The organism is Sphingobium sp. SG1 (assembly GCF_057063145.1).
On record NZ_JBVVOJ010000004.1, the window covers coordinates 280,114 to 337,141 of the forward strand.

General features: G+C 66.2%; 52 protein-coding genes (2 of these 52 running past the window's edge). 26 read left to right on the forward strand and 26 right to left on the reverse strand.

The window, feature by feature from the left end; translation table 11 throughout:
• The 4 genes from AC0KVN_RS11935 to hflK all read right to left on the reverse strand — a co-directional run.
• Positions 1-769, reverse strand: partial view of a helicase HerA-like domain-containing protein gene (locus AC0KVN_RS11935; protein ID WP_483656122.1) — the start only. The gene continues 863 nt to the left of window position 1, outside the view; 769 of the gene's 1,632 nt are visible here — the first part of the coding sequence; it begins with the start codon at positions 767-769; its stop codon lies off the left edge, out of view.
• Positions 770-886: 117 nt separating this feature from the next.
• Positions 887-2,395, reverse strand: coding sequence for a Do family serine endopeptidase (locus AC0KVN_RS11940; protein WP_017500403.1), 1,509 nt, complete (start codon positions 2,393-2,395; stop codon positions 887-889).
• Between the two features lie 128 nt (positions 2,396-2,523).
• Positions 2,524-3,363, reverse strand: coding sequence for a protease modulator HflC (gene hflC / locus AC0KVN_RS11945; protein ID WP_303762035.1), 840 nt, complete (start codon positions 3,361-3,363; stop codon positions 2,524-2,526).
• Positions 3,360-4,490, reverse strand: a complete 1,131-nt coding sequence (gene hflK / locus AC0KVN_RS11950) for an FtsH protease activity modulator HflK (RefSeq protein WP_435567062.1) — start codon at positions 4,488-4,490, stop codon at positions 3,360-3,362. The genes hflC and hflK overlap by 4 nt, the downstream gene beginning before the upstream one ends.
• 73 nt (positions 4,491-4,563) lie before the next feature.
• Between hflK and AC0KVN_RS11955 the strand changes: the two genes are divergently transcribed.
• Positions 4,564-5,529, forward strand: a complete 966-nt coding sequence (locus AC0KVN_RS11955) for an Mrp/NBP35 family ATP-binding protein (RefSeq protein ID WP_313394007.1) — start codon at positions 4,564-4,566, stop codon at positions 5,527-5,529.
• On the opposite strand, the gene AC0KVN_RS11960 is transcribed toward AC0KVN_RS11955, so the two are convergent.
• On the reverse strand, positions 5,530-5,988 hold the full coding sequence (locus tag AC0KVN_RS11960) for a GNAT family N-acetyltransferase (protein ID WP_435567063.1): 459 nt from the start codon (positions 5,986-5,988) through the stop codon (positions 5,530-5,532).
• A 49-nt stretch (positions 5,989-6,037) separates the two neighbouring features.
• Entirely contained in the window at positions 6,038-6,715 is a 678-nt protein-coding gene (locus AC0KVN_RS11965; RefSeq protein WP_037522060.1) for a hypothetical protein, read from the reverse strand.
• A gap of 163 nt (positions 6,716-6,878) precedes the next feature.
• Between AC0KVN_RS11965 and AC0KVN_RS11970 the strand changes: the two genes are divergently transcribed.
• The 15 genes from AC0KVN_RS11970 (at position 6,879) to AC0KVN_RS12040 (ending at position 24,579) form a co-directional block, all read left to right on the forward strand.
• A complete protein-coding gene (locus tag AC0KVN_RS11970; RefSeq protein WP_017500408.1) occupies positions 6,879-7,313 on the forward strand; it encodes a CoA-binding protein in 435 nt (144 codons plus the stop codon).
• 39 nt (positions 7,314-7,352) lie between these two features.
• Positions 7,353-9,632: a molybdopterin cofactor-binding domain-containing protein gene (locus tag AC0KVN_RS11975; protein WP_435567064.1), complete on the forward strand. Its 2,280-nt coding sequence runs from the start codon at positions 7,353-7,355 to the stop codon at positions 9,630-9,632.
• Positions 9,632-10,639: a ferrochelatase gene (gene hemH / locus AC0KVN_RS11980; RefSeq protein ID WP_435567065.1), complete on the forward strand. Its 1,008-nt coding sequence runs from the start codon at positions 9,632-9,634 to the stop codon at positions 10,637-10,639. Before AC0KVN_RS11975 ends, hemH begins: the two co-directional genes overlap by 1 nt.
• A 19-nt stretch (positions 10,640-10,658) precedes the next feature.
• Positions 10,659-11,381: an acetoacetyl-CoA reductase gene (gene phbB, locus AC0KVN_RS11985; RefSeq protein ID WP_004208456.1), complete on the forward strand. Its 723-nt coding sequence runs from the start codon at positions 10,659-10,661 to the stop codon at positions 11,379-11,381.
• On the forward strand, positions 11,381-11,671 hold the full coding sequence (locus AC0KVN_RS11990) for a ribbon-helix-helix domain-containing protein (RefSeq protein WP_004208455.1): 291 nt from the start codon (positions 11,381-11,383) through the stop codon (positions 11,669-11,671). The genes phbB and AC0KVN_RS11990 overlap by 1 nt, the downstream gene beginning before the upstream one ends.
• A gap of 147 nt (positions 11,672-11,818) precedes the next feature.
• Positions 11,819-12,586 carry an energy transducer TonB gene (locus tag AC0KVN_RS11995; RefSeq protein ID WP_435567066.1) on the forward strand — a complete coding sequence of 256 codons (768 nt, stop codon included), beginning with the start codon at positions 11,819-11,821 and terminating at the stop codon, positions 12,584-12,586.
• An 83-nt stretch (positions 12,587-12,669) separates the two neighbouring features.
• Positions 12,670-13,353: a Fe2+-dependent dioxygenase gene (locus AC0KVN_RS12000; protein WP_010335919.1), complete on the forward strand. Its 684-nt coding sequence runs from the start codon at positions 12,670-12,672 to the stop codon at positions 13,351-13,353.
• Positions 13,354-13,636: 283 nt separating this feature from the next.
• Positions 13,637-15,271 (forward strand): TldD/PmbA family protein, encoded by a 1,635-nt coding sequence (locus AC0KVN_RS12005; RefSeq protein WP_010335920.1) that lies wholly within the window; start codon positions 13,637-13,639, stop codon positions 15,269-15,271.
• A gap of 20 nt (positions 15,272-15,291) precedes the next feature.
• Entirely contained in the window at positions 15,292-16,626 is a 1,335-nt protein-coding gene (locus AC0KVN_RS12010) for a TldD/PmbA family protein (RefSeq protein WP_374552031.1), read from the forward strand.
• Positions 16,627-16,793: 167 nt separating this feature from the next.
• The gene (locus AC0KVN_RS12015) at positions 16,794-17,489 is read left to right on the forward strand and encodes a DUF4159 domain-containing protein (RefSeq protein ID WP_122928828.1); all 696 of its coding nucleotides are present in this window, start codon (positions 16,794-16,796) and stop codon (positions 17,487-17,489) included.
• A 133-nt stretch (positions 17,490-17,622) separates the two neighbouring features.
• A complete protein-coding gene (locus AC0KVN_RS12020; protein ID WP_435567067.1) occupies positions 17,623-18,612 on the forward strand; it encodes an AAA family ATPase in 990 nt (329 codons plus the stop codon).
• A gap of 15 nt (positions 18,613-18,627) precedes the next feature.
• The gene (locus AC0KVN_RS12025) at positions 18,628-19,521 is read left to right on the forward strand and encodes a DUF58 domain-containing protein (protein WP_435567068.1); all 894 of its coding nucleotides are present in this window, start codon (positions 18,628-18,630) and stop codon (positions 19,519-19,521) included.
• The gene (locus tag AC0KVN_RS12030; RefSeq protein WP_435567069.1) at positions 19,518-20,681 is read left to right on the forward strand and encodes a BatA domain-containing protein; all 1,164 of its coding nucleotides are present in this window, start codon (positions 19,518-19,520) and stop codon (positions 20,679-20,681) included. The genes AC0KVN_RS12025 and AC0KVN_RS12030 overlap by 4 nt, the downstream gene beginning before the upstream one ends.
• A complete protein-coding gene (locus AC0KVN_RS12035) occupies positions 20,678-22,777 on the forward strand; it encodes a DUF4175 domain-containing protein (RefSeq protein WP_435567070.1) in 2,100 nt (699 codons plus the stop codon). The genes AC0KVN_RS12030 and AC0KVN_RS12035 overlap by 4 nt, the downstream gene beginning before the upstream one ends.
• Positions 22,774-24,579: a carboxypeptidase regulatory-like domain-containing protein gene (locus tag AC0KVN_RS12040; RefSeq protein ID WP_435567071.1), complete on the forward strand. Its 1,806-nt coding sequence runs from the start codon at positions 22,774-22,776 to the stop codon at positions 24,577-24,579. Before AC0KVN_RS12035 ends, AC0KVN_RS12040 begins: the two co-directional genes overlap by 4 nt.
• Here the strand turns inward: AC0KVN_RS12040 and AC0KVN_RS12045 are convergent.
• Positions 24,576-25,469, reverse strand: a complete 894-nt coding sequence (locus tag AC0KVN_RS12045; protein ID WP_435567072.1) for a LysR family transcriptional regulator — start codon at positions 25,467-25,469, stop codon at positions 24,576-24,578. The genes AC0KVN_RS12040 and AC0KVN_RS12045 overlap by 4 nt on opposite strands.
• Positions 25,470-25,672: 203 nt before the next feature.
• Between AC0KVN_RS12045 and AC0KVN_RS12050 the strand changes: the two genes are divergently transcribed.
• The 4 genes from AC0KVN_RS12050 (at position 25,673) to mmsB (ending at position 30,426) form a co-directional block, all read left to right on the forward strand.
• A complete protein-coding gene (locus AC0KVN_RS12050; RefSeq protein WP_303761555.1) occupies positions 25,673-27,169 on the forward strand; it encodes a CoA-acylating methylmalonate-semialdehyde dehydrogenase in 1,497 nt (498 codons plus the stop codon).
• A gap of 127 nt (positions 27,170-27,296) precedes the next feature.
• Positions 27,297-28,439 carry an acyl-CoA dehydrogenase family protein gene (locus tag AC0KVN_RS12055; protein WP_435567073.1) on the forward strand — a complete coding sequence of 381 codons (1,143 nt, stop codon included), beginning with the start codon at positions 27,297-27,299 and terminating at the stop codon, positions 28,437-28,439.
• Positions 28,440-28,450: 11 nt separating this feature from the next.
• Positions 28,451-29,515 (forward strand): enoyl-CoA hydratase/isomerase family protein, encoded by a 1,065-nt coding sequence (locus AC0KVN_RS12060; protein WP_435567074.1) that lies wholly within the window; start codon positions 28,451-28,453, stop codon positions 29,513-29,515.
• A gap of 23 nt (positions 29,516-29,538) precedes the next feature.
• Positions 29,539-30,426 (forward strand): 3-hydroxyisobutyrate dehydrogenase, encoded by an 888-nt coding sequence (mmsB, locus tag AC0KVN_RS12065; protein ID WP_435567075.1) that lies wholly within the window; start codon positions 29,539-29,541, stop codon positions 30,424-30,426.
• A 46-nt stretch (positions 30,427-30,472) separates the two neighbouring features.
• Here the strand turns inward: mmsB and AC0KVN_RS12070 are convergent, their stop codons facing one another.
• From AC0KVN_RS12070 to ligK, 5 genes are all read right to left on the reverse strand, one after another.
• Positions 30,473-31,105 (reverse strand): DUF4198 domain-containing protein, encoded by a 633-nt coding sequence (locus tag AC0KVN_RS12070; RefSeq protein ID WP_010337688.1) that lies wholly within the window; start codon positions 31,103-31,105, stop codon positions 30,473-30,475.
• 11 nt (positions 31,106-31,116) lie between these two features.
• Positions 31,117-33,186, reverse strand: a complete 2,070-nt coding sequence (locus tag AC0KVN_RS12075; protein ID WP_004208437.1) for a TonB-dependent siderophore receptor — start codon at positions 33,184-33,186, stop codon at positions 31,117-31,119.
• Positions 33,187-33,342: 156 nt separating this feature from the next.
• Positions 33,343-34,230, reverse strand: a complete 888-nt coding sequence (locus tag AC0KVN_RS12080; RefSeq protein WP_435567076.1) for an amidohydrolase family protein — start codon at positions 34,228-34,230, stop codon at positions 33,343-33,345.
• Positions 34,227-35,291 carry a 4-oxalomesaconate tautomerase gene (locus AC0KVN_RS12085; RefSeq protein WP_483656123.1) on the reverse strand — a complete coding sequence of 355 codons (1,065 nt, stop codon included), beginning with the start codon at positions 35,289-35,291 and terminating at the stop codon, positions 34,227-34,229. The genes AC0KVN_RS12080 and AC0KVN_RS12085 overlap by 4 nt, the downstream gene beginning before the upstream one ends.
• A complete protein-coding gene (gene ligK, locus AC0KVN_RS12090; protein ID WP_435567078.1) occupies positions 35,284-35,958 on the reverse strand; it encodes a 4-carboxy-4-hydroxy-2-oxoadipate aldolase/oxaloacetate decarboxylase in 675 nt (224 codons plus the stop codon). The genes AC0KVN_RS12085 and ligK overlap by 8 nt, the downstream gene beginning before the upstream one ends.
• A 104-nt stretch (positions 35,959-36,062) precedes the next feature.
• Between ligK and AC0KVN_RS12095 the strand changes: the two genes are divergently transcribed.
• The 6 genes from AC0KVN_RS12095 to AC0KVN_RS12120 all read left to right on the forward strand — a co-directional run bounded on the left by AC0KVN_RS12095 (position 36,063) and on the right by AC0KVN_RS12120 (position 41,633).
• The gene (locus tag AC0KVN_RS12095) at positions 36,063-37,214 is read left to right on the forward strand and encodes a LysR substrate-binding domain-containing protein (protein ID WP_435567079.1); all 1,152 of its coding nucleotides are present in this window, start codon (positions 36,063-36,065) and stop codon (positions 37,212-37,214) included.
• 64 nt (positions 37,215-37,278) lie between these two features.
• The gene (locus AC0KVN_RS12100; RefSeq protein ID WP_435567080.1) at positions 37,279-38,175 is read left to right on the forward strand and encodes an NAD(P)-dependent oxidoreductase; all 897 of its coding nucleotides are present in this window, start codon (positions 37,279-37,281) and stop codon (positions 38,173-38,175) included.
• On the forward strand, positions 38,172-39,194 hold the full coding sequence (locus AC0KVN_RS12105) for an amidohydrolase family protein (protein ID WP_136188089.1): 1,023 nt from the start codon (positions 38,172-38,174) through the stop codon (positions 39,192-39,194). The genes AC0KVN_RS12100 and AC0KVN_RS12105 overlap by 4 nt, the downstream gene beginning before the upstream one ends.
• An 84-nt stretch (positions 39,195-39,278) precedes the next feature.
• Positions 39,279-39,683 carry a protocatechuate 4,5-dioxygenase subunit alpha gene (ligA, locus tag AC0KVN_RS12110; RefSeq protein ID WP_004208430.1) on the forward strand — a complete coding sequence of 135 codons (405 nt, stop codon included), beginning with the start codon at positions 39,279-39,281 and terminating at the stop codon, positions 39,681-39,683.
• Positions 39,683-40,531 carry a class III extradiol dioxygenase subunit beta gene (locus AC0KVN_RS12115; RefSeq protein WP_122928328.1) on the forward strand — a complete coding sequence of 283 codons (849 nt, stop codon included), beginning with the start codon at positions 39,683-39,685 and terminating at the stop codon, positions 40,529-40,531. The genes ligA and AC0KVN_RS12115 overlap by 1 nt, the downstream gene beginning before the upstream one ends.
• A gap of 160 nt (positions 40,532-40,691) precedes the next feature.
• Positions 40,692-41,633: a Gfo/Idh/MocA family oxidoreductase gene (locus tag AC0KVN_RS12120; protein ID WP_097384488.1), complete on the forward strand. Its 942-nt coding sequence runs from the start codon at positions 40,692-40,694 to the stop codon at positions 41,631-41,633.
• A gap of 133 nt (positions 41,634-41,766) precedes the next feature.
• Here AC0KVN_RS12120 and AC0KVN_RS12125 read toward each other — a convergent pair whose 3' ends face one another.
• From AC0KVN_RS12125 to AC0KVN_RS12190, 14 genes are all read right to left on the reverse strand, one after another.
• Positions 41,767-41,994: a hypothetical protein gene (locus AC0KVN_RS12125; RefSeq protein ID WP_010338905.1), complete on the reverse strand. Its 228-nt coding sequence runs from the start codon at positions 41,992-41,994 to the stop codon at positions 41,767-41,769.
• Positions 41,984-42,214, reverse strand: a complete 231-nt coding sequence (locus AC0KVN_RS12130) for a hypothetical protein (RefSeq protein ID WP_004208426.1) — start codon at positions 42,212-42,214, stop codon at positions 41,984-41,986. Before AC0KVN_RS12130 ends, AC0KVN_RS12125 begins: the two co-directional genes overlap by 11 nt.
• A gap of 61 nt (positions 42,215-42,275) precedes the next feature.
• The gene (locus tag AC0KVN_RS12135) at positions 42,276-45,608 is read right to left on the reverse strand and encodes a glycosyl hydrolase (protein ID WP_435567081.1); all 3,333 of its coding nucleotides are present in this window, start codon (positions 45,606-45,608) and stop codon (positions 42,276-42,278) included.
• A 16-nt stretch (positions 45,609-45,624) separates the two neighbouring features.
• Positions 45,625-46,053 (reverse strand): hypothetical protein, encoded by a 429-nt coding sequence (locus AC0KVN_RS12140; RefSeq protein ID WP_435567082.1) that lies wholly within the window; start codon positions 46,051-46,053, stop codon positions 45,625-45,627.
• Complete coding sequence (locus tag AC0KVN_RS12145) at positions 46,050-46,952, reverse strand: alpha/beta hydrolase (protein WP_435567083.1); 903 nt, start codon at positions 46,950-46,952, stop codon at positions 46,050-46,052. The genes AC0KVN_RS12140 and AC0KVN_RS12145 overlap by 4 nt, the downstream gene beginning before the upstream one ends.
• 15 nt (positions 46,953-46,967) lie before the next feature.
• Positions 46,968-48,272 (reverse strand): family 1 glycosylhydrolase, encoded by a 1,305-nt coding sequence (locus tag AC0KVN_RS12150; protein ID WP_435567084.1) that lies wholly within the window; start codon positions 48,270-48,272, stop codon positions 46,968-46,970.
• A 25-nt stretch (positions 48,273-48,297) separates the two neighbouring features.
• Positions 48,298-49,146 (reverse strand): alpha/beta hydrolase, encoded by an 849-nt coding sequence (locus tag AC0KVN_RS12155; protein WP_435567085.1) that lies wholly within the window; start codon positions 49,144-49,146, stop codon positions 48,298-48,300.
• Between the two features lie 70 nt (positions 49,147-49,216).
• Positions 49,217-51,502, reverse strand: coding sequence for a TonB-dependent receptor (locus AC0KVN_RS12160; protein WP_435567086.1), 2,286 nt, complete (start codon positions 51,500-51,502; stop codon positions 49,217-49,219).
• Between the two features lie 35 nt (positions 51,503-51,537).
• Positions 51,538-52,368, reverse strand: coding sequence for a fumarylacetoacetate hydrolase family protein (locus AC0KVN_RS12165; RefSeq protein ID WP_435567087.1), 831 nt, complete (start codon positions 52,366-52,368; stop codon positions 51,538-51,540).
• On the reverse strand, positions 52,368-53,276 hold the full coding sequence (locus AC0KVN_RS12170; protein WP_435567088.1) for a VOC family protein: 909 nt from the start codon (positions 53,274-53,276) through the stop codon (positions 52,368-52,370). Before AC0KVN_RS12170 ends, AC0KVN_RS12165 begins: the two co-directional genes overlap by 1 nt.
• Positions 53,273-53,701: a GlcG/HbpS family heme-binding protein gene (locus AC0KVN_RS12175; RefSeq protein WP_435567089.1), complete on the reverse strand. Its 429-nt coding sequence runs from the start codon at positions 53,699-53,701 to the stop codon at positions 53,273-53,275. Before AC0KVN_RS12175 ends, AC0KVN_RS12170 begins: the two co-directional genes overlap by 4 nt.
• The gene (mhpA, locus tag AC0KVN_RS12180) at positions 53,698-55,206 is read right to left on the reverse strand and encodes a bifunctional 3-(3-hydroxy-phenyl)propionate/3-hydroxycinnamic acid hydroxylase MhpA (protein ID WP_435567090.1); all 1,509 of its coding nucleotides are present in this window, start codon (positions 55,204-55,206) and stop codon (positions 53,698-53,700) included. The genes AC0KVN_RS12175 and mhpA overlap by 4 nt, the downstream gene beginning before the upstream one ends.
• A gap of 16 nt (positions 55,207-55,222) precedes the next feature.
• Positions 55,223-56,458, reverse strand: coding sequence for an amidohydrolase family protein (locus tag AC0KVN_RS12185; RefSeq protein ID WP_435567091.1), 1,236 nt, complete (start codon positions 56,456-56,458; stop codon positions 55,223-55,225).
• An 80-nt stretch (positions 56,459-56,538) separates the two neighbouring features.
• On the reverse strand, positions 56,539-57,028 hold the 3' portion of the coding sequence (locus tag AC0KVN_RS12190) for a LysR family transcriptional regulator (RefSeq protein WP_010338918.1). The gene runs 407 nt beyond the window's last position; 490 of the gene's 897 nt are visible here — the last part of the coding sequence; its start codon lies off the right edge, out of view; its stop codon occupies positions 56,539-56,541.

Sequence of the window (57,028 nt, forward strand, 5' to 3'; positions counted from 1 at the left end):
CGAACAATTCGCTCAGCAGCCAGAGCAGGAAGGTGGCGTAGAGCTTCGGGCTCTGCATCAGCTTGTCGGCGGCGAGGATGTTCACATAGCCGCGCCCCTTGTCGTCCACCTTCAGGAAGTCGTGGATGTCGAGCGCGGGCTCGCCGAAGAAATGGTCGCCGCCCTGGGTTTCGAGCTGGAGCAACTGGCGCTGGATCGCGCCGACGCTGGCCTTGGTCACATTGCCGAAGCGGGCCGAGAGCGTATCGGCATTCTCCGCGCAATAGGCGAGCATCGCCTGCAGATCGCCCAGGTCGAGCAGCAGCAGCCCTTCCTCATCGGCATATTTGAAGGCGATGTTGAGCACGCCTTCCTGCGTGTCGTTGAGGCCCATCAGCCGGGCCAGCAGCAGCGGCCCCATCTCGCTGACCGTGGTGCGGATCGCATGGCCCTGTTCGCCATAGAGATCCCAGAAGATCGCCGGATTGTCGGCATAGCTGTAATCGGCGATGCCGATTTCCCTGGCGCGCGACACCAGCTTGTCGGCATTTTTGGCGGTCGGCGAACCGGCCATCGAAATGCCCGACAGGTCGCCCTTCACATCGGCCACGAACACCGGGACGCCGAGCGCGGAGAAGCTTTCGGCGATACCCTGCAACGTCACCGTCTTGCCGGTGCCGGTCGCGCCGGCGATCAGGCCGTGGCGATTGGCCCGGCGCAGGTTCAGATATTGGGGGATGCCGCCGTCCTTTTCGGGCGCGCCCAGACCAAGGAAGATGCCGTCGCTCATGGGCCTATGCTCCTCAAAAACGGGTCGGGCCGCGCCCGCCGGACTGTCTGCTCCTTCTTAGAAGGGAGGCAGGCAATCCGGCAAGCGCGGCCCGTAACGATTGTCGCTTTCGCTGACTTACTTGTCGCGCAGGCGGATTGGCAGGAACAACGGCGCCTGGCCGCGACGCAGCACCTGCAGCAGGATGGCGTTGCGCCCCTGGGCCGACACCGCCTTCACCTGTGCGTCCAGATCCGCCTGGGTCAGCACCGGCCGGTTATTGGCCGACAGGATCACGTCGCCGCGACGCAGGCCCTTGGCGCCGGCGTCGGTCGACCCGTCGACGGCGGTGATGACGATGCCGCGGGTGTCGCCGGCGACACCCAGCTGGCGGGTGATGCTGGGGGTCAGCGGGATGGCGGAGATGCCCAGCGACTTCTGGGCCGCCTGGGTGTCGCTGCCCTGGTCGCCCTGCTGGCTGAAATCATCATCCTGCTGCTGGGCGAAGTTATTGAGTTCGTCTTCGCTGGGGCGCTCACCCACGACCGCGTTCAGGGTCATGCGCTGGCCGTTGCGCAGCAGCACGATCGGCACGCTCGACCCGATCTTGCTGTTGGCGACGATCGACGACAGATTCTGGTCCGGCGTCACTTCCTGACCGGCGACACTGACGATCACATCGCCTGCCTTGATGCCGGCCTTTTCGGCGCCCTTACCAGGCTCGACGCCCTGCACGAACTCGCCGCGATTCTTGGCAAGGCCCAGCGAGTCCGCCATATCCTCGCCCAGCGGGCTGATCTGCACGCCCAGATAGCCGCGCTTGATGCTTTGGCCCTGACGCAGCGTGTCGACAATCGGCGCCGCCTGTTCCGAGGGGATGGCGAAGCCGATTCCGACATTGCCGCCCGAAGGCGACAGGATCTGGCTGTTGATGCCGATCACGTTGCCGCGCATGTCGAACATCGGGCCACCGCTATTGCCCTGGTTGATCGATGCGTCGGTCTGGATGAACTTGTCATAGGTGCCGCCGGTGCCGCGATGCACGGCCGAGATGATGCCGGCGGTCACGGTGCCCGACAGGGCGAAGGGGTTGCCGATCGCGACGACCCAGTCACCCACGCGCGCCTTGGTGCTGTCGCCGAACTTGACGAAGGGCAGGGGCTTCTTCGCGTCGATCTTCAGCACGGCGAGGTCGGTTGCGGGATCGCGGCCGACCAGCTTGGCGGGATATTCTTCCTTGTTGGTCATGGTGACCGTGATGCTGTCGACGCTAGCGCCTTCCGCACCGGCCGATACGACGTGATTATTGGTCACGATATAGCCATCGGCCGAGATCAGGAAGCCCGAGCCAAGCGACTGGGCCTGACGGGTCTGCGGCTTTCCGCCGCCACCCTGGCCGAACAGGTCGCCAAAGGGCGTGCCGGCGAAGGGATTCTGCACGGTGACGCGCTGCTTGGTCGAGATGTTGACCACGGCCGGCTGCAGCTTTTCGACCATGTCGGCCAGGCTTGCCGGGGCACCGGCGGGTGCAGCGGCCTGCAGGCCTTCATTCTGGGCGGTTTGCGCGCCGACATTGGAACTGGTCGTGACGGCGATGGCGGTGCCGCCGAGCAGCAGGGCGCCGGTGATGGCATAAGCGTAACGCACTCGTGACGGTCCTCTTCAGAAATTCGGGAGCGGGAAGGGCGGGACTCTCGGGGAGCCTTATCGATGCGCCGCCCTGCCTTAACCGATATTGAATGACACTGGTTCCGTAATGATCCTGAAACCTGCTGTTAGCGGCCCTGGAACTGCTTCAGGAACTCATTGTCCTTCGACAATACCATCGTCGTGCCGCCCGCCCGATCCGGGGCGAAGGTATAACGATAGGCCTGCATGGCGCGATAGAAGTCATAGAAATTCGCGTCCTTGCCAAAGCTTTCCGCATAGATGCGGGCGGCATTGGCGTCGGCCTCGGCGCGAATGATCTGTGCCTGCTTCAGGCCCTGGGCGCGGATCGTCAGCGCTTCCTGCTGGCGCGCAGTGCGCATGCGGGTGAAGGCGCTTTCCAGCGGCGTGCCATCGGGCAGGTCGGCGCGCTTGATCCGCACGTCGACGATCTCGGCGCCATATTGGCGCGCGACCCGGTCAAGCCCGGCCTCGATATTCTGCATCACCTGGCCGCGTTCGGGGCTGAGCAGCGCGGCGAAAGGCCGCTTGCCCAGTTCGTTGCGCAGCGCCGAGCCCAGGATCGGGCGCAGCGCGTCCGACACCTTGTCCTCGCTGCCGGCCGAAATATACATGCGCAGCGGATCGACGATGCGATAGCGGGCAAAGGCATCGACCTGCAGGCGCAACTGATCGGTCGAAAGCACCTGCTGGCGCTCCATTTCGACCGAGAGCACGCGCTTGTCGATCCAGACGATCTGGTCGAAGAAGGGCACGCGCAGGATGACGCCGGCGCCGGTCTTGCCGAAATCCTCGTTCGGTCGATAGCGGTTGATGATCTGCTTGGGCTCGCCGAAGCGGACGATCACGCCCTGCCGGGTTTCCGGCACGATGGTGACGGTGCTGCCGACCAGGATCAGCAGGATGATCGCGCCGATGGCGAGGGCGATGGGATTGCGCAAGCTCACTGGCCTTCCTCCGTCGCATTGGCAGCCGCCTGGGGTGTGCCCTGGGCGCGGCGCTTGAGTTCGGGAAGGGGCAGGAAGGGGGTGACGTTGCCGCTTTCAACGATCGTCTTGTCGACGGTGGACAGGACGCCCTCCATGGTTTCGTAATACATGCGCCGGCGGGTCACGTCGGGTGCCAGCCGATATTGTTCATAGACCTTATCGAAGGCTGCGGCCTCGCCCTGCGCCTTGGCCGTCACCTGCTGTGCGGCGGCACGGGCCTCGTTCAGATAGGTCTGGGCGGTCTGCTGCGCGGCCGACACTTCCTTGAAGGCGTCGTTGACGGCAGCCGGCGGATCGGCTTGCTTGATCGCCACGCCCTGGACGCGGATGCCCGACTTGTAGCCGTCGAGAATCTCCTGCATCCGCTGTTCGACCTGCTGCTCGATCTCGGTGCGGCCCGCACCCAGCGCATCGTCCAGGCTGACGCTGGCGACCACCGAGCGCATCGCGCTTTCCGCCACTTCGCGGATCGACGCATCCGGGTCGGCCAGCTGGAACAGATAGAGTTCCGGATTGCGGATGTTCCAGCGCACCGAATAGGCCAGGTCGACGATATTCTGGTCGCCGGTCAGCACCAGATTTTCGCTCTCCGCGCTGGCCGATCCGATGTCGATCGTGCGGATTTCCTCGACATCGACCGTGCGCACCGCCTCGAACGGGGCGGGCAGGGTCAGGCTGATGCCGGGCGAAAGGGTGCGGCTATATTTGCCGAGCAGGGTGACGACGCCGCGTTCCTGCGGGCCGACCCGGTGGAAGCTGGTCAGCACCAGCCACAGGACGACGACAATGCCGACGGCGATCGGCCACAGCGCCCGGCTGTTCGCACGCGGCGGCAGGCCACCGAAGCCGCCGCCCTGACCAAAGCTTTCGCGGCTCTTGCGCAGCAATTCCTCGATCGCAGAGGGAGATTTGCTCCCGGCCGGCTTGCCGGGCTGGGTCCAGGGATTGCGCGGGCCATCACTGCCCCCGCCGGACCCGTTCTTGCCCGGTCCGTCATTGCCCTCAGGCCCGTCACCCTTGCCGCCCCAGGGACCCTGGGCCATGGCGCTCGCGATGCCGGGCATCCACCCGAATAATCTTCTCATGTCATCTCTATAGGAATGGCTGCACGCGAAAAACAGTGCCCTTAACGACGATTATTGCCTAGAGGGCCCAGTCATGACCGATATCGATGATTTTGCCGCCCGCCTGAAGACGCTGACCGATGGCCGTGCCAGCGCGCCGCGGGTGAAGGATGGCATCATGACCCTGGCGCTAGACGTGGGCGGTCTGGCGCCCGAACGGCGCGATGCCGTGGCTGCCGCCATCCGCGAGGGCGGCCTGATGCTGCCGGGTGTCACCGATGTGCGCATCGCCATGACGGCCGAGCGACGCGCGCCGCGCATCATCGCCGTGGCGTCGGGCAAGGGCGGGGTGGGCAAGTCGACCCTGTCGGCCAATCTCGCCATCGCTTTGTCGCGGCTGGGGCACAAGGTCGGTCTGGTCGATGCCGACATCTACGGCCCGTCGCAGGCCCGCCTGCTCGCCAGCGAGGACCAGAAGCCGCAGGCGCGCGAAAAGCGCCTTTTCCCGGTCGAAAGCCCGCTCGGCATTCCGATGCTGTCGATGGCCCATCTGGTCGATCCGGGCAAGGCGCTGGCCTGGCGCGGGCCGATGGTCGGCAATGCGCTGGGGCAGTTGATCGACGCCGACTGGGGCGAGACCGACCTGCTGGTCATCGACCTGCCGCCGGGCACCGGCGACATCCAGCTGACCATGCTCCAGAAGCACAAGCCGGCCGGTGCCGTCATCGTCTCGACGCCGCAGGATCTGGCGCTGATGGATGCGACCCGCGCGATCAGCCTGTTCGAACAGGCGCAGGTGCCGATGATCGGCCTGGTCGAGAATATGGCCGGCTATGCCTGCCCGCATTGCGGTGAAGTGTCCGATCCGTTCGGCTGCGGTGGCGCGGAAGCCGCGGCGGGCGAGCTTGGCCTGTCCTTCATCGGCCGCATTCCGCTGGCGATCGACATTCGCAAGCGCTCCGACGCGGGTGACCCGCCGGCGGCTGGCGAAGGGCCGCATGCCGATGCCTTCCGCGCCGTCGCCGAAAAGGTCGCGGCCTGGCTGGCGAAGGCCGCCTGATCAAAGGCTGAGGTGCAGGAACTGGTTGAAGGCGCTCGCGCGGTAATCGCCGAACGCCTCGCCATTGCCGAAGCCGTGCCGACGATACAGCGTCAGCGCCGGATCGAAGGGGGGGCCGCTGCCGGTTTCCAGGCTGAGCCGGGTCATGCCGCGCTGCCGTGCCTGCCCGATGATATGGCGTAGCAGCGCTGCGGCCACGCCCCGGCGCAGATGATCGGGATGGGTGCGCATCGATTTGAGTTCGCCCTGGCCTCCGCCCAGATCGCGCAGCGCGGCGACGCCGGCGATGCTGTCGCCATCCCAGGCGGTCCAGACGCAAATGTCGGGCTGCTGCAATCCTGACAGGTCGAGCGCGAAGACGCTTTCGGGCGGCGATTCCGCCTGCATGCCGGCCAGATGGATGGCCAATAGCGCGCGGGTCGGTGCGCCGCTCAGATCGTCTTCGCGAATATCGAACATGGGCAGGGTCTAGCCGTGGCGCGTGCGGTGCGCCACGGCCAAGTCTGCCTTATTTGACGTTGATCTCCAGCGACGGGTCGACCATCGACCGACGTGGTGCTGGCCGGGCGGCCGGCAGCGGCGCAGCGCGGGGCGCGGGCGTGTAGCTGGCGGGGATCGGTGCCGGCTGGCCCAGCATGGGCGCGGGGCGGCGGGGCGGTGCCAGCGCGATCTCATTCTGGGTGAAGGCCTGCAGTTCCCGGCCCGCCGGGATGATGGCCGTCTTGCCGGTGATGAAGCCCGCGAACACGCCGGCCGCGATCACGCCGCCGATGGTCGCGGCGGTATTGCCTTCGCCCTCCTGGCGGAAGCTGCCCTTGATCGGGATGCGGCGCCCGGCGACTTCGATATAGCGCAGCTCGATATTCATCTTGCCCGATTTGCCAAAGGCGCCCTTGCCGGTCAGCCAGGTCACTTCGCCTACGGCGCGGGCATTCATCGGGATGACGACATAGCCATCGACCATCACCGGATCGGCGACCGACAGGTCGAACATCGACCCTTCCTTGGCGGTCTTGCTCGACAATTCGCTGTTCATGCGCAGCATGACGGCGGTGTTGGCGGGCAGGACCATGGCCGGACTGGCCTCGGGCGGCTGCATGACGGGCAGCGGCGCATCGGCCTGTGCCAGCAGCGGCTGGGCAGTCGCGGACATAATGGCAAGCGCGGCAATGACGACAGACTTCATCTCAGACCCCCTGAATACGGCCCGTCCCCACCGGCCGGCGCGAATCGCGCATTGCCGGGCCTAGCCGGACGCTGCTTAGGAATTGGTTAGGACCGGCGCTCGCCAGGCCTCTTGTTCGCGCCTTCGCCCTGCCCATATCGGGGACCAGGACAGGAGGACCGCCATGCCGCTCACCGCCGCGCAGGATATTGCCGATCTGCTCAACGAAACCCGGACGATCGCGCTGGTCGGTATTTCCGATCGCCCCGACCGGCCGAGCTATAGTGTGATGAAGACGCTGCAGGATCATGGTTATCGCGTGCTGCCGGTCAATCCGCAGATCGCCGGCGAACATGTCCATGGCGAATTTGTCTGGGATCGGCTGTCGGACATCGGCGTGCGGATCGACATGGTCGACATCTTCCGGCGCAGCGAGGCCGCGGGCGAGGTGGTGGACCAGGCGATCGCCGCCGGCGCCAAGTCGGTCTGGATGCAATTGGGGGTGATCGATGCCGATGCCGCGGCGCGGGCCGAAGCGGCGGGGCTCAAGGTCGTGATGGACTATTGCCCTGCGATCGAGATCCGGCGGCTTGGCCTTGCGCCGATCGCGGCGGATTAGCCCTAGGCAGCACGGCCCCGCGCCTCTATCAGCAAGGCCATGGCGCGGGCACCGTTGAAACGACGCAAAGACAGAGGTTTGAGCGACACAGGTGTGAGCCGTCGCACGCTGCTGGTCGGTGGCGGTGCGGCAGTCGGACTGGTTCTGGCCTGGGCGGCCTGGCCGCGCAGCTATCGGCCCAATCTCAATGTCGGGCCGGGCGAACAGGTATTCGACGCCTTCCTCAAGATCGACCGGGCGGGGCAGGTGATCGCCATCGTGCCGCAGACCGAAATGGGGCAGGGGGTGTCCACCATCCTGCCGCAGATTTTGGCGGACGAACTGGGCGCCGACTGGCGCACCGTCGCGGTGCAGAGCGCGCCGATCAGCCCGCTCTATGCCAACGGCCTGCTGGCGCGTGACTGGCTGGCGAGTGACTGGACCCGCGTGGCGGGCGATGCCGGCACCTGGGCGATCGACCAATATGCGACGCGCAGCGCGCTGATGCTGACCGGGGCGGGCACGTCGGTGCCGATGTTCCATGACGCCTATCGCCGGGCCGGTGCGGCGGCGCGCGTGCTGCTGTGCAAGGCAGCGGCGGCGCGCTGGGGCGTGCCCTGGGAAAGCTGTGACATCCAGAATGGCATCATCACCGACGGCGCGGAGCGCAAGCTGCGGCTGGGCGATGTGGTGGAGGATGCCGCCGGTTTCACCCTGCCCGACATCCTGCCCTATCGACAGGGCAATGACGGCCGGCTGACCGGGCAGGATCTGCCGCGGCTCGATACCCCGTCCAAGATCGACGGCAGCCATAATTTCGCTGCCGACATCCGTCTGCCCGACATGGTCTTCGCGTCGATCCGGCAGGGGCCGATCGGCGACGCCGTGCTGAAGGATGCGCGCGATGCCGAGGCGCAGAAGGTCACCGGCTTCCTGAAACTGGTGCGCACCGAGCGCTGGATCGCGGCGGTCGGCACCAACTGGTGGGCGGCGAACCGGGCGCTCGATCTGATCGATCCCAGCTTCACCCTGCGCGGCACGCCGGTCGACAGTGGCCGCATCGATGCTGCGCTGGAGGATGCCTTTTCCGGGGACGCCGGCCGGCGTCTCTATGTGCAGGGCGATCTGCTACCGGTGTTCGAGAAGGCGACGATCCTGGCCAGCGAATATCAGGTCGATCCCGGCCTGCATCTCGCATTGGCGCCGATGTGCGCGACGGCACGGGTGACGGAGGAGGGCACCGAAGTCTGGATGGCGACGCAGGCGCCCGCGCTGGCCCGCGCCGCGATCGCCGATGCGCTGGGCCTGTCGGACAGTGCGGTGACGCTCTATCCACTTCATGCCGGCGGCGCGACCGGACGGCATATGGATTGGGAGGCGGGCGTGCAGGCCGCGCTGATCGCGCGTGATGTCGGTCGTCCGGTGCAACTGCTCTGGTCGCGGCTGGAGGATGTGATTCAGGATCGGCCGGGCGCGCCGGCCCATGCCCGCATGGCGGCAAAGCTGGGCCGTGGTGGCATGGTCGAGGGCTGGCTGGCCAAGGTGGCGGCTCCCTGCGCTATGACCCAGACCTGGTCGCGCATCGCCCATGGCAAGCTGCCGCATGAGGCCGCCGCCGAAGCGGGCGACAAGGCGACCCGGCTGGCGGTGGCCGGCATGGTGCCGCCCTATGCCATTCCGAATTGGGCGGTGGATCATTATCCCGCCGACGTTGGCCTGCCGCTCGGCTTCATGCGCGGCAATGCGCATCTCCATGGCGCTTTCTTCACCGAATGCTTCCTGGACGAACTCGCCCATCTGGCGGGGATCGAGGCGATGTCCTTCCGCATCCAGATGCTGGGCGGGAACCCGCGCCTCGCCCATTGCCTCTCCACGGCAGCGGCCATGGGCGGCTGGCAGGGGGGCATTGCCGGGAGCGGACAGGGGATCGCCGCGCATATGATGAACGGTGCCTATGCCGCCGTGATGGTCGAGGCGGGGATCGAGGGCAGCAAGCTCAGCGTCCGGCGGATGGTCGCGGCAGTGGATTGCGGCGATCAGGTCAATCCCGATATCGCGCGGCAGCAGATAGAAAGCGGGCTGATCCATGGCCTGGCGCTCGCGATGGGGGCGTCGGTGCCCTATGCCGGTGGCATGCCGACGCGCGCGATGCTGGGGCGGATGAACCTGCCGCGGCTGGGCGACATCGGAGAGATCAGCGTGGAACTGATCCGCAGCACGGCCGACCCGGCCGGCGTCACCGATCTTGGCGCGCCGCTCGCCGCGCCGGCGATCGCCAATGCGCTCTTCACCGTCACCGGGCAGCGATTCCGCAGCCTGCCGATCATGGGAAATGGCTGATGCCTGACAGCGAAGTTGACACTCGCACGCCATCGCGCGTCGGCGTGCTGCTGATCAATCTCGGCACGCCCGACGCGCCCGATGCCACATCGGTGCGCCGTTATCTGGCGGAATTCCTGTCCGACCCGCGCGTGGTGGAAATTCCGCAGATCATCTGGCAGCCGATCCTGCGCGGCGCAGTATTGACGACGCGGCCGAAAAAGTCGGCCCATGCCTATCAGCAGGTGTGGATGCCCGGCGGATCGCCGCTGGCGGTCTATACCCGCGAGACGGCGGAGGCGTTGCAGCAGGCGATGGGGCCGGACCTGATCGTCGACTGGGCGATGCGCTATGGCAATCCGTCGATCGCCAGCCGGCTCCAGGCGATGATGGCGCAGGGGTGCGAGCGCATCCTGCTGGCGCCGCTCTATCCGCAATATTCCGGCGCGACGACCGCGACCGCACTGGACAAGGCCTTTGCCGGGCTGGCCGACATGCGGCTGCAACCGGCGATCCGCACCCTGCCGCCTTATTATGCCGATCCCGACTATATCGCCGCGTTGAAGGCGTCGATCGACGGCCATCTGGCGCAGCTCGACTTCAGGCCCGATGCGCTGCTCGCCAGCTTCCATGGCATGCCGGAACGGACGCTGAAACTGGGCGACCCCTATTATCACCAGTCGGTGGAGACGGTCCGGCTGCTCGATGCGGCGATGGACCTGCCCGTCCATATGAGCTTCCAGTCGCGTTTCGGCCGGGCCAAATGGCTGGAACCGGAGACCGAAGCGACGCTCACCAGATTGGTGAAGGAAGGTGTCCGGAACATTGCTGTCGTGACACCCGGATTTTCGGCAGATTGTCTGGAAACCCTAGAGGAAATCGGGCTTCGCGCGAAAGAAGTTTTTTTAGCGGAAGGTGGCGAAAAATTTGCCTTTTTGCCCTGTCTAAACGCATCCCCCGAAGCTATCACCCTCTACCAGCGGCTGGTCGGCCGCGAGCTTTCAGGATGGGTGGACCAGAGGGTCTAGCACAGGAGAGGACAGGCGCATGTCGAGAGTAGCGATCGTGACCGGCGGAACCCGCGGTATCGGGGAAGCCATCAGCCTGGCACTCAAGGAAATGGGATATACGGTTGCCGCCAACTATGCCGGCAACGAGGAAAAGGCCAAGGCCTTCACCGACGCCACCGGCATTGCCAGCTTCAAATGGGATGTCGGCGATCATCAGGCCTGCCTGGACGGTTGCGCTGCGGTGGCGGAAGCGCTCGGCCCGGTCGACATCGTCGTCAACAATGCGGGCATCACCCGTGACGGCGTGCTCGCCAAGATGAGCTTCGACGACTGGAACGAAGTCATGCGCATCAACCTTGGTGGTTGCTTCAACATGGCCAAGGCGACCTTTGGCGGCATGCGTGAGCGCGGCTGGGGCCGGATCGTCAATATCGGTTCGATCAACGGCCAGGCCGGCCAATATGGCCAGGTCAATTATGCCGCCGCCAAGTCGGGCATCCATGGCTTCACCAAGGCGCTGGCGCAGGAAGGCGCCAAATATGGCGTCACCGTCAATGCGATCGCGCCCGGCTATATCGACACCGACATGGTCGCCGCCGTGCCGGCACCGGTGCTGGAAAAGATCGTCGCCAAGATCCCGGTCGGCCGTCTGGGTCAGGCGCATGAGATCGCCCGTGGCGTCGCCTTCTTCTGCAGCGACGAAGGCGGCTTCGTGACCGGCAGCACGCTGTCGATCAACGGCGGCCAGCACATGTATTGATGGCCAAGGGCGACGCTTCCGATGGCGCAGCCGCGTCCGGGGCGTCGCCCTTTGCCCCTCCGGTCAAGCGCAGCGTGACCATTGCCGGGCACCAGACCGCGATCAGCCTGGAGCCGATTTTCTGGCAGGCGCTGCGCGATGCCGCGGCCGAGGCCGAATTGCCGATCAATGCGCTGATCGCCCGCATCGACGTGACGCGGATGGCGGCCGACGATCCCCCCAATCTGGCCAGCGCGATCCGCTGCTGGCTTTTCGCCCGCGTCCGGACACAGGATTCGCCGCCGGGCTGAGCGTCTCCCGCCTCTTTCCCTTATTGCTATAGCGTTTCTTCCGCACTTCTGCGCCGGGGCGAAATAGGCTAGGGCGCTGCGAATGAAATTGATTCGCATTATGGTCCGCTGTATCGCGGACCGGGGCTGACGGACGGAGGATGGGCAATGCTGCAGGCGGCACAGGGCAGGGCGGAGGTCTATGCGACCGATTTCGCCGATGTCGGTGACGATCGTCCGATGCCCGTTGCCAGCGGGCGTGCCATTGCTGTTCCAGCCGAACGCTATGGCGCCCGGCGCGGTCCGAACCTGCCCGCCATTGCCGCCATCCTGGTCGTGCATGCGCTGCTGATCGGCGCGCTGATCCAGGTGCGCAATCATGTCGTCCGGGCCGAAGAGGCGAAGCTGACGGTAGTGAACCTGTCGCCACCCCCGCCACCGCCCGCCGCCGAAGCGCCCCCGCCGCCGCCATCCCAGCCGCAGGTCGTGGCGCCGCCGCCGATCGTCCAGACGCCGGTCCCGCCGGTGCAGATCGCCACCACGCCCGATCCGGTCCCCGCGCCATCGCCGGTCGCGGTGTCGGCCCCGCCATCGCCGCCGGCACCTGCCGCGCCGGTCATGGCTGCTGCGGCGCCCTCGGTCGTGCAGGCCGGCGATATCGGCGCGCAGATGGTGTCGGGCAAGCCGCCCCGCTATCCGATCGACAGCCGGCGCAAGCGCGAGCAGGGCACGGTCGTGCTGGCGCTGGTGGTCGGCACCGATGGCGGCGTCGAGAGCATCGGCATTGCCCGCAGCAGTGGTTTTGCACGACTGGATGATGCCGCGCGCGATGCGGTCAAACATTGGCGCTGGCGCCCGATCATCCGCGACGGTCAGGCTGTCCGGGTGAAGGGCGTGGTCGAAATCCCCTTCGTCATCCGCACCGACAAGGCCTGACAGACAGGGCCTGACAGACAGCGCCTCACCGGCGCGCCTCGCCCGACCGCAGGCCCAGGCCATCCCGCCCCGGAGTATCCTTCATGCTGATCGTCATTCCCGACCTGATCGACGCCGCCGGCGTCGCCCACATCCGCGCGCTGATCGATGCGGCGCAATGGGTCGATGGCAATGTCACCTCCGGCCATCAGTCGGCGCTGGCCAAGCGCAATCTGCAACTGCCCGAAAGCGCGCCGGAAGCGCGTCAGGCGGGGCAGATGATCCTCGATGCACTCGGTCGATCGCCCCTGTTCATCGCCGCCGCGCTGCCGCTCAAGATCTTTCCGCCTCTGTTCAACAGCTATGCCGGGGGGCAGGCGTTCGGCACCCATGTCGACAATGCCGTGCGCATCCAGGCCGGCACCGGCTTTCGCGTGCGATCCGACCTGTCGATCACCGTCTTCCTGGAGGAGCCGGAAAGCTATGAGGGCGGCGAACTGACGATCGAGACTAATTTCGGCGTGCAGCAGGTGAAGCTGCCGGCGGGGCAGGCGGTGCTCTATCCCTCCTCCTCGCTGCATCGGGTCGAACCGGTGACGCAGGGCCGGCGCGTCGCCAGCTTCTTCTGGATGCAGTCGATGATCCGCGACGATGCCGCGCGCCAGATGCTGTTCGATCTCGACAGTTCGATCCAGCAACTGGCGCTTGATCGCGGCCATGACGATGCGCAGGTGATCCGCCTGACCGGCGTCTATCATAATCTGCTGCGCCGCTGGGCCGATGCCTGAGCCTGCTGTCAGCTTGTGCCTATGGCTAACTGACTGGCAATTATAGCGAATCTATAGCTGTTGTGCGGCGCGTGCGGACGCTGGACCGCCGCACATGTCGTTCGTCGGCGCTGGTTGCCCTTTGGTCGAAAGCCCGCATGCCACGCCTTGTCGCTCGGAAAAGCCGTTTGACCTCACCTGTCCGGCTCGCAATGATCCGCGCCATCCACGCGGGGGGTGCCAAGGGGGTGGCCTTCGCGACAAGACAGACCCGCGATCTGCGGGCATTCCAGTGGAGGCTATCTTGCATAGACGCGACTTCCTGGCCTTTGGCACCATGGGTGTCGGCGGGCTCGTCCTGCCGTCCTTTTTCGGCAAGGTCATTGCAGCAGAGGATCTGAACAGCGCGCTCGACGTCGGCTTCAAGAAGGGGCTGGCCGACGCCGCGATGAACGCGGCCAAGAGCGCCGGTGCCAGCTATTGCGACGTGCGCGTCGGCCGCTATCTGCGCCAGTTCGTCATCACCCGCGAAAAGAATGTCGAGAATATCGTCAACACCGAATCCACCGGTGTCGGCATCCGCGTTCTGGCCAATGGCGCCTGGGGCTTCGCCGCCACCAATGAACTGAGCAAGGAAGCGGTGGCCAAGGCTGCGCAGCAGGCGGTCGCCATCGCCAAGGCCAATGCGCCGCAGCAGAGCGCCCCGGTCCAGCTCGCCCCGGTCAAGGGCGCGGGCGAGGTCAGCTGGAAGACGCCGATCGTCAAGAACAGCATGGCCGTGCCGATCAAGGACAAGGTCGAGCTGCTGATGGGCGTGAACGCCGCCGCGATGGAAGCGGGCGCCGACTTCGTCAATTCGATCCTGTTCCTGGTCAATGAGCAGAAATATTTCGCCAGCACCGATGGCAGCTATATCGATCAGGATGTCCACCGCATCTGGGCGCCGATGACGGTCACCGCGGTCGACAAGACCAGCGGCAAGTTCCGCACGCGCGAGGGCCTGTCCTCGCCGATGGGCCTGGGCTTCGAATATCTCGACGGCGCGGCCAGCGGCAAGACCGTGCTGCCCAATGGCGTCACCGTCTATGGCAACAGCTATGACATGAAGGAAGACGCGATCGCCGCCGCCAAGCAGGCGCGCGCGAAGCTCAAGGCGCCGTCGGTCAAGCCGGGCAAATATGACCTGGTGCTTGACCCGTCGCACACCTGGCTCACCATCCACGAATCCGTCGGCCATCCGCTCGAACTGGACCGCGTGCTGGGCTATGAAGCCAATTATGCCGGCACCAGCTTCGCCACGATGGACAAGCTGCAGGCCCATTTCCAATATGGCAGCGACAAGGTGAACATCGTCGCCGACAAGGTCCAGCCCGGCAGCCTGGGCGCCGTCGCCTATGATGACGAGGGCGTGAAGACCAAGAAGTGGGATCTGATCCGCGATGGCAAGCTGGTCGGCTATCAGGCGATCCGTGACCAGGCCCATATCGAGGGCAAGAAGGAATCGGATGGCTGTGCCTATGCCGACAGCTGGTCCAATGTGCAGTTCCAGCGCATGGCCAATGTCAGCCTGGAACCGGGCAAGACCAAGCAGAGCGTGGCGGACATGATTTCCGGTGTCGAGGATGGCATCTACATCATTGGCGACGGCAGCTTCTCGATCGACCAGCAGCGCTACAACGCCCAGTTTGGCGGCCAGCTCTTCTACGAGATCAAGAACGGCAAGATCACCCAGCAGATCGAGGATGTCGCCTACCAGATCCGCACCCCGGAATTCTGGAATGCCTGTGTCGGCGTCTGCGACCAGAGCGATTATCGTCTGGGCGGCTCCTTCTTCGACGGCAAGGGCCAGCCGGCCCAGGTCTCCGCCGTGTCGCACGGGTCTTCGACCGCGCGCTTCAACGGTATCAACGTCATCAACACCGCGCGTTCGCTCGGCTGATCGCTTAGGGAGACAGAAAAATGAGCATCCTTACCGAAGCGCAGGCCAAGGCCATCCTGACCAAGGTCGTCGCCCTGTCGAAGGCCGACGAATGCACCGCGCAACTGACCGGAAAGATCCAGGGCAATATCCGTTTCGCCCGCAACGACGTGTCGACCGCGGGCCTTACCGACGATATCGAGTTGGCGGTCCAGGTCGCCTATGGCAAGAAGGTCGGCACCGCCACCATCAACCAGTTTGACGACGCCTCGCTGGAACGCGTGGTGCGCCGGGCCGAAACGCTGGCCAATCTGGCCCCGGACAATCCGGAATTCATGCCGGCGGTGGACAGGCAGGCCTACAAGGCCAGCCCGACCTTCGCCCAGTCGACCGCCGACATCACGCCGGAATATCGCGCCCAGGTGGCATCGACCTCGATCAGCGCCTGCAAGTCGCAGAAGCTGATCGCGGCCGGCTATCTGGAGGATAATCAGAGCTTCGTCGCGATCGCCAACAGCAAGGGCAATTTCGGCTATCAGCGCTCGACCATGCTGGATTATACTTGCACCGTCCGCACCGAGGATGGCCGGGGTTCCGGCTGGGTCGGCACCGACACCCAGGACGCCACCCGCTTCAAGGCGGACAGCGACATCCAGATCGCGATGCGCAAGGCATCGGCATCGTCCGAGGCCAAGGCGCTGGAGCCGGGCAAATATACCGTGATCCTGGAACCGATGGCGGCCGCAGGCCTGATCGGCTTCATGTTCTACTTCTTCGGCGCGCGCGAGGCGGACGAGGGCCGCAGCTTCCTGTCGAAGAAGGGCGGCGGCAACAAGCTGGGCGAACAGGTGTTCGGGCCGCAGGTCAATTTCTACACCGACCCGTGGGATCCGGTCGCGCCCTGCCTGCCCTGGGACGAGGATGGCCTCGCCCGCCAGCGTGTCGACATGGTCAAGGATGGCAAGGTCACCAACCTCAATTACAGCCGCTACTGGGCGAGCAAGCAGGGCAAGCCTGCGATCGGCCAGATGGGCAATATCCTGATGACCGGCGGCACCAAGACCACCGCCGATCTGGTCCGTTCGACCGAGCGCGGCGTGCTCGTCACCCGCACCTGGTATATCCGCATGGTCGACCCGCAGACCGTGCTGCTGACCGGCCTGACCCGCGACGGCACCTTCTATGTCGAGAATGGTCAGATCAAATATCCGATCAAGAATTTCCGGTTCAACGAGAGCCCGGTGATCATGCTCAACAATGTCGAAGAGCTGGGTCGCCCGGTCCGCGTGCCGCCGGACGAAGTGTCGATGAACATCGTCGTGCCGCCGATGAAACTGCGCGACTTCACCTTCACCTCGCTGTCGGACGCGGTGTGACGGTTTGAGCTGTGCATGATCCTCCCCTGTGAAGGGGAGGGGGACCATTGCGAAGCAATGGTGGAGGGGTGTCACCCTATCGATAGCGGGACACCCCTCCGTCTGGCTTCGCCAGCCACCTCCCCTTCTAGGGGAGGATCATGCAAATCCCTATGTGATTGGATGTGATGACACGCGGCGAGTTTCTTCGGCTGATGGCGGGCGGTCTGGCTGGCGCAATGCTGGCCCGTCCCCTTGCCGCCGCGGGAGGCTATGATTTCTGGTTCACGCGGTTGCGCTATGACTCGGGCGACTGGGATGTCGACCAGCGCATGCCGTCCAACCTCATCACCTCGCTGATCGATTATACGACGCTGCGGGTCGATCCGAAGGAGCATGTCATCGCCCTTTCGGACCCGAAGATGCTGACCGCGCCCTTCTGCTACATGGCGGGGCACAAGCTGGTCGAATTTTCGGAGGCCGAGCGGCGCAATTTCGAGCGCTATGTCCGCAATGGCGGCTTCGTCCTGGTGGATGATTGCAACCATGACATAGACGGCCTGTTCGCCCGCTCGTTCGAGGCGCAGATGGCCAAGATTTTCGGCCCCAAAGGCTTGAAGATGCTGCCAAAGACCCATCCGGTCTATCGCAGCTTCTTCAAGTTCGACGGGCCGCCCAATACCGGGCTGGAACTGAATGGCTGGGGCGATGATCTGGTCCATGATTATCTCAAGGGCATAGAGGTCAATGGCCGCCTGGGCGTTCTCTACAGCAACAAGGATTATGGCTGCGAGTGGGACTATGACTGGCGCAACAAGCGCTTCCTGGCCGAGGATAATACCAAGTTCGCGGTCAATATCGTGATGTATGCGCTGTCGTCGTGACGGCGGCCGTCCGCCGCCTTTTTTTCGTCATTCCCGCGAAAGCGGGAATCCACCTCCCAACCTCGCACTCGTGGAGAGCGTCGGAGATGGATCCCCGCCTTCGCGGGGATGACGGCAATTGCTAGGAACTATCATGACCGATATCAGCGAAGCGGAAATCCAGCAGAAACTGGCGCGCCTGGGCGAATTGCGCGCGGCGATCGGCCAGGCGATCGTGGGGCAGGGGGCGGTGGTCGAACAATTGCTGATTGGCCTGCTCGCCGGCGGCCATTGCCTGCTCGAAGGGGTGCCGGGCCTCGGCAAGACATTGCTCGTCCGCTCGCTCGGCGAGGCGCTCAAGCTCGACTTCCGCCGGGTACAGTTCACCCCCGACCTGATGCCCAGCGACATTCTCGGCACCGAATTGCTGGAGGAGGATCATGGCACTGGCCATCGCAGCTTCCGCTTCCAGAAGGGGCCGGTCTTCACCAACCTGCTGCTGGCCGACGAACTCAACCGCACCCCGCCCAAGACCCAGGCGGCGCTGCTGGAGGCGATGCAGGAACGCACCGTCAGCTATGGCGGCACCACCTATCAGCTGCCATCGCCCTTTTTCGTGCTGGCGACGCAGAACCCGCTGGAACAGGCCGGCACCTATCCGCTGCCCGAGGCACAGCTGGACCGCTTCCTCCTCCATATCCGCGTCGACTATCCGACCGAGCAGGAAGAGCATGACATTCTCGCCCAGACCACCGGGGCCAAGCCGGGCGCGGTGCCGGCGGTGATGCAGGGCGAGGAGGTGCTGGCGCTGCAGAAGCTGGTGCGCGACGTGCATTTCGGTGAGGATCTGCTGCGCTGGGTGACGCGCATCGTGCGCGCCAGCCGTCCGGGCGAAGGCGTGCCGGACGATATCCGCAAATATGTGAAATGGGGCGCGGGACCGCGCGCGGGCCAGTCGCTGATCCTGGCGGCCAAGGCACGCGCCTTGCTCCAGGGCCGTCTGGCGGCGACGCGCGAGGATATCGTTGCGCTGGCCGGGCCAGTGATGCGCCACCGCCTGCTGCTGTCCTTCGCCGCCGAAGCCGAAGGGAAGAGCGCCGACGATGTCGTCGCCGCGCTCGTCCGCGCCGTGCCGCTCGGCTGATCCGGACGCGCAATCATGGCCGATTTCATTCCCCCAGATGTGCGCAGCCGGCTCAAAAGCCTGCGCCTGCTCACGCGCCGGGCGGTGGGATCGCATGGCCTGGGCCTCCATCACAGCCATAGCCGGGGCGCGGGCCTCGAGTTCGCGCAATATCGCGCCTATGAGCCGGGCGACGAGTTGCGCCAGATCGACTGGAAGCTCTATGCCCGGTCGGACAAATTCTTCGTCCGCGAGGCGGAACGGGAAAGCCCGGTCGCAGTCTGGATATTGACCGATGCCAGCGCCTCGATGGCGCAGAGCGATGCGGTGCGCCCCGACTATAGCCGGCTGGATACGGCCAAGGGGATCGCCGCCAGCATCGCCGAACTGGCGATGCAGCAGGGGGATCGCTTCGGCTGGATGGTGCTGTCCGACACCGGGCTGCGCCTATTGCCGCCCGCCACCGGCCTGCGCCAGCGCGACCGGCTATTGCTCGACATGCTGCCGCTGCGGGCCGAAGGGGGCTTTGCTACCGAAGCGCAATTGGTACCGGTCTGGGAACGGATCGGCGCGCATGATCTGGTGATCCTGCTCAGCGACTGTTTCGAGCCGGGCGCGATCGAACTGGTCGAGAAATTGTCAGCCGCCGGGCGCGAGGTTCTGGTGATCGAAATGCTGACCGTGGGCGAGCGGGATTTTCCGTTCGACGGCGGCTATCGCTTTCGTGACCCGGAGACGGGCGAGGAACTGCTGGGCGACGGCGCCGCGCTGCGCGCCGAATTTCTGCGCCGCTTCGGCGAGGCGCGCGCGGAGTTGCATGCCCGGCTGGATGCGGTCGGCATCCGCCGCGCGACCCATGTGCTGGACGAGCCGATCGACCTGCCGCTGCGCCGCCTGTTCGGCGCCCATGACGCGGCCGAATATTCATGACGCCCGCCTTGCTGCTCCCCGCCGCGCTGGCCGGCCTGCTGGCGCTGCTGATCCCGCTTGCGATCCATATCGCCCGGCGCAGCGAGCAATTGCCGACCGATTTCGCCGCGCTACGCTGGCTGCGGCAGAAGCCCAAGCCCCGTTCCCGCCTGCGCTTTGACGAATGGCTGCTGCTCGCCCTGCGCCTCGCGCTGCTGGCGATGGTCGTGCTGTGGCTCGCCCATCCGGTGCTGTTCGGGGCGGCGAGCAAGCAGCCCTATGTCGCGCTGACGCCCGGCGTCGATCCGGCGGCGGTGGATGACAAGGCGCTGGCCGAGGGCATGGCACATTGGCTGGCGCCCGGCTATCCCCGCGTCGAAGCGCGCAAGCCGCTTGCTACCGACGCCATCCCGCTCGCCAGTCTGGTGCGCCAGTTGGACGCCGAACTGCCACGGGGCGCGCCGCTCACCATCATCGTGCCGCAGATGATCCAGGGCGCCGATGCGGAGCGGCCGCGCCTGTCGCGCAAGGTCGACTGGCGCCTCGTCCCCGGCGAAATGCCGGCGGGCAAGCCGGTGCCAGTGCAGGTGCCGTCGATCTCCATCCGCGCCGATGGCGCTCATGCCGCCGGAGTGCGTTACCTCAATGCCGCTGCACTTGCCTGGCAACCCGCAGGCAAGCCGGCCGATGTCGACAGCGGCCCGCTCAACGCCGCACTGCCGCCGTCGGACAAGATCTTGTTCTGGATGAGCGCTGGCACTTTGCCGGAAGCGCTGCAACGCTGGATCGCGCAGGGCGGACAGGCGATCGTCGCATCCGATGCGCTGCTGCCCCAACGCACGACGCCCGAGCCCCTGTGGCAGGATGATCTTGCCCGGCCGCTGGTGGAGGTCATGCCGATCGGCAAGGGCCGCCTGCTCCGCTTCACCCGCCCATTACAGCCGGCACAGATGCCACAATTGCTGGAGGCCGACTTCCCCGCCCGCCTGCGCGCGCTGATCCAGCCGCCCAGCATGGCGCCCCAGCGTGCCGATGCCGCCGCCTATGCGCCACTCACCGGTGGACGCGCCTATCCGCAACCGCCGGCCGAGCTACAGCCCTGGCTGGCGCTGCTGATCGCGGCGCTGCTGCTGGTCGAACGCTGGTTCGCCACCAGCCGCAAGCGGGCGATCGCACCATGAGCGCCGACGCCCTGCTCTCCACCTGGCTGACGCCCAGCCGCCGGCGCGTGCGCCTTGATACGCTGCTGCTCGGCTTGCCGGTCCTGCTGCTGGCGAGCGCGCTGGTCTGGCGTTTCGCCGGACTGGTGCCGGCCGCCATCCTGCTGCTGCTCGGCGCTGGCCTGCTTGGCGCCCTCGCCATCCGCCGCGCCCAGCGCTTCGATCAGCGCTGGTTGGTCCGCCGTCTCGATGCCCGCCGCGTCGATCTGGAGGATAGCAGCGGGCTGCTGTTCGCCGATCCGCAGGGCTTGGGGCCGCTGCAACGGCTGCAACGCAGCCGGCTCGACCAGCGGCTGGGGCAGGGCATGCCGGACGAACTGGCGCCGGACTGGTCGCGCCGCATGATTATCGCACTCTGGGCCGTGGCTTTGCTCGGCATCGCCGCTCTCCTGCTCTGGCCCCGTGGCAGCGACAAACCCGTCGTGCTGGCGCCCGCCGCCGAGGGCATAGCCGCAAGGCCCGGCATTCCGCGCCTTGTCGCCCAGAATCTGCGAATCATCCCGCCCGCCTACACCGGCCTGCCGCTGCGCGACGAGGCGAAGCTCGATGCGCGCGCGCCGCTCGGGTCACGGCTCGAATGGACCTTCCGCTTCGATCCGCAGGCAAGTGCGCCGGCGCTGTTGCCACTGGGTGACGCTGCCGTGGCGCTGCGCCGCGATGGCGATCACTGGATCGCCAGCCGCATGCTCGACGCCTCGTTCCTCTATCGCGTCGATCCGGCATCCGGGCGCGGGCCACTGCCGCCGCTGCACCGGATCGACGGCGTGGCCGATGCGCCGCCGCAGGTGAAGCTGATCGCGCCCGCCGCCAGCCTCAACATGGTGACTCCCGGCCAGCGCAGTTGGACGCCGGTCTTCGCCGCGACCGACGATTATGGCGTCGCCGCCACCGCCCGGCTGCGCATCACCCTGGCGATCGGCGATGGCGAGAATATCCGCTTCACCGAGCGCGAGATCGCCGTGTCCGGCTCCGGCCCGGCGCGCGATCGGCGCTTTGCCCCGCGCCTCGATTTCGGCGCACTCGGCTTTTCGGCCGGCGGCGACATGGTGGTGCAGATCATCGTTCGCGACAATCGCGCGCCGTCGCCACAGGAGGTGCGCGGCCCCAGCGTCATCCTGCGCTGGCCTGCGGCCAAGGCGCCGGAAAGCGGCGGCCTGCAGGGCATGGTCAACACCACTTTGCCGGCCTATTTCCGCAGCCAGCGCCAGATCATCATCGATGCCGAGGCGCTGCTGAAGCGCAAGCGCAGCCTGTCGGCCGACAAATATCTGTCGCAATCCAACGGCATCGGTAATGACCAGAAAATCCTGCGCGGCCGCTACAGCCAGTTCCTGGGCGGCGAGAGCGAAGGCGAACCCAGCCTGCCGACCGCCGATGCGGATGGCCATAGCGAGGGTGACGGCCATGATCATGGTCCGCCGGTCGCGGCGCCCAATGTCTTTGGCGAGAAGGAGGATGTGCTCGCCGAATTCGGCCATCCGCACGATGAATCGCCCGCCTCCAGCCTGGACCCGGAAACCCGCGCGATCCTGAAACAGGCGGTGGATGAGATGTGGCAGTCGGAAATGCAATTGAAGCAAGGCCGGCCGGACCTGGCCTTGCCCTATGCCTACAAGGCGCTGCGCTTCATCAAGGAAGTGCAGCAGGCGACCCGCATCTTCCTGTCGCGCGTCGGCCCGGAACTGCCGCCGATCGACCCCGCCCGGCGTATGACCGGCAAGCGCGAGGGGATTGCCGGCCATTTCGAGCCGCTGGTCGCGGTCGAGGGCGATGATGGCCCGGCTGCAGCCGCCTGGCGTGGGCTGGCGCAGGGACCGGTGTCGCTCGGCGCGCTGGAGGGCTGGGCGCGGACCAATGCCGCGCGCCTGCCCGATCCGCTGGCGCTGAGCGGCGCGATCGATGCCGTGCGGCGCGATCCGGCCTGCGCCGCCTGTCGCGACAAGCTGCGCGCGCAATTGTGGATGGCGATGGAGCGGCCGCAGGGTGGCGTGGCGCGGCGCCGCCCGGCCGATGCAGCCGGCGCCCGTTATCTCGGCGCGATCGGGGGGCGTCCATGAACATACAGCTCATCACCGCGCTGCTCCTTGGCGCGGCCGTGCTGGTCGGCTGGGCAAGGCTGCTGCTGCGGCAGCGTTCGGCGGGCGATCTGGGCGCCCGGCCCTGGCGCCTCGCGACACTGTTGCTGCTCCAGCCGGTCGTCGCGCTGCTCCTTTATTTCGGCCTCTTCCCACCCGCGCTGCCGGTGGCAGGCGGCACGCTGACCGTCGCCACCCAGGGCAGTTGGCGCTTGGCCCCGGCCGGTAAGGGCGCGCATCTGGTCGCGCTGCCCGAAGCGCCGGATGTGGCGGGCGCGCAGGCGGTGCCCGATCTGGCGACCGTATTGCGTCGCTATCCCGACACGCGCCGCCTCGTCATCCTGGGGCAGGGCCTCGTCGCCCGCGATCGCGATGCGGCTAAGGGGCTTGCGATCGACTATACGCCGCCGGCCGCCGCCGCAGGACTGGTCGCGCTAGCCCGGCCTGACCGGATCGCGCCGGGCGCAACCTTCGCCGTCGGCGGACAGGTGGCCGGCCTGCCCAAGGCACAGGTCGAACTGCTCGATCCCGCCGGGCGCGTTACCGATGCCGCCCCGGTGGATGGCGATGGCCGCTTCAGCCTGACCGGGACCGCCCGAGCCGCCGGCACCGCTGAATTCACCCTGCGCCTGCGCCGGGCCGATGGCGGGCTGGTCGAACAGGCGGTGGTGCCATTGCTGGTCGAGGGCGATGCCGCGCCGCGCTTGCTGATCCTCGCCGGGGCGCCGGGGCCGGAGGTCAAATATCTGCGCCGCTGGGCGACCGACGCCGGCTATGCCGTCACCGTCAATATGAGCGCGGGCGGCGGCATCGCGCTGGGCGACGCACCGGTGGCGATCAACGCCACCAGCCTGCGCCGCTATGACCTGCTGGTCGTCGATGATCGCGCCTGGTCCGGCCTGGGTGGCGGACGGGGCGCGGTGCTGCAGGCGGTGCGCGGCGGCATGGGCCTGATCCTGCGCGGCGGCGGCCCGGCCGATGGCGCGCTGCGCGGCCAGTGGCGCGCGCTGGGTTTCGATCTGTCCGGCGGCAATGGCGTCGCGCCGATCGCCCTGCCGGCGCCGCTGGCCGCCGATCGCGCCCGCACCCGTGCCGGCATCGGCAGCGCCGACATACCTGCGGACCTCAATATCGGCGACGATCTTCTGCCCGAAGCGATCCGCATGGATGGCGTGCCGGCCGGCGGCGATGTGGTCCCACTGGTGCAGGATGCCGCGGGCACAGCACTCGCCGCCTGGCGCGCGCTGGGCGCGGGGCGTGTCGCAGTCTGGACCGGCCTCGACAGTTTTGGCCTGGTGCTGAGCGGCCGGGGCGATCTTTACGGCGACTGGTGGGGGCGGATGATGTCCGCGGTCGTGCGCCCGGCACCGGGGTCTGTTGCCGCCTTCACCGGCCCGGCGTGGGTCGGCGAGCGGATCAGCCTGTGCGGCCTGAAGCCCGGTGCCAGTGTCGATGGCGCGCCCTTGGCGATCGATCCGACGACTGGCGATTGCGCCGCCTGGTGGCCCGATCGGGCAGGATGGCATCAGGTGCGCCGGACGGATGGCGCATCCACAGCCTTCTACATCTACCCCGCCAATGCCCTGCCGGCCCTGCGCATCGCGCAGATGCATCAGGCCATGACCCTGTTGCAGGGCGCCGATCAGAAGACGGATTCTGCCACTGCCGCGCGCTCCGTTCCCGGCCCGTCCTGGCCTTGGCTCATCGGCTGGCTGATCGCCAGTGCCCTGCTCTGGTGGTTTGAGCGATCCCGGATCGGCCGCACGGTGACCCCGCAGGCCTAACCCGTGCCCAGCATCACCGGCCGCAGCCTTTCGCTCGTCGCCACGAGCCAGCCGACAAACTGGTCGATCCGGGCAATGCCACGCAGGTCGCGAGGCACCACCAGCCAGAAGCTGCGCTGGATATCGACCGCCTCGGGCAGGACGCGGACCAGTCCCGGCATGGCGTCGCCGATGAAGCAGGGCAATATGCCGCAGCCCGCGCCGCTGGCGATGATCTCCGCCTGGGCATTGATGCTGCTCGACCGGATCGCCGGTTCCAGCCGGGCATCGACCTCCGCCAGATAGCGCAGTTCGGGTGCATAGATCTGATCGGGGACATAGCCGACCAGCACATGGCGCAGCAGGTCGCCCTTGGCCTTCAACGGCGGCGCACTCTCCAGATAGGCGGGCGTGGCATAAAGCCCCAGATGATAGTCGGTCAGCTTGCGGGTGATCAGCGGGCCGGTCTTGGGCCGGGCCAGCATCACCGCGATGTCCGCCTCGCGCCGCGAGGGGTTGAGGAAGCCGCTCGACGCCACCAGGTCGATCTCGATCCGTGGATGCTCGGCGGTGAAGCTGCGCAGATGCGGCGCGATCACCCGGCTGCCAAAGCCTTCCGATGCGCTCAGGCGGATCGTCCCCGCCATCTGCGCGCCGGCTGCGCTGCCGCTCCGCTGCACGCCGAGCGCCGCCGCCTCCATCCGTTCGGCCTGTTCCAGCAGGCGGGTGCCATGGTCGGTCAGCACATGGCCGGCCGGCGTATGCTCGAACAGGCGTTGCTCCAGCGCCTGCTCCAGCCGCTTGATCCGCCGCGAGATGGTGGTGGCGTCCATCCTGGTCATCGCCGCCGCCGCGCTCAATCGCTCGGTACGTGCCACCGCCAGGAACAGGCGCAGGTCGTCCCAGTTCATGTATGCGGCATTTTTGCAGGGTGGATATGCATATCCGTCAGCTTGCCTGCATTTCTGATATCCTGCAAGGCGGGGTGAAAGCATCGTGCGGAAAAGTGGGAACCGGTTTTCCGCTTCAAACGATGCGACAAAAGAAGTTGGAGCGCGCGACTTGCGTCAGGGTGATCGCAGCGCGCTCCAAACTATATTGGAGAGGATGGGCCATGCGTATCATCGATCATGTCATCAGCGGTCATTCGGCAGGTGATGGCGGCCGCACCAGCGACGTCTTCGACCCCAATAATGGCGGTGTGCAGGCGCAGTTGCGCCTCGGCACCCAGGCCGACCTGGACGCCGCCATGGCCGCCGCACTTGCCGCCCAGCCGGCCTGGGCCGCGACCAACCCGCAACGCCGCGCCCGTGTCATGTTCGCGTTCAAGACGCTGGTCGAACAGAATATGGACGAGCTTGCCCATCTACTCAGTTCCGAACATGGCAAGGTGATCGCCGACTCAAAGGGCGATATCCAGCGCGGGCTGGAGGTGATCGAGTTCGCCTGCGGTATCCCCCATGTGCTCAAGGGCGAATATACCCAGGGCGCCGGCCCCGGCATCGACGTCTATTCGATGCGCCAGCCGCTCGGCGTGGTCGCCGGCATCACCCCGTTCAATTTCCCGGCGATGATCCCGATGTGGATGTTCGGCGTCGCCATCGCCTGCGGCAATGCCTTCATCCTCAAGCCCAGCGAGCGCGACCCCAGCGTCCCCGTGCGCCTGGCCGAACTGATGCGGGAGGCGGGCCTGCCCGACGGCGTGTTGCAGGTCGTCCATGGCGACAAGGAAATGGTCGACGCGATCCTGGATCATCCCGAGATCAGGGCGGTCAGCTTCGTCGGCTCCTCCGACATCGCTCATTATGTCTATCGCCGTGGCGTCGAGGCGGGCAAGCGCGTCCAGGCGATGGGCGGCGCCAAGAATCATGGCATCGTCATGCCGGACGCCGATCTCGACCAGGTGGTGAATGACCTCGCCGGCGCGGCCTTCGGTTCGGCGGGCGAGCGCTGCATGGCGCTGCCGGTGGTGGTGCCGGTGGGCGAGGCGACGGCGATCGCGTTGCGCGAGAAGCTGATCCCGGCGATCGACGCGCTGCGGGTCGGCGTCTCGACCGATGCCGACGCCCATTATGGCCCGGTCGTCACCGCCGCGCACAAGGCGAAGATCGAGTCCTATATCCAGATGGGCGTCGATGAAGGCGCCGAACTGGTGGTCGACGGCCGCGGCTTCACGCTGCAGGGCCATGAACAGGGCTTCTTCGTCGGCCCGACCCTGTTCGACCGGGTGACGCCGCAGATGCGCAGCTATCAGGAAGAGATTTTCGGCCCCGTGCTCCAGATGGTGCGTGCCGACAGCTTCGAGGATGCGCTGCGTCTGCCGAGCGACCACCAATATGGCAATGGCGTCGCCATCTTCACCCGAAACGGCCATGCCGCGCGCGAATTTGCCGCGCGGGTCAATGTCGGCATGGTCGGCATCAATGTGCCGATCCCGGTGCCGGTCGCCTATCACACGTTCGGCGGCTGGAAGCGCAGCGCCTTTGGCGACACCAACCAGCATGGCATGGAAGGGGTGAAATTCTTCACCAAGGTGAAGACTGTCACCCAGCGCTGGCCCGACGGCGGCGCCACCGGCGACAGCGCCTTCGTCATCCCGACCATGGGGTGAGGGGAAGCGGGGAGGCGATGAAGCCTCCCCGGACAGGACGCGGCAGGTTGACGCTGCATGTCCCCGTCGCGCTAATGGGTGCCGGACCAAGTCCGGCATGACGAATGAAAAAGATGAGACAAACCCCATGACCCAGTTCGAGCTCACCGACGAGCAGCGCGCCGTGCAGGAACTGGCGCAGCGCTTCACCGCCGATGCGATCACGCCCCATGCGGCCAAGTGGGACGAGGAGCATCATTTCCCCCGCGACACCATCCGCCAGGCGGCCGAACTGGGCTTCGGCGCCATCTATGTGTCGGAAGAGAGCGGCGGCATCGGTCTTGGCCGGCTTGAATCCGCGCTCATCATGGAGGCGATGGCCTATGGCTGTCCCTCCACCTCGGCCTTTATCTCGATCCACAATATGGCCGCCTGGATGATCGACCGCTTCGGCGACGATGCGGTGAAGGAGCGCTATCTCCCGTCGCTCGTCACCTGCGAGACGATCGCTTCCTATTGCCTCACCGAACCGTCTGCCGGCTCCGATGCGGCGTCACTGCGCACCCGCGCGGTGCGGGATGGCGACCATTATGTCGTCACCGGTTCCAAGGCGTTCATTTCGGGCGGCGGCGAAAATGACATCTATGTCGTGATGGTCCGCACCGGCGAGGATGGCCCCAAGGGCATCAGCTGCTTGGTGATCGAAAAGGACATGGAAGGCGTAAGCTTCGGCGCGCAGGAACGCAAGCTCGGCTGGCATTCGCAGCCGACCGCCCAGGTCAATTTCGACGGCGTCCGCGTGCCGGTGGCCAACCGGGTCGGCGCGGAGGGGCAGGGCTTCGCCATTGCCATGGCCGGGCTTGATGGGGGCCGTCTCAATATCGGCGCCTGCTCGCTCGGTGGCGCCCAGCGCGCGCTGGACGAGGCGCTCGGCTATACCCGCGAGCGGCGTCAGTTCGATCGCGCCATTGCCGATTTCCAGAATACCCAATTCACCCTGGCCGATATGGAGACCGAGCTTCAGGCCGCCCGCGCGCTGCTCTATCTCGCCGCCGCCAAGGTAAGCGAGGGCGCGCCCGACAAGACCAAATTCGCCGCCATGGCCAAGCGCTTCGCGACCGATACCGGATCGGCCGTGGCCGACCGCGCGCTGCAACTCCATGGCGGCTACGGCTATCTGATGGACTATCCGGTCGAGCGCATATGGCGCGACCTGCGGGTCCACCGCATCCTGGAGGGCACGAACGAGATCATGCGCATGATCACCGCCCGCGAACTGCTCAAGGCCTGAAGGGGATGACCATGACCGACGATGTTCTGATTGCGGTGGAGAGCGGCGTCGGCCGCCTGCGGTTGAACCGGCCCAAGGCGATCCATGCGCTGACCCGCGCCATGTGCGCGACCATGACCGACGCGCTGCTCGCCTGGCAGGATGATCCGGCGATCCGCGCGGTGATGATCGACCATGCCGAAGGACGCGGCTTCTGTGCCGGCGGCGACATCCGCCTGATCGCGGAAAGCGCGGCCGGCGACAATCTGGCGGCACGCGATTTCTTCGCGACCGAATATCGCCTGAACCATCTGCTCTTCACCTATGGGAAGCCGGTGATCGCCTTCATGGACGGCATCACCATGGGCGGCGGCGTCGGCATTGCGCAGCCGGCGCGCTATCGCGTCGCGACCGAACGCACCGTCTATGCCATGCCGGAAACCGGCATCGGCCTGTTCCCCGATGTCGGCGGCGGCTGGTATCTCTCGCGCTTGCCGGGTCGGTCGGGCCGCTATCTTGCCGTCACCGGCGCACGGATCGACGGGGCGGACGCGATCGCGCTCGGCCTTGCCACCGACTATCTGCCGAGCGACCGGCTGGAGGAAACGAAGGCCGCGATCATCGCCGATCCCTCCGATATCGGCGCGCTACTGGCGCGTTTCGCCGTCACCCCGCCCGACAGCCATTTCGCTGCCCGCTTGCCGGACATCGACCGGTTGTTCGCCAGCGACCGGCTGGAGGATATCTATGCCGCGTTGCGCGCCGACGGATCGGACTGGGCGCAGGCGCAGCTCACCGCGCTCGACACCAAATCGCCCCAGACGATGAAGGTCGCGCTGCGGCAATTGGCGCAGGCCAGCCGCCTGACCCGCTTCGTCGACAATATGGCGATGGAATATGATCTGGCCTGCCGCATCATCGCCCGGCCCGACATTGTCGAAGGGGTGCGCGCGCTGATCGTCGACAAGGATAATCAGCCGCGCTGGAACCCGCCAACGGTGGAGGCGGTGACCGACCAGCTGGTCGACGCGATCTTCGCGCCGCTGCCCGAAGGCGAGCGCTGGACCCCGCTGCCGCAAGCAGCGGTCGAAGCCTGATAGAATAAAAGGAGAGGATGGACATGAGCAGCATCGGCTTCATCGGCCTGGGCAATATGGGCGGCGGCATGGCCGCCAATCTGGTGAAGGCGGGCCACACTGTCACCGCCTTCGACCTGTCCGAAGCCGCGCTGGCCCGCGCCGAGGCGGCCGGTTGCACCCGCGCCGCGTCTGCCGCGGAAGCGGTTAAAGGTGTCAATGCCGTTGTCACCATGCTGCCCGCCGGCAAGCATGTCCGCGCCGTCTATGGCGAACAATTGCTGGGCGCGGTCGGGCCCGACACGCTGCTGATCGACTGTTCGACCATCGACGTCGCCTCCGCCCGCGCTGTAATCGAACAGGCGGCCGAACATGGCCTCGTCATGGTCGATGCGCCGGTGTCGGGCGGCATTGCCGCTGCCAATGGCGGTACCTTGACCTTCATGGTCGGCGGCGAAGATACCGCCTTCGCGCGCGCCGAACCGATCTTGCAGGCGATGGGCAAGGCGGTGATCCATGCCGGTGCAGCCGGGGCGGGGCAGGCGGCGAAGATCGTCAACAACATGCTGCTGGGCGCCACCATGGTCGCCACCTGTGAGGCCTTCGCCCTCGCCGAAAAACTGGGCCTCGATCTCCAGACCTTCTTCGACATCTCGTCCAAGGCGTCGGGGCAGAGCTGGTCGATGACCAGCTATTGCCCGGTGCCCGGCGTCGGTCCGGAAACGCCGGCCGACCGCGATTATGAGGGCGGTTTCGCCAATGCGCTGATGCTCAAGGATCTGAAGCTCGCGGTGGAGGCCGCCCATGGCGTCGACGCCAGCGTGCCGATGGGTACGGCGGCGGAATCGCTTTATCAGGCGCTGGTTAACACCGGCGCGGGGGCCAAGGATTTCTCGTCCATGGTTCGCTTCCTCAAGGGGGTGGCGGCCTGACCTTGAAGGTCGGAACGGCGCGGGCCATCGGCCCGCGCCATCGCGCTCAATTATTGACGAAGGTCAGCGTCGCGATGTTGTAGAGTGTCGCCACCTTGGCGCCGCGCAGGCTGAGGTCGCCCTTTTCCTCCTGCGTCGCGGTCAGGATATAGCGGCCCTTTTCCTTGATCGGCAGGGTCACGCGGCCCTGGGCGTCGGTGACGAAGCCCTTCGACCATTTGTCGGGCGAGATCGCGGTCACCTTGACCCCGGCAAGCGGTTTGCCGTCGCGGACCAGCGTGAAGCTGTTGGCGCCCGCAGCGGTCGGCACGATTTCCAGCGGCATACCGGCCTTGGCCTCGCTGCGGCCGGCGCGCGCATAATAGATCACGCCTTCCTTCTTGCCTTCTTCGCCCCAGGGATCGAACACGCTGTCGTCGATCACGCGCACGTCGCCGGCAGGCACGGCGACTTCGATATAGCCGGCCTTGCGCACCTGCGCGGCGGAGGATGCGGGCACCAGCTTGGGTGCCTTCAGCTTCTCGAACTCGGGATCGCCACCCTCGGGCAGCGGATCGCCCGGTTCGCCCAGATAGATGCGCGCCGGGCCGGCGCCGTCACGCTCGACCCACACTTCATGCGCCTGCGCCATTGCGGGCAGGCAGGCGATCGCCAGCAGCGCACTAGTCCATTTCAGCATAGTCTCTCTCCTCAGAAACGGAAGCCGACCGTGCCCATGACGTTGCGCGGCGCGCCCATGAAGCAGTCGCCACGCGCCAGGCAGGACGCGTAGAATTTCTTGTTGAGCAGGTTGGTCGCATTGAGCGCGAAGCGCCAGTCCTGCCAGGTGATTTCCGCCAGCGCGTCGACGGTGGTGCGCGACGGCGTGACGATTGACCAGATCGCGCTGGTCGACACGCTCTTGCCGCTATAGACGACGCCGCCGCCCAGGCGCAGCTGCGCCTCGTCTGCCAGGCCGAAGGTCTTGGTGGACCAGAGCGACGCGGTGTGGCGCGGCATATAGTCGAGGCTGGTGTTGGTTTCCGACTTCAGCTTCGAATAGCCATAATTGGCCAGCAGTTCGAAATTGCCGGGCAGGGTATGGCTCGCTTCGATCTCGAAGCCCTTGGTGTTGAGCACGCCCGACTGTTCGGTGCCGCCCGCCGCGAGATAGAGGACGCGGTTGCGCTCCTTGATCTTGAACACGGTGGCGGTGACCAGGGTGCTGGGGGCGGGCTGCCACTTCACGCCGGCTTCATATTGGGTGCCGGTCTGCGGCTTGTAGGCATCGCCATAGCTGCCATCGCCATTGTCGATCCGGCCGGCGACCGGCAGGAAGCTTTCAGTATAGCTGAAGAAGGGCGAGATGCCGGCGCCGATTTCGCCGATGATGCCGGCGCGGAAGGTGGTGGCATTGTCCTTCTGGCCCGAAGAACCAGTCACGCGATCGCGGCGGGCGCCCAGCACGACCGATACCCGGTCATAGAAGCGGATCTGGTCCTGGACATAGACGCCCAGCTGCTTCTGGCTGTCGCTGGTGAAGGGGCCAGTCGGATCATAGGTCGCCAGCGCATCATAATCGATGTCGTAAAGGTCGACCAGTTCATAGCCGCCGGCATAACGCTTGGACACCTTGTTCCAGCTATAGTCGATGCCGACCAGCAGCTTGTGCTCGATATTGGCGCCGGTGTTGAAATTGAACTGGACGTTGTTGTCGGTCGAAAAGACGTTCATCCGCGCGTCGCTGGCATCGGCCGTCAGCGCGATGGTGCGCCCGTCGGTGCCATAGACCGAGAAGGGATCCTGCGGGTTGGTATAGCTGTCGGCATAATGGGTGTTATATTCGAGGTCGCTGTCGATATAGCGCGCCTTGAGGCTGAGCTTCACATTGTCGGAGAAGCGGTGGGTGATCGAGCCGCCACCCTGCAGCGACCGGCCATCATAGCGATCCCAGCCGGCCTTGCCGACGAAGGTGTAGCGATCCAGCTGCTCGCCTGCGACATTGTTGGGCATGAAGGTGCCGACGATCGGCAGGAACTGCGACGTCGAACCGGTATCATCCTCCTGATAGAGGCCGGTCAGCACGATGTCGGTATCGGGCGTCGGCTGCCAGCGGATCGAGGGCGCGAACATCACGCGGTCGTCGGGGACATGGTCGACATAGGTGTCGGCGTCGCGGACGCGGCCGACGAAGCGCACAGCCAGATTGTCGGCCAGCGCGACATTCACGTCGCCCATCGCTTCCTTGCGGTCATAGCTGCCATAGACGAGGTTGAGTTCGCCGCGCGTGGTGAAATCGGGCGTCTTGCTGACCAGGTTGACCAGGCCGCCGATCGACCCCTGGCCGAACAGCACCGATGCCGGGCCGCGCAGGATTTCCACGCGCGAGAAATTATAGGGGTCCGACGTGATCGACGCATAATAGCTGAAGATGTCGCGCATGCCGTCGCGGAACTGCAGCGCGTCCAGGCCACGCACGTTGAAGCCGTCGACACGGGTATCGCGGCCATAGGGGTTGGCCAGCACGCCGGCGGCATATTTCACCGTGTCGCTGATGCTGATCGCACCCTGCGACAGATATTGTTCGGACGTGATGACCTTGATCGGCTGGGGCAGTTCGACCAGCGCGGTGTCGGTCTTGGACCCGGTGGTTGCGGCGGTGACAACGATGCTGTCTTCGTCAGTGCGGGGGGCGTCCGCGGCGGCCGCCTCTGCCGACCAGGCGGTGCCATGGCACAGCGCGATCAGGGCCGCGCCGCTCAATGCGATGAACTTCTTCATATGGGATCCCCCGTGACTCGTTTATGGGGCGCCCATAGCGATATTGATATTCGTTCGCAATTCTGTTGACTTGCATTTGCGAAAGGCATGTTGCGCAAATGCAACCGGCCGCCCCAGACGGAGCGGCCGCGTGCTGATTGGAAACCGGCTGTGCCCTTATAATTCCTCGGGCCAGTAGAGCCGCATCGGGTTGTCGATCAGCAGCTTGCGCTGCAATTCCACCGTCGGGGCGATGCGCGGGATCATGTCGACCAGATGGCCGTCATCGGGGACCGCATCCTGCATGTTCGGGTGCGGCCAGTCGGTGCCCCACAACACGCGGTCCTGATAGTCGGCGACCAGCGGCGCAACGGCTTCGGCAAAGGCGTTCCACGGATCACCTGTCGGATCGAGCCGATCCGGACAGGTCGCCTTGAACCAGATGTCGTCACGGCTGTCGAGGAAGGCGCGGAACGCCTTCATGTCGGCGCCATCAGGCCCCTGGGTCACGTCCGGACGACCCATATGATCGATCACCAGCGGCACCGGAATCGCGTCCATGAAGGGGCGCAGTTCCTCCAATATGTCGGCCTCGAAATAGATGACGACATGCCAGCCCTTGGGCAGGCGCTTGGCCACTTCGAGGAACTTGTCCTTGGGCGCGTCATCGACCAGGCGCTTGAGGAAATTGAAGCGGATGCCGCGCATCCCGCCCTCATGCAGGGCGGCAAGATCGACTTCGGAAATGGCCGGATCGACCACGGCGACGCCGCGCGCCTTGCCGTTCGATTTGGCGATGGCGTCCAGCGTCGCGGCATTGTCGGTGCCGTGGCAGCTGGCCTGGACGATGACATTGCGGGCGAAACCCAGATGGTCGCGGAGCGCGAACAGCATGTCCGGGCCGGCATCCTCGGGCAGATATTTCGCCTTCGCGCTGAAGGGGAATTGCGCCATCGGACCGAACACATGGCAATGGGCGTCGATCGCGCCGGCCGGCGGGGTGTAGCGCGGTTTGGACGGATTGCCGTGCCAGCTGGTGATGCGGCCAAGTTCGGGGGCGGTCATGCGAAAATCTCTCCATCCATCAGCTTGCGCGCGGTGCGCAGCATGGCGGCGCTGATCACCGCGCCACGCTCGTCCAGTTCCATGACACAGGTTGTCTCGCCGGTCGGATGCTCGACTGAGAGTGTCTTGCGGTCGCCCGAAGGTATCGAGGCGACTTCGGCCGCGGGCGATCCCTTGATCAGGCAGGCGGTGGCGACGCTGACCGCACCGAGCACGCCGATCGAGGCATGAGCGCGATGCGGGATGAAACTGCGCACCGTGACCGCGCCGCCATCGCGCGGCGGGGCGACCAGCATCATCTTGGGCACGGACTTTTCCTTGACGTCGCCCAGGTTCATCCGTTCGCCGACGGCGAGGCGGATCGCCTCGATCCGGGCTTTGAGCGCTACGTCCTTGTCCAGCGTGTCGCGGTCCTCATAGCCGGTGATGCCGACATCCTGCGCCTTCATGACGACGCAGGGCATGCCATTGTCGATTAGGGTGACGCGCACGCCCTCGACCTCGTCAAAGGCATTGCCGGTCGGCAGCAGCGCGCCGCAGGAGGAGCCGGCGGTGTCGCGAAACTCCAGCGGGATCGGCGCGGCGCTGCCGGGCACGCCGTCGATTTTCGCCTCGCCATCATAGCGGACTTTGCCGCCCGGTGTCTGCACCGTGGCGATCGCGATCTGCCCGGTATTTTCCATGAAGATGGCCACGCGGGTCTCGCCGTCCTGCGGGGCGACGAGGCCACGCTCGATCGCGAAGGGGCCGATGCCAGCGAGGATATTGCCGCAATTCTGCGCGTTGCTGACGATCGCCTGATCGACGAAAACCTGGAGGAAGAGATAGTCGACATCGACGCCCTCCCGATCGGATTTCCTGACGACCGCGACCTTGCTGGTCAGCGGATCGGCACCGCCCATGCCATCGATCTGACGCGGGTCGGGCGATCCCATGGCTCGCAGCAGGAAGGCGTCGCGCGCGGCACTGTCGGACGGCAGGTCTTCCGAAAGGAAATAGCCGCCCTTGGACGTGCCGCCGCGCATCCACATCACGCGGGCGCTGGTCTGGCCGTCAGACATATTTCAGGCCCATTTCCTGCAGGCGCGGGCGCATATTGTAGATGTCGAGGCCCAGTTCCCCGGCGGCCAGGCGGATGCGCTTGGCTTCCTCGGCGGCTTCGCGGGCCTGCGCCTTTTCCAGCACGGCGGCGGCGTCGGCGCGCGGCACGATGCACACGCCATCATCGTCGGCGATGATCACGTCGCCCGGATTGACCAGCGCATTGGCGCACACGACCGGGATATTGACCGATCCCAGCGTGCCCTTGATCGTGCCCTGGGCGTGGACCGCCTTGGACCAGACCGGGAAGTTCATCTGCTTGAGGTCGCGGACGTCGCGCACGCCCGCGTCGATGATGAGGCCACGGCAGCCGCGTGCCTGGGCGGAGGTGGCGAGCAGGTCGCCGAAATAGCCGTCGGTGCAGGGGCTGGTCGGGGCGAGCAGCAATATGTCGCCTTCCTTCAACTGTTCGATCGCGACATGGACCATCCAGTTGTCGCCCGGCGGGGCGGAGATCGTCACCGCGCTGCCGGCGATGCGGGCGCCCGGATAGATGGGGCGCATATAGGGGGCGAGCAGGCCCTTGCGACCTTGCGCTTCATGGACGGTGGCGACGCCCGCCTTGGCGAGGCCATCGATGACGGCGGGGTCCGCCCGTTCGATATTCTGGACGACAATGCCGGACATCAAGCCTTCTCCTAGCGCATAAGTTGACAGCGATGTGGACAGGTGCAGCGCGATGCTCAAATCCGAACTGGAACCAGTGCATAAATTTTTGCTAAGTGTTGGACATGAACCCCGACCAGTTCAATATCCGTCATCTGGCCGCGATGGCGGCCGTGGTGGAGCTTGGCAGCGTCAGCCTGGCGGCGCGCGCGGTGAACCTGACCCAGCCGGCGGTGACCCAGGGGATCGCCAAGCTGGAGGCGCAACTGGGCCTGCCGTTGTTCGCGCGCCAGCCCGGCGGCATGGTCGCGCTGGAACCGGCGGAGCGGCTGAAGCCGCGGATCGATGCGGCGCTGCGGCTGATCGGCAGCAACCGGGTGACGGCGGCGCAGGTGCGCGCCTTCGTCGCCCTGGCGCGCGGCGGCAGCTATGCCGCGGCGGCGGTGGCGACCGGCGTGGCCGAACCCTCGCTGCATCGGGCGGTCGGCGATCTGGGGCTGGCGCTGGGACAAAGGCTGGTCGACCGGCGCGGGCGCGGCGTGATGCTGACCAGGGCCGGGACGGTGCTGGCACAGCGGCTGCGGCTGGCGCTGGCGGAATTGCGGCAGGGGCTGGAGGATCTGGCCGACCTGCGCGGGCAGGAGGGCGGGCGCATCCTGGTCGGCGCCATGCCGCTGTCGCGGGCGCGCCTGATCCCCGATGCGATCGCCCGGTTCCGCACCGATTTTCCGCTGGTCGACATCAGCGTCCATGAAGGATCGCATGCCGAACTGGTCGGCCCGCTGCGCGATGGCGAAATCGACATGATGGTCGGTGCGCTGCGCGATCCCGCCATGGCGCTGGACCTGACGCAACGGCCCTTGTTCGAGGATCGGCCGACCATCCTAGCGCGGCGTGGCCATGCGCTGGCGGCGGGCTGGGACGCCGATGCGCTGCGCCGCTATCCCTGGATATTGCCGCCGGAGGGCACGCCGCTGCGGCAATTGTGGCAGGCGATGTTCGCGGCGCTCGGCGGCGATCTGCCGGCGGTGCCGATCGAATGCGGATCGGTGATGACGATCCGGCAATTGCTGGTCGGCGGCGAGTATCTGACCTTGCTGTCGCACGATCAGCTGGCGCTGGAGCTGGAGGCGGGGCTGCTGATCGATATCGGCCCGGCACCCGGCGCGATCAGCCGGACCATCGGCCTCACCACGCGGGCCGACTGGCGCCCGACCCGGTTGCAGCAGCAGTTCATGGCCGCGATCGATCAGGCTGCTGTACATATGAATTCGTAAAATCTTATACTGATCCAGCGGATTCGATTGGCGGCGTCAGACATGATCCGTCATCCAACCCGACATGGAGCAGGAAATCGGTCTGATCGGATTTGGCGAGGCGGGGTCCACCTTTGCGATGGCGGGGGACTGGATCGACGCGGCCCGCGTCTATGATATCCAGACCGATGCCGGCGCCACCCGCGATGCGATGCTGGCGCGCTGTGCCAGGGCCGGCGTCCGGGCCGTGCCGACGCTGGCTGATGCCGTCGCGCCCGTCACCTTCATCCTGTCGCTCGTTACCGCCGACCAGGCGCTCGCCGTGGCGCAGGCCGCCGCCGCCCATATCGCGCCCGGCGCCCTCTATTGCGATCTCAACAGCGTCGCGCCGCAGACCAAGCAGGCGGCGGCCCGCGCTATCGAGGCGGCCGGTGGCCATTATGTCGATGTTGCCGTCATGGCGCCGGTCGATCCGGCCCGGCTGAACGTGCCGCTGCTGGTCAGCGGGGCCCATGCCGATGCGGCGCGGGCAGGGCTGGCCCGGCTGGGCTTCACCAATATCCGCGTCGTCGGGGAGGCCGTCGGCCGGGCGTCTTCGATCAAGATGATCCGGTCGGTGATGGTCAAGGGGCTGGAGGCGCTGACCGCCGAATGCATGCTGGCGGCTGATGCGGCGGGCGTGCTGGACGAGGTGATCGGATCGCTCGACGCCAGCGAGAAGCCGCGGCCCTGGGACATCCGCGCCGACTATAATCTCGACCGCATGATGGTCCATGGGCTGCGCCGCGCGGCCGAGATGGCGGAGGTGGTCAAGACGCTCGATGGCCTTGGCACCGGTTCCGCGATGACGCGCGGTACGGTCGAGCGCCAGCAGGCGATCGGCACGCTGGGCATCAAGACGCCGCCCGAAGGGCTGGGCGCCAAGATCGACAGCATCATCCAAGCAAAAGCGGAACAGACAGGAAAGGCCGACGCGGCATGACCATGATTATCGACTGCCACGGCCATTATACCGTGCTGCCCAAGGGGCATGACGCCTGGCGCGAGGAGCAGAAGGCGGCATTCAAGGCGGGCGTGCCGGCCCCCGCCTATCCCGACATCAGCGATGCCGAAATCCGCGAGACGATCGAGGCGAACCAGTTGCGCCTGATCAAGGAACGTGGCGCCGACCTCACCATCTTCTCGCCGCGCGCTTCGGCCATGGCCCCCCATGTCGGCGACGCGGCGGTGGCGAAGGAGTGGGCGATGCGCTGCAACGACCTGATCGCGCGCGTCGTCGGCCTGTTCCCCGAAAGTTTCGTCGGCGTGTGCATGCTGCCCCAGTCGCCCAAGGCGGACATGGCCAACAGCATTGCCGAGCTGGAACGCTGCGTCGACATGGGCTTCATCGGCTGCAACCTCAATCCCGATCCGGGCGGCGGCCATTTCCAGCATCCGCCGCTGACGGACAAATATTGGTATCCCTTCTACGAGAAGATGGTCGAGTTGGACGTGCCGGCGATGATCCATGTGTCGGGCAGCTGCAATCCGGCGATGCACGCGACCGGCGGCTATTATATCGCGGCCGACACGATCGCCTTCATGCAGTTGCTGGAAGGCGACCTGTTCAGGGATTTCCCGACCCTCAAGTTCATCATCCCGCATGGCGGCGGCGCGGTGCCCTATCATTGGGGACGCTATCGCGGTCTGGCCGACATGCTGAAGAAGCCCGACCTGTCGACCCATCTGATGAACAACATCTTCTTCGACACCTGCGTCTATCATCAGCCCGGCGTCGACCTGCTGGCCGATGTGATCGACAACAAGAATATCCTGTTCGGGTCGGAAATGGTCGGCGCGGTGCGCGGCATTGATCCCACCACCGGCCATTATTTCGACGATACCAAGCGCTATGTCGATGCGCTGGACATCAGCGAGGGCGAGCGTGCCGCGATCTTCGAGGGCAATGCCCGCCGGGTCTTCCCCCGGCTCGACGCGCAATTGAAGGCGCGCGGCCTGTAACCCTATCCCCGCGGAGGGGCGCGTTCATCCCCCGGTCCTTTGTTGGAAGGAAGGGCCGGGGGATGGATGCCAAGAGAGGATGAGATGAGCATCGATATCCACGAATATCTTGCCGAGTTCGACGATATCCCCGGCACCCGCGTCTATACGGCGGCGCGGGCGCGTCAGGGCTATTGGATGAACCAGTTCGCGATGAGCCTGATGAAGGCGGAAAACCGCGTGCGCTGGCTGGCCGGCGAGCGCGCCTATATCGACGAATGGCCGATGACCGAGGCGCAGAAACAGGCGATCCTGGACCGCGACTATAATCGTTGCCTGGACCTGGGCGGGAACATCTATTTCCTCGCCAAGGTATTCTCGACCGACGGCCTCAGCTTCCTGCAGGCGGTCGGCACCATGACCGGGATGAGCCCGGAAGACTATCAGGCGATGATGATCGCCGGCGGCCGCTCGCCTCAGGGTGTCCGCTCCATCAAGGAGAAACGCTGATGGCCCGCATCACGGCCGGCGTCGCCACCAGCCATGTGCCCGCCATCGGCGCTGCCATGGATCTGGGCAAGACCGCCGAGCCTTATTGGCAACCGCTGTTCGCCGGCTATGACTGGTCGCGGCAATGGATCGCGCAGGAAAAGCCCGATGTCGTGATCCTGGTCTATAATGACCATGCCTCCGCCTTCGACATGAAGATCATCCCGACCTTCGCAATCGGCTGTGGCGAACGCTACAAGCCGGCCGACGAGGGCTGGGGGCCGCGCCCCGTGCCCGACGTGATCGGCGAGCCGGACCTGGCCTGGCACATCGCCCAGAGCCTGATCCTCGACGAATTCGACATGACCATCATCAACGAAATGGATGTCGACCATGGCCTGACCGTGCCGTTGAGCCTGATGTTCGGCCAGCCCGACGCCTGGCCGTGCCGGGTGATCCCGGTCGCGGTCAATGTCGTCACCTATCCGCCGCCGTCGGGCAATCGCTGCTGGCGACTGGGCGAGGCGATCGCCCGCGCGGTTGAGAGCTTCCCCGAGGATCTCAACGTGCAGATCTGGGGCACGGGCGGCATGAGCCACCAGCTTCAGGGGCCGCGCGCCGGACTCATCAATGCCGAGTGGGACAATCGTTTCCTCGACCTGATGAGCCAGAGCGACGATGGCGAGGCGCTGCGCGCGATCGAGCATATCGAATATCTGCGCGAGACCGGGTCCGAAGGGATCGAGATGGTCATGTGGCTGATCATGCGCGGCGCGCTGGGCGACAAGGTCCGGCCGCTGCACCGCCATTATCATGTTCCCGCTTCCAACACTGCGGTCGGGCACCTGGTGCTCGAACCAACGGACTGAATTTCGGTTCGCACTCGTGCCTCCCCTCCCTTCCAGGGAGGGGCCGGGGGTGGGTGCGAGCGTAGCGAGCCTCCTTCGGAGGCACCCACCCTTGAATAGAGACAGGTGTCTCTATTCACCCCCCCCCTGGAAGGGAGGGGCTTTAGATGGAGAAAATTCCATGCGTATTGCCCTCGCCGGTGCCGGCGCCTTTGGCGAAAAGCATCTTGATGGCCTCAAGAATATCGACGGCGTCACCGTCACCTCGATCATCGGCCGCGAACTGGAGGCGACGAAGAAGGTCGCCGAGAAATATGGCATCGGCCATGTGACCACCGACCTCAACGAGACGCTGGCGCGTGACGATGTCGATGCGGTGATCCTGTGTACGCCGACCCAGATGCACGCGGAACAGGCGATCGCCTGCATGAATGCGGGCAAGCATGTCGAGGTGGAAATCCCGCTCGCCGACAGCTGGGCCGATGCGCAGGCGGTGCTCGCCAAGCAGCAGGAAACCGGTCTTGTCTGCATGGTCGGCCATACCCGCCGCTTCAACCCGTCGCACCAGTTCGTCCACAACCGCATCCAGGCGGGCGAATTCAACGTCCAGCAGATGGACGTGCAGACCTATTTCTTCCGCCGCAAGAACATCAATGCCAAGGGCGAGCCGCGGTCGTGGACCGACCATCTTCTGTGGCATCATGCCGCGCATACGGTCGACCTGTTCGCCTATCAGGCCGGCAAGATCGTCGCCGCCCATGCGATGCAGGGGCCGATCCATCCGGAACTGGGCATCGCCATGGACATGTCGATCCAATTGAAGAGCGAGACCGGCGCCATCTGCACCCTGTCGCTCAGCTTCAACAATGACGGGCCGCTTGGCACCTTCTTCCGCTATATCGGCGACACCGACACCTATATCGCCCGCTACGACGATCTGGTGAACGGCAAGGAAGAGCCGATCGATCTGGCCGGGGTCGCCATCTCGAACAATGGCATCGAGTTGCAGGACCGCGAGTTCATTAGCGCGATCCGTGAGGGCCGCGAGCCCAACAGCTCGGTCGCCAAGGTGTTCGACTGCTATCGCGTGCTGGGCGAACTGGAAACGCAGCTCGCCGGCTGATTCCGATCCCTTCGGGGTCGCAAGGGGGGGCGTGGATGGCGACCGGCCGTCCACGCCTCTTTGTTTTTGACAAGGTACAGTGATGCTGGCGCATCAGCACCTTGCAATGCTCAAGCGCCGCGCGGGCCTGGTGTTACCGATCGATCAGCGGATGGCGCAGGTGCAGGTCGTCGAGCAGCGTCTCGATCACCGATATCTCGCCCGCCGTGCCGCTCGGCGTGAAGGCCCAGTTGCAATGGGGATGGGTGGCGCGGCTGTAGATTCGGACCGGACCGATCGCCTTGCGCCAATGATGCTTGCTCTTGCCATGGGCGATCACCAGCCGCGCGATCATCATGTCGATCAGCCGGTCAGACGTCATCGTCCCACCCTTCGATCCCGTCCGCATCGCGATTGCCCGACCAGCTTACCGGGCTGTCCAGATAGGCTTCCAGCTCGCGCCAGTGCCGGTCCCAGCCGGGGCCGCGCCGCGCTTCGGGCACCTGCCGTTCCACCAGCCAGCGGGCGCGGGCCACGGGATTGCCCGCCGGGGCGCGCAGCCGGTCGAGGATGGCGCGGATGCTCTGCTGATCGTCGGTCATGATGACCGCCTGATAGGCGGCGACTTTCCGTCGTTCAAGCGAGCATCCGCGCTGCCCCTGCTTATTGTTCCGCCGACAGCGTAACCGGCCCGATCAGGCCCGACGGACGCAGCGGCGCATCGGGGCGATAGGTGGGGGCGGCGGTGAAGGTGATCTTCTGTGCGCCGGGCTGCTGGTCGCCGATCAGGCGATTGACCCACAGGTTCGCGACCTTCACCTCGATCGCGTTGCGGCCGGGCTTGACCAGTCTGCCGACGTCCAGCCGATAGGGGGCGAACCAGCTTGTGCCCGCGACCTTGCCATTGACCCGCACCTCCGCGACGTCACCGATGCTGCCGAGATCAAGCCACAGCGGTGCGCCGGCTTTTTTGGCGCCCTTGGGCAGGGTAAAGCTGCTGGCATAGGTCGCCTCGCCCGAGAAATAGCGCACACCCGGATCGCTGCTCTTGTCGAGCGCCGTCAGTGTGGGCATCGCAATCTCGGCCGGCGCGCCGCGCCCCGGCTGGAAGCGCACGGTCCAGGGCTGCGACAGGGTAGCAACCTGCTTCACCGCCGCCGGCGCGATCGTCCGGCTGGGGGCCTCCGCCGGCTTGCGGAACAGGATGAAGAAGGCATCCTCCGGCCCGACATCGAGCGGGACGATCGTGTCGCTGCCCTCGGTCCGGTAGGATAGCGGCGCGGCGCTGCCGTCGATCGCGCGCCAGATTTCCGGCTGGCGGCCGGTGACGCGGAAACGCGCCTCGACATGCTCGGCCTGCGCCTTGCCATTGGTCACATAATAAAGGTCGCCATCGGGCAGGGCACGGTGGAGGAAGCGATAGGCGCTGGCATCGCCGCTGCCGGTCACGCGGAAATCGGCGCCGATGCCCGTGCCGGCGAGCGCGGCGTCGACATCGGCGCTGGCGATCACTTTGCCCTTGCCGACCGGCTGGCCGCTCCATAGCTTCGCCACCAGCGCGCGGAAGGCGGCGGGATCATCCTGCAGGCCGGGCGCGCGGTCGGGCGCGGTGCCGATCAATGTCGCGCCCCCCTCGACCAGCGTGGCGATGCGCTGCAAGGTGGCAAGCGTCATCACCTTGCTCGATCCGCCCAGATACAGCGCCTTGTAACGCGCCTTGCCGGCGATCAGGTCGCCATTCTGCACCGACGCCTTGGTCGCCAAAATCTCGGCATTGACGAAGTCATAGGCATAATCGCTGGGCAGGTCGGCCGGCACGCCATGCTCGAACAGCGCGGTGATCGGCGCATCCTCGCCATAGAAATAGGCGATGTCGGCATGGTCGCGGCCCTGCTGCAACAGGAAGCCGGTGCGCGCCATATAGTCGACCCAGGGTTTGGCCATATTGGCCCAGCTTTCGTGGCGGTTGAAATATTGGCCGAAGATCATGAGGCTGAGGCCGGGCACCTTGTCATCCACCGGCTGGTGGACGGAGGTGTGGACGATCGGCCGGTTGACGCCGGATACGAATTCCAGATCGATCACGCGCTTGAGGTCCGCCGGGGCAAAGGCCCAGGGGGCGAAGGCCGACGTCATGCTTTCGGCCGACACGATATTCTGGCCATAGATATGGGCCACCGACGCCGCGCCCTTCATGTCGCCGATCAGCGTCGGGCGCGGCGCGCTGCCGCGGTTGAAGGTCCACATCGCCGCCATCGGCACATCGGTATGCGCGCGCATGGCAAGGTCGTCGCCCAGCACCGGCCGGCCATTTTCCAGCGCCTCGCCATAGACGGTCAGGCCATGCTCATGCGCGACCTTGGCCACCGTGCCATAATGGGCGTCGGCCAGCAGGTCGGCCAGGGTCTGGCGATAATCATGCAGGAAGGCGTCGCTGCGCGCGGCCGATCCCACCACCGCGCCGGTCAGGGCCGGCAGGAAGGGGACGGGATCATATCCGCGCCGCGCCTTGAACTCCTCCACCATGCGCGGCGTCCAGTTGGACGCGCCCACCTCGATACTGTCGGTCAGCAGCGCGCTGATGCCCTTCTTGCCGATCCAGTCGGCTCCGACCGCATCGCGATACATGGCGAGATAGGTTTCGAGATAGCGGCGCACGGCGGCCGCATCATATTTGTCGACCTCCAGCCCGGTGGCTTCGGGCGTGGCGGGATGGTTGGTCTTGCCGGTCAGCGACCAGCCCATGCGGACGATGCGCCAGCGCGTACCCCTGGGCGCGGTCCAGTCGAGCGTGCCGTCGGGGCGCAGCCGGTCGGTCAGGTCGATGACCCTGGCCGGATCGATCGCCGGCGCATCGGCCGGACCCATGTTCAGGCGGTTATAATCGGATGCGATGGCATAGCCGGCCTTCGCTTCAAACTGGTCGATCCGCGCCTCGGTCGACAGGCGCAGGTCGCCAATGCCCAGCGTCGGGCTGGCCGGGCGACCGAATACGTCGATCATCACCGCGCCGGGTGCGCCATCGCCCAGGCCCGGCGACTTGGCGGCGTCATTGGGCGACAGGACCAGTCGGAAGCGCTGCGCCGTGACCGGCGCGAAGCTGGTGGTGGAGGCGACTTCGGTCAGCGAGAAGCGACCGAGCGGCTGCCAGCCCTGCGCCGTCTCCGCCTCGATCGTCGGGCGATAGGCGGGGTCACCGAAGGGCGGCCGGGCATGGGGCACGAACAGGCTGGCCGACCGCACCGTGACCGGCTTGCCATAATCAAGGATCAGCATGCCGGGATGCGCTTCATCGCCCTTGGCCATCTGCGCCACGGTTTCCAGATCGCTATCGCCCAGTGCGGCTGCGCCCGCGACCGGCTGGCCATCGGCATCAAGGATACGCGGCGTCGGCAAGGGCGCCGCTGCGATCGGATAGGCCAGCACCCGCGCCTCGCCATAGGCGCGCGGCTGGTCCGGTATCTCCGCGTCGCCCGCCAGCGGGTCGCTGAACTTCGCGCTCTGGAAGGCGCCAGTCACATTGGACGGGGCGGGCAGGGCGCCCTTGAACCGCTGGCCGCCCTCGACCTCGACTTCAGACCAGACCAGTTTCTTCATCGCGTCCTGCGGCTTGACCCAGGGGCCGCCGGTCTCGCTCCAGCCCGGCGAGGCGGCGATGGCGAATTCCAGCCCCTTGGCATCGGCGGTCTGGACGGCGTGGCGGAACGCATCCTTCCAGCCATCGGTCATGTAGACCAGCCGTTCCTTGACGATCTGCGGTGTCTGCAGATTGGCGTCGAAATTCTGCACCCCGCCAATGCCGATCCGCGCCAGCCAGTCGAGATCCTTGTCGATCCCGTCCTTGGTCACATTGCCGTTCAGCCAGTGCCACCACACGCGCGGCCGGGCCGACTGGGGCGGATTGTTGAAGCCGTCGGCCAGATCGTCGGCCTGGGCCGGCATGGCAAGCACGGTGCCGGCCAGCAGCATGGCGAGACGCAGGGAACGGAATGTCATCGGGGCGATCCTCATGTCAGATGATTGGGGCGGATGACAGCATCCGTCGCAGCGCCAGGCTGGCGACCAGCGCACCGAGCGCGCCGCCATAGGCAATCTTGATGGCCAGTGCGGCGCTCCAGCCGATCGGCGCCAGGCCACCGGTCGCGAGTGCAAGCAACCCGCCCAGCGCGGCGCCGGCCAGCGCAAAGCCGGCGGCGCGCAGCAGGATCGGACGCAGGGCGCCACCCACCCGTCTGCGCGCGATCAGCGCCGGGACGAGCGCGCTCATGAGCGCAACGGCAATGCTCTGCGGCACGAAATCCAGCGCCAGTCGATCGGGCGTCGCCCAGGCCAGCAGGCGCGGCTGAGTGCCGAACACAGCGAGGAAGAAGGCCAGGCTCAACGCGCCATTGATGCCGACGCTGATCGCCGCCTCCCGCCGGATCGAGACGGTGCCGGTCATTGTCCCGCCTTCGTAAGCAGGCCGCGCATGTCCATCCAGCTCAGAAATTGCGGCAGCAGGCCCATGGTCGTCGTGCCCGGCTTGCCCATGCCGAACCCATGATCGCCGCGCTCATAGGCGTGGAGTTCGACCGGCACATGCGCCCGGCGCCAGCTTTCGACCAGCGCATAGGAGGGATTGGGGAACAGGCTGTCGTCATTGGCGATCGCCGCGAACATCGGCGGCGCGTCGGCGGGGACATTGCGCGGCAGCATCGGGCCATAGACATAGCCGATGAAGGACGGGCGATCCGCGCCCTTGCCCTCCAGCGTGGCGTTCATGACGGTCATGGCGCCGGCGGAAAAGCCGATCATGCCGACCCTGTTCGGATCTACGCCCCATTTGCTCGAGTTTGCGCGGACCAGTTTGAGTGCAGCGAGTGCATCCAGTGTGGCGCGGGGCTCGCTGATCGTTGGCGGGACGTTGGGATCGCGCAGCGAATCCGCCATGCGCTTGCCCATATAGGCGGATGCCTCGGCGGTGTCGGCCGGGGTCTGGTTCAGCCGATATTTGAGGACGAAGGCAGCGACGCCATGATCGGCCAGCCAGCGCGCGACATTCCAGCCCTCATGATCCATCGCCAGCAGCATGAAGGCGCCGCCGGGCGCGACGATCACCGCCGCGCCGGTCGCCTTCGCCGGATCGGGCAGGACCGGCGTAATGGTCGGCACGGTGACGTTGCGCACGGCGAGGTCGTCGCCGAAACGCACCCAATTCTCGGCCGATCCCTTGGGCGCCTTCAGATCAGGATAGAGCGGGATGGCATCGGGTTCGGCCGGCGCCGTGGCGGGCACCGGCGTCGGCATCTGCGCGATGGCGGGCGAGGCCAGCAGCAGCGACAGCAGGACAAGGCGCTTCATGGCGATCCTCCCCCGTCAGAGCGCGTTGCGGCGGGCGATCGCGCCATAGACGGCGGCGCTGGGCTTGGCCGTGCGGGCGAAGGTCACCGGATCGACGCTGTGCAGGCCGAATTTGGGCTTGTAGCCGAAGATCCACTCGAAATTGTCGAGCAGCGACCAGTGGCAATAGCCCAGCACCGGCACGCCATCGTCGATCGCGGCCTTGAGCCCCGCCAGCGCTTCGGGAATGAACTTCGCGCGAACCGCATCATCGTCGCTGCCCACGCCATGTTCGGACACCAGGATCGGCACGCCGGTCGCTTCATGGGCAAAGCGGACCGCGCCGCCGAGCGAGGGCGCCCAGACTTCGGTGCCGGACCAGTTGACGGCCGATCCCTTGGGCGCGGGCAGGCGGCCCTTGTCGCCCCACAGGGCGCGCTCGTAATTCTGGACGCCGATGAAATCGTCGCCCTTCGCAATCTCCAGCCAGTTGCCGTAAAGCTGCTTGCGCATGGCGTCGCGCACCGAATGGGCGCCGACCGCCTGATCGTCCATCAGCGCCAGCGAGAAACCGACCGGCAGGTCGGAGCGCACTGCCTTGATCGCGGCCTTGCCCGCCTTGTGCGCGGCTTCGAGGCCGGTCTGGAGCGCGGGCAGATCATCGAAGCCGGCGACATTGGCGCAGACATATTTGGGCACGCCCAGCCGCTTCGCCGCGGTTTCCAGCGTCAGTTTCTGGATGTCCCACACCTGCTGGGGCAGCATGGGCTTGAGTAACAGCAGGATATTGGGTTCGTTGAGGGTGATGGCGCTGGCGATGCCCTGGCCCAGCGCGCGCATCGCCTTGTCGCAATAGCGGGCGAAAAGCTGCGTGCTTTCCGGGTTGGTCCAGCCGCCTTGCGCGCTGAACCAGCGCGGCGCGGTGAAATGGCTGAAGGTGACGATCGGGGCCAGGCCGCGGGCATGGCAGCCGTCGATCACCGCCTTGTAATGATCGAGCATCGCCTGGGAGAAGAGGCCCTTTTCCGGCTCGATCCGCGCCCATTCGATGCCGAAGCGATAGGCGTTGAGGCCCATGGCCTTGACCAGGTCGAGGTCGGTTTCCCACAGCGCGAAGCTGTTGCAGGCGTCGCCCGAAGGCTGGGCAAAGACGGTCGGCTGCTGATTTTCCACAAACCACAGGTCGCTGGCGATATTATTGCCCTCGACCTGATGCGGGGCAGTGGCCGCGCCCCAGTAGAAGCCCTTGGGGAAATTGGGGGTGGCGCTCTTGCGTGCGGCAATGGCGGGGGCGGCCATCAGCGCGGCGCCGGTAGCCAGAAGGGTGCGGCGATCCAGCATGTTCCGTCTCTCCTATTGTTGATTGTCAGGCAGTGGTTTCGCGCACGAAGGCGCAGATTTCTTGCGACAGCCGCCGATCGGCGGTGCCCAGATGCATGGCCATGGAATAATGATTATGGCCCGACTGGATGAAGGCGCGGGGCATGGCGCCATGGCGCGCCAGCCGGTCCTGCAACAGGCTCAGAAACTCGGCCTGGAAGCGGGGCGGGTCGAACTCGGCGCAGGCGATCAGCAGCGGCAGGTCGGTCGAAGCAATGGCTTCCAGCGGCATGCGGTTCGGGTAGAGCGAAGCCTCGCCATAATAGAGCATGTCGCGCGGATCGAGCGGGGTATAGCCGTAAAGACCCGACAGCAGCACGGCAGCGCGCACGGCGTCCGATCCGGCGAGTTTCAGATAGCCCGCGACATGGACGGCGCCGGCCGACGTGCCCATCAGGACGATGCGATCGGGGGCCCCGCCATGCGCGGCGGCATGATCCTTGAGCCAGCCGACGACGGCCGCGACATCCTGTGCCCCGGCGGGCCAGCCATGGTCGGGGGCAAGGCGATAGTTGATGACGACGCCCAGGAACCCGGCCTCAGCCGCCATCCGACCGACATTGGCATTGGGCCAGGCGTCGGCACTGCCCTTGTCGCCTTTCAGGAAACCGCCGCCATGGACGAAGACCAGAATGGGGGCAGGGGCATCGCCCTTGGGGGCATAGAGGTCGAGGCGGTGGCGGGCATCCGGGCCATAGGCGATGTCCGCCTGCGACACCGGAACCGCCGCCGCCAGGACCGCCTGCTCGGCATCGAACAGCGCCCGGCACTGGCCGAGTATGTCCGGTCCCAGATCGGTGCCCAGTGCGGCGATGGCGTCCCTGATCGGCTTCATATGTCCCCTCTGGCCAGAAGGATTAGGAAAAAAGACGGGACGCCACCAGCGGCGCCCCGCCTCAGGAGGATCAGAATTTCGCGTCCAGGCTGATGCCGATCTGGCGGAAGGACTGCGGGCCATAGATGGCGCCGATATTCTGCTCGCCCTGGTCGGTGGTGTAGGGGAAGTCGCTCTGCATCAGCGAAGGCTCATGCACGTTGAACAGGTTGCGACCGAAGATCGCGACGCTGTAGCGATCATCATCGGTGCGCAGGCCGATGCGGCCGCCGACCAGCCAGTGCGAACGGAAGGTGGTTTCGTCGTTCGAATTGGCTTCGTAGCGCACCTTTGACTTCCACACCGTGTCCGCTGCCAGGAAGCCCTTCAGGCGGCTCGTGACCGGCGCTTCATATTCGCCCGACAAAGTGAACTTGTACTTGGGCGCATAGGCGAGCTGGCTGCCGCCGATATTGGTGCCATCGGTGCCGATGAAGCCGCCCGGATAGGTCGCCTTGGCATAGATGAAGCCGGTGTTGAGCGACAGGCCATCGAAGACCTTGCCGAAGAAGTTGATTTCCGCGCCGCGCGACTTCACGCCGTTGATGTTGGTCTGGACGCAGGAAATGACCGCGGTGCTGTCCACCGTGCACTGCTGCGCCTGGAAATTCTTGATCTTGCTGTAGAAGACGTTGAGGTCCGCGACCCAACCGCCGAACAACGTGCTCTTGAGGCCCAGTTCATAGGCGGTCGGGATTTCCGGCTGCACGACGAAGGGCTTGGCCGGGGCCGAGGGGATGGCGATCTGCCCGCCCTTGAACCCGCGCGAGGCGGTCGCATAGACCATGGTGTCGTTGGCCAGGTCATATTGCGCGCCCAGGCGCCAGGAGAATTTCTGGACGTCCAGCACGGTGCGGCTGAACGGATCGGCCGGGGTGAAATAGTCGTAGCGGTCCATCGACAGCCGGTCGGTGGTGTAGCGGCCGCCGGCGATCAGCCGCAGCGCGGGCGACAGGTGGAAGGTGCCCTGGCCGAATACGGCGAGCGATTCATCCTGGATGTCGATGTCGGCGCCGGGGTTGCGCACGATCGGGATGACGAGGCCGGGGAAGGGCACGACCGACACGGCCAGCGTTTCGGGATCGCGGGTCTGCTTCTGGTTCGAATAGAAGACGCCAGCGGTATATTCCAGGAACTGGTCGGCAGGCGAGCTGACCCGCAACTCCTGGGTGAAGAGGCTCAGGCGCCGGTTGGTCGGGCCATTGGCGACCTGCAATTCCAGCGGATCGCCGCGGAACACGTTGGTCGCTGCGCCATAGCCGGTCTCGTTCGACTTGCGATAGGCGGTGATGGAGGTGAGGGTGAAGGGATCGGCCTCATAATCGACCTGCAGCGATCCGCCATAATTTTCGGTATGGCCGACATAGCTGTCGTCGCTGCAATAGTCGCGATTGCCTTCGCCCGGCGTCACGCCACAGCTGGCAAGCCGGGCGGTGATGCCGGTGGTGTCGGCCAGCAGGCCACCCAGCGCCGTGCCCGGACCGCTGGTCTTGACGAAGGTGAAGAAGTCGCCGCCATTCTCGATCCGGCTCTTGGTATAGTCGCCGATGACATTGACGGTCAGGCGATCGGTCGGCTCCCACAGGAAGCGGCCGCGAATGCCGTAGCGATCGGTATCATTATAGTCGCCGGTGCTGGCATTGCGGTTCGGCCCCTGGCGGAAATTGGCGACGCCCGACAGGCGGATCGCGGCGTTGGTGGCCAGCGGGATGTTGACCATGCCCTGCACGATCTGGTTGCCGAACTTCGACCCCAGCGTGCCGGCGTCGGACAATTCGGTGCGGACGCGGGCGGCAAAGCCGGTCGGATCAGGCGCATTGGTGGTGATGTTGATGACGCCGGCCGATGTGGTGAGGCCGAACAGCGTGCCCTGTGGCCCCTTGAGCACTTCGATCCGGCTGACGTCGAACAGGTCGGAGATATTGGCGTTGCCCTGGCTCACCTGGTCGACGACCACGCCGACCGATGCGACCGCGCCGGCCGAGAAGGTCTGGGTGCCGATGCCGCGGATCGACCCGCCGCCGCCGGTATTCTGACCCGGCGCCTGCTGGATTTCCAGGCTCGGCGCGATGCGGTTGAGGTCGTTCATCGTGTTGACCTGCTGCCGTTCCAGCTGGGCGGCATTGGCCACGGTGATGGAGATCGGCACCTCGGTCACCTTCTCCGCCTTGCGCTGGGCGGTGACGATGATGTCCGAATTGTCCGCCGGCTGGGCAGCCTGTTCGGGCGCCGGCGCGTCCTGTGCGAAGGCCGGCGCGGCGATTGCGATGGCGCTCGCGCTGGCGAGGGCCGCAATGGTGATGTGGATGTTACGCATGGTCTGTCCTCCCCCGGTATGCGGGTTGATGATTGTTATTGTTCGTCGATGATGCGGTTGCTGAGCGTGCCGATGGTGCCGATGGTCACTTCGACCTTGTCGCCGGCCTTCATGTAGAGCGGCGGGGTGCGCTTATCGCCGACGCCGCCGGGCGTGCCGGTGGCGATCACGTCGCCGGGGCTCAAGGGCGTGAAGGCGGTCACATATTCGATGACCGTGGGGATATCCCAGATCATGTCGCTTACCGGCTGGTCCTGCACCAGTTCGCCATTGAGGCGGGTCTCGACGCGCAGCGCCTGCAGGTCTTCAATCTCGTCGGGCGTCACCAGCGCCGGGCCGAAGCCGCCGGTGCCGGGAAAGGTCTTGCCCGGCGTGAACTGGATATTGTGGCGCTGCCAGTCGCGCGCGCTGCCGTCGTTGAAGGCGGCATAGCCCGCCACATAGTCCCAGGCATCGGCGGCCGCGACCTTGTGCGCGGGCTTGCCGATCACCAGCGCCAGTTCGCCCTCATAGTCGAAGCGTTCGGTCACGGCCGGCTTCACCATCGGCTGGCCGTCGGCGATCAGGCTGTCCGCATAGCGCACGAAGATCGCCGGATGCGCCTTCTGCTCGCGGCCGGTTTCCTTGACATGCTCGGCATAGTTGAGCCCGACGCACAGGAACTTGGCGGGATCGGGGATCACCGGCAGCAGCACGACATCGGCGGCGGCATAGGAGGCGCCGTCGGCCAGGCCCGACAGGCTGCCGTCGGTCAGCGCGGCCTTCAGGCTGGGCGCGACATCGGTCGCCAGCTCGACGATCGTCTCGCCCGCGATCCGGCCGAAGCTGGGGGTGCCGTCGGGACGGCGGAAACTGACATAGCGCATCAGGCTTGTTCCTCATGGGTCTGGATAAGCGGCCGGGCGTCCCAGTCGCGGCGATGGCGGAATTTCTCTTCGGCGGCGCGCAGCCCGGCGAAGTCCTTGTCGGACATGCCCCACTGGTCGATCCGGCCCTCGGGCCAGGTCCAGTCCTCCGGTGCGCCGGGCTGATAATCGTCGGCCACCTTTTCAACGGCGGTCGAAAATTCGATCACCGGGCCAAAGGGGGCGATGAAATAGGCGAAGACATTGGCGCCCGGACCATGGCGGCCGGGTCCCCAGGCGGGCACCATGTCATGGTCGCGCAACCGGCCGATGCCGCGCATCACCGCGTCCATGTCCGCCATCTCGAACGCGATATGGTTTAGGCTGGAAAAGCCGGCGCGGGCGAAGGCGGTCGAGTGATGCGAGTCATTGCAGCGCACGAACACCATGCCCTTGGTCCGGTCCGACACGCGAAAGCCCAGCGCCTGCTCGACCAGATGGCCGGTTGCCTCCGCGTCGGCGCTGTTGAAGACGACATGGGTCAGCTTCACCGGCAGGTCGGCGCCCTCGATCGGCGCGACTTCCTCGGCATCGACCAGGAAGCGCAGCAATTCGCCCTCGGCCAGTTCGACGATAATGCCATGGCCGCCGCCCAAATCTTCCGACACGGTCGGTGTCGCCAGCAGGCCGGCGGCGGTGACGCTGCGCTTCAGCTGCTCCAGCCGGTCGGCGGTGCAGACGAAGGTCGTCGAGCGGACATAGGCGTCGGCCGATTCCGTCAGCGCCACCAGATAGGGATAGCTGCCCGACCCGCGCAGATAATGGGTTTCGCCCTGTTGGGCTGCTGACGCCATGCCCCAGATGTCGGTCAGGAAGGCGGCGGCCTCACCCGCATGGGGCAGCGCCAGTTCGATGCTGCGCAGCTTCATTTTCTGTCTCCGTGGAAGAGGCCGGCGGCGTCAATGCCGGCGATGGCGCAGGCCTCGTCGCATTCGCCGGTGTCGCCGCTGATGCCGACCGCGCCGACCAGCGCACCGTCCGCATCACGGATCAGCACGCCGCCCGGCGAAAAGGCCATCTGGCCGGTGGCCGCCGCGATGCTCTGGAAAAAGACAGGGTTGGACGCGGCGCGAGTGGCCAGCACCCGCGTATCCGCGCCCATCCCCAGCGCACCCGAGGCTTTGGCCTTCGCGATGTCGAAACGGAACAGGCTGGCGCCATCCTCGCGCGCGAAGGCGACCGGATGGGCGCCGGCGTCGAGCACGACGACGGCCAGCGGTTGGGCGCCGTCGGCGCGTGCCTTGGCGAGTGCGGCGTCGATGATGGCACGGGCCTGCGCGAGCGAGAGGGTCATGCGGCGATCTCCTGCGGGGTGGTGCCGGCGATCAGCGCGTCCCGCCGGGCGATCAGTTCTGCGGGGGCGCCAGTGCCGAAGACATAATGGTCGGGGCGGACCAGCACCGCCTCGACGCCGCGCGCATCGAGCCAGTCGGCGATATGGCCGTCATCGCCCAGCTCCGCGACATCGATCACGGTCACGTCACCGCCGACAACCGACTGGCGGGTGAACAGGCGCCAGCCATCGCCGGTCACATCGTCCAGCAGCCGGTCGCCGACGCGCGGCTGGATGAAGCGCTCGCCCGCACCCGCCGTGCCGCTGGCGATGATGCCGGTGGCGATGGCGGGGATCAGGTCGGCGGCGGTGCCACTCTGGGTGCCCTTGGCGGCTTCGCGCAATTGATGGTCGCGCGCGGCGGCGGCGTCGGGATCGAGCACGCAGATATAGCGGCCCGCGCCCACGGCGGCGGAGATGACGGCGCGGACATGGGGATCGCGTTCGGGCTGATAGCTGTCGAGCAGGCTCTCGGGCGCCTTGCCCGCCAGCACCAGTTCCAGCTTCCACGCCAGGTTCGCGGCGTCGCGCAGGCCATGGCACATGCCCTGGCCGAAAAAGGGCGGCGTCTGGTGCGCGGCATCGCCGGCCAGGAAGACGCCGCCCTGCCGCCACCGCTCGGCGATCAGTCCATGGAAACGATAGGTAGCCGCGCGCACCACCTGGTGCGGCACGCCGTCAAGATAGGGGGCGACCAGCGCGGCCACGGCATCGGGCTGCATCATCGCCTGGTCGTCTTCGCCGGGCAGCAGCATGAATTCCCAGCGGCGATGATTGCCGCGCCCCGGCACGATGGTGGCCGGGCGCTTGGGGTCGCACATCATCACCGACAATTTCTGCAGGTCGGCGGCGTCGGGCACGCCCCACAGGTCGGGGAAGCGGACCGGGCCATCGACCTCGGCATCGACCACCAGCCAGGGTTCCTCGAAGTCCAGATCATCCAGGCTGATGTCGAGCGCCTTGCGCACCGCGCTGCGCGCGCCGTCGCAGGCGATGACATAGCGGGCACGCACCTGTTCCTCGCCGGCGTCCGACCGCAGCGTCAGCGTGACGCCGTCCTTGTCTTGCGCCAGTGCCTCGAACGCGGTGCCCAGCGACAGCTCGACATTGGGATAGACGTCCAGCGCATCGCGCAGATGGTCTTCCAGTTCGGGCTGGTAGAAGAAATAGTCGTTGGACCAGCTATAGGGGCGGGGGCGGCCGACCGTGCCCATGTAGCGGATCACGCCATGATCGGCGCCGACATGCAGATGCCCCTCGGTATCGCGCATGTCCGGGGCGACCCGGTCGATGACGCCGGCCGACTGGAACAGGCGCATCATCTCATGGTCCAGATGGACCGCGCGGGGCAGGGGATAGGGGTTGGCCTCGCGCTCGATCACCAGGACCGAGACGCCCGCTTTCCCAAGTAAATTGGCCGCAAAGGCCCCCACCGGCCCGCAGCCGATGATCGCAACGTCGAACATGAAAGCGTCTTTCCGGTCAGACCGTCAGGGGCTCGGGCACGGGGGATTTGTGCATCCGCCCGCCCAGCATGATCATCTTGATATTGGCCGCATCCTGCAGCAGGCGGACGTCCGTCGTCGGATCGCCTTCGACCAGCAGCAGGTCGGCAAGATAGCCCGGCTTCACCTGGCCCACGGGCTGGTCCATCAACTCGCCGCCCAGCATGGTGGCGGCATGCAGCGCCTCGGCCGGGGTGAAGCCATAATAAGTGACGAAATGCTCCAGGTCGCGGGCATTGCGGCCATGGGGATTGAAGGGGAAGCCATAGTCGCCGCCGGGCAGGACGCGCACGCCGCGCGCCTTCAATTTGGGCACCAGCGTCTTTTCCAGTTCCAGCCGCTCGGCCGCGCTCGCCTTCATCGAGCTCATGTCGATATGGGGCGGCGGATTGGCCTCCAGCGCGGCGACCGATACGCCGGGGCCGGGGGCGTAGAAGATGGCGTCCTTCTTCGCCGCCATGGCGTCGACCGCCGCGTCATCGGCGAAGGAGCAATGATAGAGGATGCGGGCGCCGGCTTCGAGCGCCAGATTGATGGCGCGCGGGCTATAGGCATGGGTGGCGATCCACAGGCCCGCGTCCTTGGCCGCCTCGCCGGCCGCGATCATTTCCGCGTCGGTATAGAGAATGTCCTGCGAGGATCCGGGCTTGAGCGCATCTTCGCCCGAAATCACCAGCTTGAGCGACTTGACGCCCTCCGCCGCGCAATAGGCGACGAAGGCGCGCATCGCTTCGGGCCCCCGCCCGTTGAACACATCGCCGGTTTCGACCCCTTCCTCGCCTTCCGGGCTGCGCTCCAGCGTGGAGGGCACCAGGCGCGGGCCGGGGGTTTCGCCGGCCGCGATGGCGCGGGCCAATTCCGGTTCGATCTGGTCGCCCAGCGCGCCGGCCGAATAGAGGCTGGTATAGCCATGGTCGAGCAGCACGCGGGCATTGCGCCAGGCGGCGACCTTCAGCTCCTCGGGCGGCAGGATGAACTGATGATAGATTTTCTCGACCGAGCTGCCCCAGGTCAGATGGGTATGGGCGTCGACCATGCCGGGCATCAGCGTCGCGCCTTGACCGTCGATCACCGTGTCGGCCTGTGCCTCGTCGATCGCGGCTTCGTCACGCAGGATGTCGGCGATGCGATCGCCCTCGATCATGACCGCGCCGGGGAAGGGCGCACTGCCGGTCCCGTCGAAAATCGCAATATTGCGGATCAGCTGCCGCACGAGGGCTCTCCCTTGGTCTCTTGTTGAATGCCCTTATGCGCCGAATTTATACGCAAGAATAATAATGATTTTTGGGAACGTCATAGCTTGGAGCTATGGATCATGATGTCCAGCAGCGCCTCGCCCAGCCGCGACAGGCGCGCATCCTTCAGCTTGCGGATGCCGATGCTGCGCTGGAAGGTCGCTTCGCGAATGGCGATCGCGCGCAGCACGCCGATCGACAGTTCGGCCGCCGCCACCTTCATTGGCAGGATGGTCAGCCGGCTGCTGTTCCGCACCATCGCCTTGGTCGTCAGCAGGGAGTCGCACCGGATCACGTCCTGCGGCACCGGCACGCCCGCCGCCATGAACAGGGCGTCGATCTGCCGGCGAAAGGCGCCCCGCGCCTCCGGCAGCACCCAGCGCTTGGCCATCATGTCGCGCAGCGACACCTCGGCCGGCAGATGGTCGTTGCGGCGGCCGACCACCAGCGCGAACGGATCCTGCGCAAAGGTGATTTCCTCGATCCCCTCGGGCGGCTCCTCCAGCCCCGTGGTGACGAAGGCCAACTCGATCTCGCCCCGGTGCAGC

Bases quoted from the DNA above. Each gene is read 5' to 3' on its own strand.
- hflK (WP_435567062.1), bottom strand. From the start codon at position 4,490: ATGAGAAGATTATTCGGGTGGATGCCCGGCATCGCGAGCGCCATGGCC.
- AC0KVN_RS11955 (WP_313394007.1), top strand. From the start codon at position 4,564: ATGACCGATATCGATGATTTTGCCGCCCGCCTGAAGACGCTGACCGAT.
- AC0KVN_RS11960 (WP_435567063.1), bottom strand. From the start codon at position 5,988: ATGTTCGATATTCGCGAAGACGATCTGAGCGGCGCACCGACCCGCGCG.
- AC0KVN_RS11965 (WP_037522060.1), bottom strand. From the start codon at position 6,715: ATGAAGTCTGTCGTCATTGCCGCGCTTGCCATTATGTCCGCGACTGCC.
- AC0KVN_RS11970 (WP_017500408.1), top strand. From the start codon at position 6,879: ATGCCGCTCACCGCCGCGCAGGATATTGCCGATCTGCTCAACGAAACC.
- AC0KVN_RS11975 (WP_435567064.1), top strand. From the start codon at position 7,353: ATGGCGCGGGCACCGTTGAAACGACGCAAAGACAGAGGTTTGAGCGAC.
- hemH (WP_435567065.1), top strand. From the start codon at position 9,632: ATGCCTGACAGCGAAGTTGACACTCGCACGCCATCGCGCGTCGGCGTG.
- phbB (WP_004208456.1), top strand. From the start codon at position 10,659: ATGTCGAGAGTAGCGATCGTGACCGGCGGAACCCGCGGTATCGGGGAA.
- AC0KVN_RS11990 (WP_004208455.1), top strand. From the start codon at position 11,381: ATGGCCAAGGGCGACGCTTCCGATGGCGCAGCCGCGTCCGGGGCGTCG.
- AC0KVN_RS11995 (WP_435567066.1), top strand. From the start codon at position 11,819: ATGCTGCAGGCGGCACAGGGCAGGGCGGAGGTCTATGCGACCGATTTC.
- AC0KVN_RS12000 (WP_010335919.1), top strand. From the start codon at position 12,670: ATGCTGATCGTCATTCCCGACCTGATCGACGCCGCCGGCGTCGCCCAC.
- AC0KVN_RS12010 (WP_374552031.1), top strand. From the start codon at position 15,292: ATGAGCATCCTTACCGAAGCGCAGGCCAAGGCCATCCTGACCAAGGTC.
- AC0KVN_RS12015 (WP_122928828.1), top strand. From the start codon at position 16,794: ATGACACGCGGCGAGTTTCTTCGGCTGATGGCGGGCGGTCTGGCTGGC.
- AC0KVN_RS12020 (WP_435567067.1), top strand. From the start codon at position 17,623: ATGACCGATATCAGCGAAGCGGAAATCCAGCAGAAACTGGCGCGCCTG.
- AC0KVN_RS12025 (WP_435567068.1), top strand. From the start codon at position 18,628: ATGGCCGATTTCATTCCCCCAGATGTGCGCAGCCGGCTCAAAAGCCTG.
- AC0KVN_RS12030 (WP_435567069.1), top strand. From the start codon at position 19,518: ATGACGCCCGCCTTGCTGCTCCCCGCCGCGCTGGCCGGCCTGCTGGCG.
- AC0KVN_RS12035 (WP_435567070.1), top strand. From the start codon at position 20,678: ATGAGCGCCGACGCCCTGCTCTCCACCTGGCTGACGCCCAGCCGCCGG.
- AC0KVN_RS12040 (WP_435567071.1), top strand. From the start codon at position 22,774: ATGAACATACAGCTCATCACCGCGCTGCTCCTTGGCGCGGCCGTGCTG.
- AC0KVN_RS12045 (WP_435567072.1), bottom strand. From the start codon at position 25,469: ATGAACTGGGACGACCTGCGCCTGTTCCTGGCGGTGGCACGTACCGAG.
- AC0KVN_RS12050 (WP_303761555.1), top strand. From the start codon at position 25,673: ATGCGTATCATCGATCATGTCATCAGCGGTCATTCGGCAGGTGATGGC.
- AC0KVN_RS12055 (WP_435567073.1), top strand. From the start codon at position 27,297: ATGACCCAGTTCGAGCTCACCGACGAGCAGCGCGCCGTGCAGGAACTG.
- AC0KVN_RS12060 (WP_435567074.1), top strand. From the start codon at position 28,451: ATGACCGACGATGTTCTGATTGCGGTGGAGAGCGGCGTCGGCCGCCTG.
- mmsB (WP_435567075.1), top strand. From the start codon at position 29,539: ATGAGCAGCATCGGCTTCATCGGCCTGGGCAATATGGGCGGCGGCATG.
- AC0KVN_RS12070 (WP_010337688.1), bottom strand. From the start codon at position 31,105: ATGCTGAAATGGACTAGTGCGCTGCTGGCGATCGCCTGCCTGCCCGCA.
- AC0KVN_RS12075 (WP_004208437.1), bottom strand. From the start codon at position 33,186: ATGAAGAAGTTCATCGCATTGAGCGGCGCGGCCCTGATCGCGCTGTGC.
- AC0KVN_RS12080 (WP_435567076.1), bottom strand. From the start codon at position 34,230: ATGACCGCCCCCGAACTTGGCCGCATCACCAGCTGGCACGGCAATCCG.
- AC0KVN_RS12085 (WP_483656123.1), bottom strand. From the start codon at position 35,291: ATGTCTGACGGCCAGACCAGCGCCCGCGTGATGTGGATGCGCGGCGGC.
- ligK (WP_435567078.1), bottom strand. From the start codon at position 35,958: ATGTCCGGCATTGTCGTCCAGAATATCGAACGGGCGGACCCCGCCGTC.
- AC0KVN_RS12095 (WP_435567079.1), top strand. From the start codon at position 36,063: ATGAACCCCGACCAGTTCAATATCCGTCATCTGGCCGCGATGGCGGCC.
- AC0KVN_RS12100 (WP_435567080.1), top strand. From the start codon at position 37,279: ATGGAGCAGGAAATCGGTCTGATCGGATTTGGCGAGGCGGGGTCCACC.
- AC0KVN_RS12105 (WP_136188089.1), top strand. From the start codon at position 38,172: ATGACCATGATTATCGACTGCCACGGCCATTATACCGTGCTGCCCAAG.
- ligA (WP_004208430.1), top strand. From the start codon at position 39,279: ATGAGCATCGATATCCACGAATATCTTGCCGAGTTCGACGATATCCCC.
- AC0KVN_RS12115 (WP_122928328.1), top strand. From the start codon at position 39,683: ATGGCCCGCATCACGGCCGGCGTCGCCACCAGCCATGTGCCCGCCATC.
- AC0KVN_RS12120 (WP_097384488.1), top strand. From the start codon at position 40,692: ATGCGTATTGCCCTCGCCGGTGCCGGCGCCTTTGGCGAAAAGCATCTT.
- AC0KVN_RS12125 (WP_010338905.1), bottom strand. From the start codon at position 41,994: ATGACGTCTGACCGGCTGATCGACATGATGATCGCGCGGCTGGTGATC.
- AC0KVN_RS12130 (WP_004208426.1), bottom strand. From the start codon at position 42,214: ATGACCGACGATCAGCAGAGCATCCGCGCCATCCTCGACCGGCTGCGC.
- AC0KVN_RS12135 (WP_435567081.1), bottom strand. From the start codon at position 45,608: ATGACATTCCGTTCCCTGCGTCTCGCCATGCTGCTGGCCGGCACCGTG.
- AC0KVN_RS12140 (WP_435567082.1), bottom strand. From the start codon at position 46,053: ATGACCGGCACCGTCTCGATCCGGCGGGAGGCGGCGATCAGCGTCGGC.
- AC0KVN_RS12145 (WP_435567083.1), bottom strand. From the start codon at position 46,952: ATGAAGCGCCTTGTCCTGCTGTCGCTGCTGCTGGCCTCGCCCGCCATC.
- AC0KVN_RS12150 (WP_435567084.1), bottom strand. From the start codon at position 48,272: ATGCTGGATCGCCGCACCCTTCTGGCTACCGGCGCCGCGCTGATGGCC.
- AC0KVN_RS12155 (WP_435567085.1), bottom strand. From the start codon at position 49,146: ATGAAGCCGATCAGGGACGCCATCGCCGCACTGGGCACCGATCTGGGA.
- AC0KVN_RS12160 (WP_435567086.1), bottom strand. From the start codon at position 51,502: ATGCGTAACATCCACATCACCATTGCGGCCCTCGCCAGCGCGAGCGCC.
- AC0KVN_RS12165 (WP_435567087.1), bottom strand. From the start codon at position 52,368: ATGCGCTATGTCAGTTTCCGCCGTCCCGACGGCACCCCCAGCTTCGGC.
- AC0KVN_RS12170 (WP_435567088.1), bottom strand. From the start codon at position 53,276: ATGAAGCTGCGCAGCATCGAACTGGCGCTGCCCCATGCGGGTGAGGCC.
- AC0KVN_RS12175 (WP_435567089.1), bottom strand. From the start codon at position 53,701: ATGACCCTCTCGCTCGCGCAGGCCCGTGCCATCATCGACGCCGCACTC.
- mhpA (WP_435567090.1), bottom strand. From the start codon at position 55,206: ATGTTCGACGTTGCGATCATCGGCTGCGGGCCGGTGGGGGCCTTTGCG.